This window comes from Streptomyces sp. NPDC005799 (assembly GCF_040630525.1).
Classification (GTDB): Bacteria; Actinomycetota; Actinomycetes; order Streptomycetales; family Streptomycetaceae; genus Streptomyces; species Streptomyces griseorubiginosus_B.
The window spans coordinates 1-55,626 of sequence record NZ_JBEXXQ010000048.1; the positions used below are offsets into that span (position 1 = coordinate 1).

Consider the following 55,626-nt stretch of genomic DNA (forward strand, 5'->3'; position numbering starts at 1 on the left):
CGTGGCCTGCAACGCGTCTTCTACACCTCCGCGCTCATCAGCATCCGCAGCTGCGACGACTCGCGCCGCTTCTACGAACGCAAACGCGCCGAGGGTAAGCGGCATACCCAGGCTGTGCTCGCGCTGGCCCGTCGACGCGTCAACGTCCTGTGGGCTCTCATTCGTGACGGACAGTGCTACCAAGGCAACCTCCCTGTCACTGCAGCAGCTTGACAACATCATTAGGAGGTCAGATGGGACTCATGAGCCCATCGGATCACCTGCGGTGACGCCCGTTCCGTGCTGAAAATTGGGGTGGTTGCTGCCTGTTGAGGCCGTTTCCTCTGTGATCTGCGAGGTCGTTCATGAGCCGGGCACAGGGAGCCAGCCAACGGGCGCCTTCAGTGTGGCTTCGAGCACGCGGATGAGACTTCTCCATCAGCCCTGTGGCTCCCACAGGCAGCAGCCGTCCGGGACGAGGGAGGCGGAGATGCTCACAGAGGCACAGGACACCGAGGAGATCATCGAACGGGTGGCGGCTCTGGACATTGGGAAGACCGAGGCGGTGTGCTGCACTCGCGTGCCCCGGGAGGGATCGCCGGGGCGGCGCATGCAGGAGGTGGGCACCTGGCCGACCGTGACCCGGTCGCTGCTGGAGCTGTCGGACCACCTGCGCTGTCTGAGAGTGACCAGAGTGGTCATGGAGGCCACCTCGGACTACTGGCGGCCCGCCTTCTACGTCCTGGAGGCCGCCGGGTTCGACGTGTGGCTGGTCAACGCGCGCGACGTCAAGCACCTGCCGGGCCGGCCCAAGACCGACAAGCTCGACGCGATCTGGCTGGCCAAGATTGCCGAACGGCAGATGATCCGCCCGAGCTTCGTACCGCCACGTGAGATCCGCACTCTGCGGGACCTGACCCGCTACCGCACCGACCTGGTGACCGCCCGCACCAGCGAGAAGCAGCGCGTGGAGAAGCTGCTGGAGGACGCCCAGATCAAGGTCAGTTCGGTGGCCAGCGACATCTTCGGCCCCTCCGGCCGCGACATGCTGGCCGCGCTTATCGCCGGCGAGCGCGACCCCAAGGTCCTGGCCCAGTACGCCCGCCGCCGCCTGCGCGCCAAACTTGCCGCGCTGGAAGAGGCGTTCACCGGTCACTTCACCGACCACCACGCCTTCCTGCTGTCGAAGATGCTCGGCCGCATCGACGCCATCGATGCCGACATCGCCGCTCTGGACGCCAGGATCGGCGCCGAGGTCGCCCCGTATGCCGAGGCGATCACGCGGCTAAGTGGGATCCCCGGCATCAACCCGGTCGCGGCCCGTGTGATCATCGCGGAGATCGGGCTCGACATGTCCCGCTTCCCCACCGCCGCCCACCTCGCTTCCTGGGCGAAGTTCGCCCCCGGCGTCAAGGAGTCCGCCGGGAAGAAGAAAGGCAAGGGCAGCACCGGGCACGGCAACTCCTACCTGGCCCGGGTCCTGGGCAACTGCGCCAGTGCAGCCGGCAGGACCGACACCTTCCTGGGCGAACGCTACCGGCGCATCGCTCGCCGCCGCGGCAAGAAGAAGGCCCTGGTCGCGGTCGGCCGCTCGCTCCTGGTGGTGATCTGGCATCTGCTGTCCGACCCGGACACCAAATTCCGTGACCTCGGCGCCGACTTCTACGACACCCGCATCGACCCCGAACGCAGGAAGCACAACCACCTCCGCCAGCTCGAAGCCCTCGGATACAGGGTCACCCTCGAACCCGCCGCATAGCATCGGCACACCTGGCCCGTCGACACCCCCGCCCACGGGCTGCTCAGGCACGCCTCCAGGGAGATCAATTTTCGGATGAAGAGGAACATCGACCATGGCCGCCCCCAGAAAGTACTCGCTGGAGTTGCGTGAGCGTGCGGTGCGGATGTATCGGACCTCCGACCCGAAGCCGCAGATCAAGAAGCTGGCTGTCGACCTCGGCGTGCATCCCGAGGCACTGCGCGGCTGGATCCGGCAGGCCGAGGCCGATGCCGGCGAGCGCGACGACCGGCTCACCACGGACGAGCGGGCCGAGCTGGTGGCGCTGCGCAAGGAGAACGCCCAGCTCAAGCGGGCGAACGACGTGCTGCGGACGGCGTCTGCGTTTTTCGCGGCGCAACTCGACCCGACCCGGCCCAGGTGACGGCGCTCGTCGACGAGTATCCCCGCCTGGGAGTCGAGTGCGTCCTGCGGGAACTGCACATCCCCTCCTCCACCTACTACCGCTGGCGCCGCACGGAGAAGGAGCCGTGCGAACGGCGGCGCCGCGACGTCGAGCTGACCGAGCGGATCAAGGAGATCCACGCGGAATCCGGCGGCAATTACGGTTCGCCGCGCGTGCACGCCGTCCTCAGACGCGAGGGCACACGCGTGGGCCGCAAGCGGGTCGAGCGGCTGATGCGCGAGGCCGACATCGCGGGCGTCAGCCCGCGGCGGAAGAGCTTCACGCGCCGCGACCCGAAAGCCGCACTCGCCCCGGACCTGGTCAACGGGGACTTCACCGCACCGGCGCCGAACCGGCTGTGGATACGGCACAGCCGAGGAAATACCGGGCCTGCTGAAGTCGTCGCGCTCCCCGCACGCAGCATCGGCCGCGAGTCCCTCGAGCGGGGCTTCGACGATGACGGCACCGAGATCGACTACTACCCGCCGGCTGGCTGCGCGCAAGCAGCGGCGTTCCTTCGCGCACGGGGCGTTGGAGTTCGCCGAAATCGCCCGCGCCTGCGACCCGAATGTGCGCCTGGCCGCGATTCCCGGCCTGGGGCTGTTCCTCGACGACGCCGGCCAGGCCGCCGCCCTGCTGCGCTGACCTGGTTCCTGATGACCTCTGGGAGCGCATAGCTCCGTTTCTTCCCACAAGGCCGGCTCGACGCCATCGGACCCCGGTGACAGCGGCCAACGGAAAATCCCCGCGTACGGCCTGATTGAAAGGTGACTGTGCGTGTCCGCCTGCAGGGATCCCATACGTGGCGGGTAGGGGGACCGCTCTCAGCGCAGTTGGCGCCGCCTCGGAAGTGTGCGGTCATTGTTCAGGGACTTTGCGCTGGATATGGAACTGGAAACGCACACCTTCCGGTTCTCGGGGTGTCGTCACCGCGTGAATAGGGTGCGTGACAGCGCACCCGGTTACGGCCTTGGGAGGCGGGAGCGTTTCCACCGCGTACACATGGACCGTGTGACCTTGACGGACGAGACGACAGATTTCCACGTTGTAGCCGGTTGTGGGCCGGGGGCCGGTGGCAACGAACAGCACCCAGTTGGCGGACCAGTCGACCTCGGGCGGGTCGGGTGGCGGCTGTCTACTGGCAGTCGCACGGCTCCACAGGTCCACCCAGACAGATCGGCTCCGGACGACGAGCACGGTGGGCTCCACCACCGCCGACCAGACGTCAGCGACCAAGTACGCGAAGGGAATCTCGTGTTCGTCCTCGTCCCCAGCAAGAGCGTGATCCCCCACGCTTCCGCCCTCCCCGTCCCGGCCATGCTCGTGCATCGGCCTCTGCCGCTGGCAGGCCCGGGAAAACCATCGCCGCACTGTCATGATGCTCCGGCCTCGTAGAGGTAGGCCATAGCCAGTGTGCAGCCCGTGAGCAGGCATTCTGGGGCATTCGGTTCATCGTTTCAATGCAGCGCCCATCCGGGTAAAGCCCACGTCGGACGCGGGTCAACGTGCCAAGCACCCGCCGGGACATGCGGATCCAGGTCCGAAGAGGGAGCCTGTCCGATCCATTGCCCCTGACGGGCCGCACTCGTATATTGCCAACAGTCTCCGTGATTGAATCGTTTCAATTCTACCCGGCAGCGCTGCTGCGGTCTGAATGGGGGCCCTATGTACAGTCGTTGGCGCTGGAAGTCACCGCGCTGGAGCACGGTAGTGGCCCTGGCCGCGGTGGTGGCCCTTGGGGCGTCGCCGGGCGGTCCGGGAGTCGCGGCCGCCTCATCCGGCGGCATCTCGGTGGGACAACTGACCGTGGACGGCACGGCAAGTCCGCTCGGGACCGATAGCACCCGGCCCAGCCTCGGTTGGCAGTTGCACTCCCCGGCCCGCGGTGACCGGCAGACCGCGTACCGCATCCTGGTGGCGAGCAGCCCGAAGCGCCTGAACGCCAAGGAGGCGGACGTCTGGGACAGCGGCCGGGTGCGTAGCGCCGACTCGGTCGGAGTACCGTACGTCGGGGCGGAGTTGACCTCGTCACGTGCTTACTACTGGACCGTGCAGGTGTGGGACGCGCAAGGTCGGCCCTCCCGGTGGAGCCCGGCCGCGCACTGGGAGACCGGTCTTCTGAACCCGGCGGACTGGCAGGGCGCGCAGTGGATCAGCCCGGACACCGACAGCAGCGACTCCTGGTCGGACTTCACCCTCGACGCGGATTTCACCATCAAGTCGGGCGCCGCGAGCATCTTGTTCCGGGTGAAGGACGCGCAGGACTGCTACATGTGGCAGATCAACGCCGCGCAGGCAGCCGGCAAGGTGCTGCTGCGGCCGCACGTCCAGTCGGGCGGCCGGTTCACCAACCTCGATGAGATTGATCTCAGTCCAGTCGTCACCACCGCGAATGCCAACGCCCCACACCACCTCACCCTCAGGGCCGAAGGCAGCCGGATCACCACCTCGATCGACGGTACCCAGGTCGACACCCGCACCGACACGACCCTCACCGCGGGCACCTTGGGCTTTCGCAGCTCAGCGACCAACGGCGTCTCCGAGGATGCTTTGTACGACAACATCACGGTTCGCGCCCTGGACGGCGCTGCGCTCTTCTCCGACGACTTCAGCACCTCCCCCGACCCTTTCTTCCCCGACACCTCGGTCACCGACGGTCAGCTCGAACCGCGGGGCGACCCCACTCTGCTCGACGCCGAGCCCAACGCGCCGATGATGCGCCGCTCCTTCTCCCTTGACGGCAAGAGGGTCGCCTCAGCCCGCGCCTACGTCTTCGGCCTGGGCTTCTACGAGTTGCACCTCAACGGAGCCAAGGTCGGCGACCAGGTGCTCGCCCCCGCCGCCACCCCGTACGACCGTCGTGACCTCTACACGACGTACGACGTCACCAGCGACCTCAAGAGCGGTGCGAACACCGTCGGGCTGTGGCTCGGGAACGGCTACGACGAGCGATTCAACCCCTACGGCTTCCGCTGGACCGGCCCGCACCAGGCAGTCATGCTGCTCTACGTCACCTACACCGACGGCCACCGGCAAACCATCACCACCGACGACAACTGGAGGTGGTCGGGCGGCCCGATCACCGGCAACGGCATCTACGCCGGCGAATCCTACGACGCCCGGCTGGAGAAGCCCGGTTGGGACAAGCCCGGCTTCGACTCGACCGCCTGGCAGCCGGTGCGGACCGTGCAGGCCCCCTCCCAGTCCCTGACGGCTGCCACACTGCCGCCGATCCGGGTCACCAGCACCCTCGCACCGGTGAAGCTCACTCATCCGAAGCCGGGCGTCTACGTCTACGACTTCGGCCAGAACATCGCCGGCTGGGAGCGCCTGCACGTCAAGGGCGTGGCAGGCACTACCGTACGGATGCGGACCGCCGAGGAGGTCGGCACCGACGGCATGCTCGACACCACCACCAACCGGTCTGCCGCGGCCACCGACAGCTTCACCCTGGGCGGCAGCCACAGCACGGAGACATACGAACCCCGCTTCACCTACCACGGGTTCCGCTACGTCGAGGTCACCGGCTACCCGGGCACCCCAACGTCAAAAAGCCTCGACGCCCGGGTGGCGCACGCCGATGTGACATCCACCGGCACGTTCTCCTCCTCCGACCCGCTGCTCGACCAGATCTGGCAGAACAACCGGTGGAGCATTCTGAACAACTCGATGAGCATCCCCACCGACAACCCCGTCCGCGACGAACGGACCCCGCCCGCCATGGACGTGCAGGCGTACCACGACGCGTCCATTCGCGAGTTCGGCACAGACGGCTTCTACGCCAACTACCTCCAGGACATGCCACCCGGCACCCCGCTCCCCAACGACGGGGGGAACGCCCAGCAGCCCGACATGGGCGGCGACCCGATCACCCTCGCCTGGGCCCTGTACGAGCAGTACGGCGACCGTGCCACCCTCGCCGGTGCATACCCGGGGATGAAGACGTTCCTCGACACCAACGCCACTAACATACCTGGGCACATCTGGCCGCCCAACAGGGGGTTCGGCGACTGGTGCCCACCCGACCGCAGCTCCCATGCCAACGGCGGCCTCGGCGGCCCGGACGCGGGCAACTGCACCAGCGAGGTCTCGCTGGTAAACACCGCGCTGTCGTATCTCCAGGCGGTGGACGTCTCCAAGGCCGCACGGGAACTGGGCCACAGCGACGATGCGGCGCACTACACCCAGCTCGCCAACGCCATCAAAGACGCGTTCAACGCCGAGTTCCTCAACGCTGCAGGTGACACCTACGGCGACGGCCGCCAGACGACGAGCGTGCTCCCGCTCGCCTTCGACATGGTCCCCGCGCGCAACATCAGCAAAGTCGGTGCCCAACTCGTGAACGCCATCCTCACCAAGGACGGCGGTCACCTCGACACCGGGATCTTCGGCACCCGGTACCTGATGGACGCGCTCGCCGGCATCGGCCGGATCGACGTGGCGATGAAGTTACTGGACCAGCGGAGCTACCCGGGCTTCGGCTACGAGATCACGAAGGGAGCGACGAGTTCCTGGGAGCAGTGGACGTACGCCTCGAACATGGAGACCCACGACCACGCCATGTTCGCAGGCATCAACGCCTCCTTCTACACGCAGCTGGGCGGCATCCAGCCGACCGGCCCCGGCTACCGCACCATTACCATCGCCCCGCAGATCCCGCCGGGCCTGCACCACGCGGCCGCGTCCATCGCAACCGTGCGCGGCAAGGTCGCCACCTCCTGGACGAACACCGGCGGTGGGCTGACCCTCGACGTCACCGTCCCGATCGGCAGCACCGCGACCGTCCATGTCCCCCACCTCGGACAAGCCCACGTCGGTGTCCGCGCCACCTCCGGTGCGCAGCCGCAGCACAGCGACGGCGACGAGTCCCTCTACACCGTCGGCTCCGGCCACTGGGAGTTCACAGTCACCGCCCACCACTGACGCACCCGCCACCACCCATGCCCGACGTTCACCCCCCTCCGGGGGTGCCGTGTTCACCGGCTGATCGGAGCGCTGATCGGGTCTCAGTACCGGACGGCAAAACGTGTCATCGTAGAGGCGGAAACCGGCTGCCCGTTTGCGGCCGGTTTCCGTCAGCCAGGATGGCTGCCGCGGCGGCCAGCTGCGGCTTGGTACGGAAGCCAACAGGGCGCGAGCCCGGACGTCGAAACGGGTCGGCCGTTGGCCCGTCGTGCCAGCGGACGGATGATCAGGTGCTGGTCGTAGGGATGTTGCCGAGTTGGTCCTCCTCGTCGAACGACGTGTCGTGGTCGATCGCCGCGAAGACGTCCCAGAACGTCCTGTCTCTGACACGAGCGCGCTCGTGTCATCCCAGCGGGACACCTGGTCCACCACGGTGAGCGCTGCGGTGGAGCACCGGGGCGCGTAGCGCACGTCGAGCGTCTCGGCACGAGCCCGCTCGACCAGTTCGCCCAGCAGGCGGGAGTCGCCGGGATCACGCGAGAGCAGTCGCTCCAGACCGCTCTGGGCGCTGACGAGGTCGTTGAAGACAACCGGCCGGACATCACCTTGGCTGCGTGCGACGAAATAGGCCAGGAGGCAGGCAACCAGCTCGGGGTTGGCGGAGCCGACCGCAGCGTGCGCACCGCCCAGACTTCCCACGCGCCGCGGCCCGCGCCGGCCGGGAGCAACGGCAGCCCTCTCCGAGCCGGCCGTGGACGTCGGTCAACAGCTCACGGGCCTCGACGAGACCACCGCCTCAGCGGACCGCGCCGCAGGGCGGTGCCGTCCGCCGTTACGGCTGGGCGTGCGGATACGTCGTGCCGTGTGACTGGTCGTGGTGTCGCGGTGGACGGAGCCGTTGGGCCATCATTGTCGGCCCTCGCTCGCGTTGGTCGGCCCATCTGTCACCGGGACTAAAGGTGTCTGCCGGTCAACAGCCCCGGGCATCCCGACGGGCCGTGCCGGCCAGGCGCCGGTGCCATCCTGCCGGTCAGGGCAGGATGACCGTCTTGCCGCGGGAGTGGCCGGAGCGGGCGCGGGCCACGGCGGCCGGGGCCTCGGCCAGGGGGATCTCGCTGTCGACGGTGACGCGGAGCTTTCTGGCGGCGGCGAGGTCGGCGAGTGCCTCCAGTTCGGCCCGGCTGGGGTTGTTGGCGAGATTGACGCCGTGGATCTCGCGGGCCGCCAGCCCCTCGACGTCGGCGGCGTGGTTGGTGCTGATCAGTCTGCCGCCGGGCTTGAGCAGGGCCGCGAGGGCCGCTGTGCCGTCGTCGCCCGGCTGGCTGACGAGGTCGAGGACGGCGTCGATGCCCTCGGGGTGGGCGGCGAGTACCTGCTCGGCGACCGGCGCGGCGGTGAAGTCGAGGGTCTCGTGGGCGCCGAGGTCGCGCAGACGTGCGGCGACGTCGGGGGTGGCGGTGGCCAGCACCCGGGCTCCCTGGTGGGCGGCGAACTGGATCGCGGACTGGCCGACGCCTCCGGAGGCGCCGTTGACGAGGACTACCTGTCCGGTGTCGAGGCGGGCGGCCTCGATGGCCTGGTAGGCGGTGGCGCTCGCGGTGGGCAGGGCGGCGACGGTGAACGGCAGGTTGTCCGGTATGCGGGCGATCTTGCCGTCCTCGGAGACCAGGGCGTACTCGGCGTAGGAACCGCGTCCGCGGGCCACGTCCATGAACTGGCCGTAGACGGTGTCGCCCATCCGGAACAGGTTCACCCCGGCTCCCACTCGCTCGACGACGCCGGCGCCGTCGGAGCCCATGACCAGTGGGAAGTCGTGCTCGACCGCGCCCTTGAGGGCTCCGTCGGCGACCTTCCAGTCGAAGGGGTTGAGCGCGGCGGCGCGCAGGCGGACCAGCACCTCGCGCGGTCCCGGTTCCGGAACGGGCAGATCGGTGAGGAGCGGCTCGGCTCCGAAGTCGGTGATGACGACGGCCTTCATGACTGCTCCCAGACGACCGTGAGTTCGTTGCGGCGGCCGAAGCGCTCGAGGTGGCTGCCCACGACGCTCTCGATGGCGGTGAGGGAGGACGCGTCGGGTGCGGTCACCCGGATGAGCAGGTGGTCGTCGGCGGGCTCGAGCAGGACGTCAGTCTGCTGGAAGGTGAGGCGGTGCCCGCCGTCGCGGGTCTCCTCGGTGGGGATCTTGCCGCCGAAGTGGGAGGCGAGTTGCTTGGCGTAGCGCGGGGCGGCGTCGGTGGCAACGCGGCCGAGGGATGTGGGCATGACGGAACTCCGGGGTGAGAGAGGGGTGGGGTCGGGGTCAGCCGGCCAGGGTGGCGAAGGCGGCCGTCTCGGGCAGCCGGATCGTGTGGTGGGTGTGCTCGGCCTTGGCGTGCAGGTAGCGGATGTTGCTGTCGGTGGCGAAGACGCCGGTGGGCTCCACGAAGCGCACCGGGACCCCGAGGTCACGCAACTGGCGTGCCTTGTCGGGGTTGTTGGTGAGCAGGTCCAACTCGGCGAGGCCGAGCGCGGCGAGCATCTGAGCGGCGGCGGTGTAGTCGCGGCCGTCCTCGGGCAGACCGAGGGCGGTGTTGGCCTCGTACGTGTCCAGGCCCGCGTCCTGCAGGGCGTAGGCGTCCAGCTTGTTGTAGAGGCCGATGCCGCGGCCCTCCTGGCGCAGGTAGAGCAGCACTCCGCCGGTGGCCGCGATGCGCTCGACCGCCTCGCGCAGTTGCGGACCGCAGTCGCAGCGCGCCGAGCCGAACACGTCGCCCGTCAGGCACTCGGAGTGCATCCGCACCAACGGCGCCGCGGCAGCCGTGGGGTCGCCCAGGATCAGCGCGACGTGCTCCTTGCCGTCGGCCAGTCCGTGGAAGGTGACCGCCTCGGCGGTGACCTCGTAGCCGTCGGCGAAGCGCAGCGGGATGGTCACCCGGGAGCGCACCGAGGCGTCGGCGAGCAGGGTGTGCGCGGCGGAAGGCGTGGTGTCCATGGCTGCTCCTGGGGAATGATGCGAAGCGAGTGCAAGTTCAAATTTGAAGCGACATCCTGGACCATACCCTGCGTGCTTCAAATTTGAAACAGGTGGCCCGTCGTGGCCTCGGTCACACCGATTCGAATTTGAACTGACGAGATAGCGTAGGTACATGACGGAGCCCGGATTGTTGAACGAGCATGAGGCGCGAGCCTGGTACGCCTTCGTGGGTGCCGCGGTATCGCTGGACCGGCGACTGGACCAGCAGCTCAAGGAGGATTCGGGGATCACCCACCTGCAGTACGTGGTCCTCGCCCGCCTCGATTCCGCCCCGGACCGCGAGATGCGCATGGGCGCGCTCTCCGAGACGCTCCACACCACCAAGAGCGGACTGACGTACCAGATCGCCCAGCTCGAGAAGGCCGGTCTGGTGCGGCGGCGTGGGTGCACCGGTGATCCGCGCGCGGTCTACGCGGTCCTCACCGACGACGGCCGGCGCACGCTGCAGCAGGCGGCCCCGGGGCACATCGCGGCCGTGCGGGAGTTCTTCCTCGAAGCCTTCACCCTGGAACAGCTCACCGTTCTGGCCGACGGCATGAGCGAGGTCGCCCGCCGCACACGGGGCGAGGGAGCCCCCCTGTGACGCGGCAGCCCAGGCGTCTGACCGAGGCGGCCGGAAGCTGGTAGTTCAAATCTGAACACTGTGCTACCTTGCGCATGTTCAGATTTGAACCTCCCTCCCCCTGCCTCTCGCCGGAGTGCTCTGTGAACGTTTTCTTGTGGATTGTCCAGTCCCTGCTCGCCGCCGCATTCCTGGCCGTGGGCGCGATGAAGATCTTCACGGACAAGAAGAAGCTCGCCTCCACCTTCGGCTGGGTCGAGCAGTTCTCCGACCCGGCCGTGAAGGCGATCGGCGCCCTGGACGCGCTGGTCGGCCTCGGGCTGATCCTGCCGGGCGCCACCGACATCGCTCCGGCGCTGGTCCCGTGGGCGGCACTCGGCGGGATCGCGCTCGCCGGCGGCGGTTCCGTGGTCCATCTGCGCCGCTCCGAGACCTCGCTGGCCGCCGTGAACCTGATCTACATAGCCCTGCTCGTGCTGGTCGCCTGGGGTCGCTTCGGCCCGTACGCGTTCTGATCCGCGCCACCGACCCCGGGGGCGGGCCCGCGGCCTGTTGCCCCCCGGGGTCACCCTTCGTAAGCGGCACGAGCCAGGCTGCGGCCATGGACAGGGCGGCACTGGCCCCCACGCCGCCGGAACCGATACCGGCGCACCGCACAACCGGCATCGGGGTCGTCCGCGCCGCCGACGGTGCCACCGAGACCGCGACGCGAACGCCTCCGGAGCCGACCGACGTCATCGGCTCCCTGCACTCCAGCGGGCTCGCCGCGCCGCTCGACTCGACCGGCCTGGGCGCGATCATCGCGGCGGGCACGGGCGACGCGGGCATGGACGACGTCGTGCCCCTCGGAAGGGCGGCCTCGGTGGAGTTCCGCGGTGCGACAGCATGGTCAACAGGCAAGCTCGGTGGTTCCGATGACCGATGCAGCTGTGGAGGTGCCCCGACGTTCTCCGTCCCCGTTTCCCGGTTCTGGCCTTGCCCTGGTTCAGGTCCTGTCGGAGGCCGTCCGCTTGCGCAGGCGCGGCCGTCGGCGTGCAGCGGTGATCGGCGTGGGCTGCTCGCCCGGTACGACTCGGTTGCGGATCGAACCGATGCCCTCGACTGTCATTTCCACGATGTCTCCGGGTTCGAGCGGAGGCGGTGTCCGCGTCCCGTGGCGGCCCCACAACTCACCGAGGCAGCCGCCGTTGCCGCAGGTCCCGGAGCCGAGGACGTCACCGGCCTTCACCCAGGTGCCGCAGGACGCGTACGAGATGAGCTCCTCGAACGTCCAGCTCATGTTGCTCAACAGGTCCTGGCCAACCTCGGTGCCATTGACCGACACCCGCATGTCCAGCTGCAGGAACCCCTCGTCTTCGCGGTAGGCGTCCAGCTCGTCGGCGGTCACCAGCCACGGTCCCAGGGTGGTGGCGAAGTCCTTTCCCTTGGCGGGCCCGAGGCCCACCTTCATCTCGCGGCCTTGCAGGTCCCGCGCGGACCAGTCGTTGAGGACGGTGTAGCCGAACACGTGGTCCCGTGCTTGTTCGGGGGTGAGTGAGGCGCCGTCCTTGCCGATGACGGTGGCCACTTCGAGTTCGAAGTCCAGCACGTGTGAGCCCGGCGGGACCGGGACGTCGTCGTGCGCGCCGATCAACGCATAGGGGTTGGTGAAGTAGAAGGCCGGGGCCTCGTACCACTCCGGTACGACCACGCCGCCTTGACCGACCGACTTCACGACACCCTCGACGTGCTCCTCGAATGCCGCGAAGTCCCGCACGGTCGGCGGTTGCAGCGGCGGCAGCAGCCGTACGGAATCGATCGGTGTCGGGGAGGAGGTGTCCAGGGCGGCGGCGCCGGCCTCAAGGGCGGCCGGCAGTCCGGCCCGTACGAGGTCCAGGACCGTCGTCGTGCCGGGGAGGGCGTGCAGCCCGTGCTCGCCGACGACCCCCGCGGAGGAACGGCCGGCGCATTCCCAGGTGGCGAAGCGCATGGTGTGCGTCCTCTCCGGGGTTCTACTTGATGGCGATGGGGTTGACCGGGGCTCCGACGGCACCGGTGACGGGGAGGGGGGCGGCGGTGAGGAAGAAGTCGTGGATGCCGTCGGCAGCGCAGTCGGCCGCGAGGGCGTCGAGATCCCATATCTCCCCGATGAAGAGGCCCATGTGCGGGATGGCCACTTGGTGCAGGGGCTGGAAGGCCCGATCGAATTCGTTGGGCCGGACCTCGAAGCCCCAGGTGTCGGTGGCGATACCGGCGATCTCGCGGGTGTGCAGCCAGTCGGCGGTGGTGAACGAGAGGCCGGGTGCCGGCCCGCCTGCGTAGTCGCCCCAGCCGTCGCGACGCGTCCGCGCCATCTGTCCCGTACGGACCAGCAGCAGATCACCCCTACCTACTCGGGAGGATGCGCCCTGTGCGGCGATCGTGGCTTCGAGATGCTCGGCGGTGATGGCGAAGCCGTCCGGCAGTTCGCCGTCGGTGCCGATCGCCCGGCCGACGTCGAGCAGCACTCCTCGGCCCGCTATCCGGTCGGCCACGGTCTCGATACCCGTGAGCTGATCGCCTTCGCTGGTCACCACCGCGGAGGCGCGTCGTCCGTTGTAGGCCATGCCGTGGTCGAAGATGTGTCCGAGGCCGTCCCACTGCGTCGACGCCTGCAACGGCATGAACACCACGTCGTCGGCACCGCCAATGCCGTGCGGGAACTCCGACGGACCGAACTCGGCGTCCAGGCCCGTGGCGAGCATGGTGTGCACGGGATTGGTCCTGCGGCGCCAGCCTTTCTGCGGACCGTTGGTGTCGAAGCGCTGGGCGAGCGAGAAGGAGACCCCGCGCCGGATCAGGGCTGCGCCCTCCCGCCGTTTGCCCTCGTCGAGGAAGTTGAGGGTGCCCAGTACGTCGTCCTGTCCCCAACGCCCCCAGTTGGAGCAGCGCTTCGCGGCATCGGCGATCGCCCCGGCGGGGTCGGCACGGTCCAGTTCGTCCGGGGTCATGCCGGGTTCCTTCCGATGAAGAACTCGCGGAACGGGTCCATGCTGGGTTCGAGCCCGGCGTCGAGGAGTCCCTTGCGCAGGGCGTTCATCTGGGCGTCGTGGATGCGCTGGGTGGGCTGGCGCAGCGGTCCGCCGTTGTAGCCCTGCAGCCACCCCTGGAACTTCCATGCCTGCCGGTTGATGAAGGCGCCGCCGTGCAGCCCGGGAGCAAGGCCGCCCTTGATCTTGCGTGCCGGATGCAGCTGCCAGTAGATGTCGGTGGCGTCGTCGTACTTGCCCTCGCGCAGCAGCTGCATGACACGCGGGATCATGGGCCCGAAGTATTCGTGGTCGCTCGTGGCGGACAGCTGGATGGGCATGACCTGTGCCAGCGGGATGAGTTCGCCCTCGATGGGCATCGAGATGACGACCTCGTCGCCGAAGAGCCGGTGGCACTCTACAGCGCTCTGAATGGTGGGGAAGCCGCCCTCGGCCTTGATGACCGCGATGTTGGGGCAGTCGTCGATGAGCCGGCGGATGAGCCGCGTCGGGATGTCCGAGGGGTGCACCCGGGGACCGAACCCCCACAGGTACATCGGGAACAGGATGACCGCGAGGTTCGTGGCGTCGCAGACGGCCTTGGTGTAGTCGTAGATTTCCTGTTCCGACTCCGGGTAGAAGTTCGGCGGGTAGGACAGGAGCACCAGGTCGGCACCGGCCTCTTCGGCGCCGCGCACCGCCTCGATGTTCTGCTCCAGGGTGCTCCAGCTGCCGTGGTGGACCACGACGAAGTCGTCGCTCGCCTCATCACGGACGATGCGCAGGAAGTCGAGGTATTCGGGCAGGGTGATGCTGACCTCGGAGACGCCGAGGGTGCCGAGGAATCCGTGCTGCTCGGCGAGCCGGATGTCGTGCCTGATGCCCTGCTCGTTGATGCCGCGAAGGTCGGCGGTGAACGACGGGATCGTGCAGTTGACGGCTCCGACGAGCTTTTCGCGGGCCCAGTCCCGGGCCTCTGTGCGGGTGTATGCGGGCATGGTCGTCCTTGCCTCGGTGCGTGGGTGATCGGGGCGGTGCAGCAGCGCCTGGCGGGTTGGTCCTGACGTGCTCGTGTGTGCTGCGGTGTCCGGCGCGGCGGTCGGCTCAGGGCGCGCCGGCGCCTTCCCAGGCCAGGTACTTCATCTCCAGGTACTCGTCGATGCCGTAGACGGAGCCCTCCCGCCCCAGCCCCGACTGCTTGACGCCGCCGAAGGGGGCGACCTCGTTGGAGATCAGGCCGGTGTTGATGCCCACCATCCCCGCTTCCAGGGCGGCCGAGACGCGCCAGGTCCGCTCGGCGTCGCGGGTGAAGAGGTAGGCGGCCAGACCGTAGTCGGTGTCGTTGGCCATGCGGACGGCCTCGGTCTCGTCGGTGAAGCGGATGAGCGGGGTGAGCGGGCCGAAGGTCTCCTCGCGGGTGACGAGCATGCCCGGGGCCACGTCCGCCAGCACGGTGGGCTGGAAGAAGAGCCCTCCACGCCGGTGCCGCGAACCGCCGCACAGGATCCTGGCACCCCGGTTCGTGGCGTCGGCGAGATGTTCCTCGACCTTCGCCACCGCTGCCTCGTCGATGAGCGGTCCCTGCTGCACGCCGTCGTCGAAGCCGTCTCCGACGACAAGGTCCTCGACCCTGCGGGTCAACGCCTCCGCGAAGCGGTCGTGGATTCCCGCCTGCACGTAGACACGGTTGGCGCTGATGCAGGCCTGCCCGGTGTTGCGGTACTTGGTGGCGACGACACCGGCGACGGCGGTCTCGATGTCGGCGTCGTCGAAGACGAGCACCGGCGCGTTGCCGCCCAGTTCCATCGAGGTCTTCTTCACCGTCTGGGCGGACTGGGCCAGGAGCAGCCTGCCGACCTCGGTGGAGCCGGTGAAGCTGACCTTGCGGACCAGCGGATTGCCGGTCAGCTCGGGCCCGATCTCGCGCGGGTCGCCGATCACCACGTTGAGGACCCCGGCCGGTACACCGGCCCGCTCGGCAAGCTCGGCGAGGGCCAGTGCCGTCAAGGGCGTCTGCTCGGCGGGCTTGACGACCATCGTGCAGCCCGCGGCCAGTGCCGGAGCGGCCTTACGGGTGATCATCGCGGCGGGGAAGTTCCACGGGGTGATGGCCACGCATACCCCGACCGGCTCCTTGACCACCAGCACCCTGCGCGATGCCTCCGGTGCCGCGAACACGTCGCCGCGGATCCGTTTGGCCTCCTCGGCGAACCACTCGATGAAGGAGGCGGCATAAGCGACTTCCCCGCGGGCCTCCGCGAGTGGCTTGCCCTCCTCCAGGACGATCAGCCGGGCCAGCTCCTCCGTGTGCTCGGTGACGAGGTCGAACCAGCGCCGCAGCACCTGTGCGCGCTGTTTGCCCGACCGCGCCCGCCACTCGGGCAGAGCACGATGAGCGGCGTCTACGGCCTGGGCGGTCTGCGCTCTGCCGAGTGCGGGCAGGTCCGCAATGAGTTCACCGGTCGACGGGTTGCGGACGGTGAGTCGGCCGCCATCGCCGGCTTCCAGCCACGTGCCCTCGACGTAGGCGGCCGTGCGCAGCAGTGTGGGGTCGGACAGACCGAGTGGAACGGTCGTCTCCGTGGTCATGGCGGCTCTCTCACTTCTGCACGGGATGAATGGTGGCCGGCATCCGGGTTCCGAGTCCCAGCCGCTCGGCGTTGCGCGCGCACATGCCGGCGACCGCCAGGTCCTGGGCCGCTGAGCCGACCGACTTGTACAGCGCGATCTGGTTGTCGCGGGTGCGCCCGGGGATGCGCTCGCCGACGAGGTCGGCCAGCGAGCAGACCTTGCCCGCCACGTCGAGACCGGCGGCTCGCGCGGCGATCAGGTCCCCGGTGTCGTCGAGCACCTCCTCGACCATGTCCGCCACGATCACGTCGGCACGGGCGATCACCTCGGGGTCCACCTCACGCTGCTCGGGCAGGGTGGATCCGATGGAGACGACGGTCATGCCTGGTCGGAGCCACTTGCCGAGCAGGGTGGGGGTCTCGTCGCGGGACCGGGCGGCGCAGACAACCAGCGTGGCGCCTGTGACGGCCTCCTCGGCACTGGCCGCCTGCGTGATCGGCAGGTCGGGCAGTTCGGCGACGAATCGGGCTCGGCTCTCCGGTCGTGGGCTGTACACCCGTACGGCCTTGAGGTCTCGTACGACGGCGAGGGCGCGCACATGGTTCCGCGCTTCGAAACCGGAGCCGATCACGGCGACGGTCAGGGCGCCGGGCGGCGACAGCAGGTCCGCCGCGACGGCCGAGGTGGCCGCCGTCCGGTAACCGGTGATGGAGTGGCCGTCGAGGAGGGCCACCAGCTCGGCCGTCCGTTGGTCGAACAGGGGGATGAGATAGGAGACGCTGTGCGTCGGCATCGCGGCCGCGATGATCTTCGCTCCCATCACTTCGCCTCCGGCCGGTACGCCCGTGAGGGTGCGCAGCCAGCCGTGGTCTCCGCGGGCCATGCCGCGGGCCGGATAGCGTGCTCCGTCCATGCTCGTCGCGTATGCCTCGCGCACCGCCGAGGTTGCCAGCTCCCAGTCGAAGGCCGCCTGTACCGCTGCGTCATCAAGGAAAAGAGTCACTTCAGTGGCCTTTGCGGAGGAGGGGGAGGGATCAGATCGGCGAGGGGGTCCACAGACCGCCGTCCGTCTGCTTGAGCAGCACCGGCAGCATGGTCTCGGTCATCGACCCGCCGGTCCCCCACTGGTCCTGCGACTGAGGAGAGGTGCTGTCGAAGACGCGGGGCTCCCACGCCTCGTCGTCCTCGATGGTCTCCAGCTCCGTCGTGTACTCGACGACGTTCTCGTTCGGGTCGAGGAAGTAGGTGAAGGTGTTGTCTCCCGGGCCGTGCCGGCCTGGCCCCCACAGCGGGCGGTGACCGGCGCGCATCAGACGCCCGGACCCGCGCATGTACTCGTCGATGCCGCGCATCTCGAAGGAAACGTGATTCAACGAGACGCGCGGTGCTCGGGCGATGGCGAGGATGTGATGCTGGGTTCCGCTGCGCATGAAGCACATCAGGTCGCCGAGCCAGTCCGAGAGGCGGAAGCCGAGGTACGTCTCGTAGAACGCCTTGGTCGCGGCCACATCGGTGGAGTTGATCACCACGTGGCTGAGCTTCCTGGGGACGGATTCGCGTTCCTCCAGCTCCCGGAACGGCTTCTGCGCGACCCCGGCGGACACCTCCACGAGTCGGCCGTCGGGGTCGAAGAACCGGACGCCGTATCCGCCGCCCGGGGTGTCCAGCTTGCCGGGCTCCCGGTCGAGGGTGATCCCGCCGACCGCCAGCCGACGGGCCAACTCGTCGACTTCTTCGGGTGAGTTCACACCGAAGGCGATGAGGTCCAGTCGCTTGTCCTGGTCCTGCCGGACGCGAAGGATGTACTGCTCCGGGTCCGCGGGAGTGGCGAAGAAGGTCACACCGCTGTCGTCGGCCACCGGCTGCAGTCCCCAGAGGTTCTTGTAGAACTCCAGGGCCTTGCCGTACTCGGGCACACCGATACCCACATACCTGAGATGGGTGATCGGACGGAAGGCTGCGGTCATCGTCGACTCCTGCTCTTCAGTGACGACGAACAGGTCGTTCGCGTCGCTTTCCCCGCTGCAAGACGCTAGACATACGCACTCCTCGATACAAACAATCGATGGTGATGCGTTCGGATTGATGACATCAATCCGTGGTCGGAGTCGACCGTCGAGCCGCGGCAGCCGACTTCTGTCGGTATGCCTTAAGCACAGACAGGAATTCCGGTCGATGCCCACCACCAATGCGCCCCTGGATCTCAACCGGGTGGATCTCAATCTGCTCGTCGCCTTCGACGCCCTGATGGCGGAACGGAGCGTGACCGCGGCGGCGGCCCGTCTGTCCGTCGGGCAGTCGGCCATGAGCTCCACGCTCGCTCGGCTCCGCAAGCTCCTCAACGACCCGATCCTCGTCAGGCAGGGGCGGACCATGGTTGCCACACCGGTTGCCGAGTCGCTGGTGCGGCCAGTGCAGAAGACGCTGACCGAGATCAAGTCGCTGCTGTCACAGCGCGACAGCTTCGATCCCGCGACCGACCACAGGACGTACTCGGTGATGGCGAGCAGCTACGCGGCCGTCGCCGTACTGCATCCTCTGTTGGTGCAGCTGCCGGCCGAGGCTCCGAACGTGCGGTTGCACATCCAGCCCTTCGCTGAGGAGTACGAGGAACTGCTGACCCGCCACCAGATCGACCTCGTCATCGTTCCGCGCGAGCTGGTGCCCAGCGGGCCGGACCTGTGCATCGAGGCCACGTACACCGACCGCTACGTGCTCGCGGTCGACCAGGAGCACCCCGATGTGGGTGAGAGCATCTCGGTCGAGCAGTTCAGCGAGCTGCCGTACCTCGCGACGAGCCCCGACCGGCGGCCCTCCCTGGCCGAAGTGCAACTCGACCTGCTCGGCATCCCGCGCCACGTCGAGGTCACCACGAGTCTCGAACTCGCCCCGTTCCTGCTCCACGGTACCCGGCTCATCACCTTGATCCCTGAAACGCTCGGGCGCCAGATCGCCCCGGCGACAGGCCTGCGACTGCTCGAACCTCCCATGGAGCTGCCGTCGGGCACCGAAATGATGGTATGGACGAAACGCATGGACGACGATCCGGGCCACGCCTGGCTGCGGCAGCGCATGCGCCATTTCGCAGATGCCTACATCCGGGGCACACTGCCCGCCCCGGCAGCCGGCTGAGGCAGGACCGGTCAGGAGGCAGGGTCCGTTGCGTGATCGCCTTCTGTGCGGGTTCATCCGGTGACGCCGAGGGCATGACGCGGGCCAGGCGCCCGGTACGGACTGCAGACGGCGACGTCCACGAACGCCCCGCGGATCGGGCACCTGGGCCGGACAGCGCGACCGTGTCCGACAGCGGTGCCGGGGCGGGAGCCAGGCCAGGTGGCCCAGGCCCGAGGGCATGGGGGAAGCCGCCGGAGCAGGCACGGACCCACCACGTGGTCAGGGGACTTCGACACTCACATGATCACCGAGGCCGTGCCTGTACTGCGTTCACCCTCCGTGTGAAGCGGTCCGTCCCGCCCGCATGGGAGCGGGTTCCATCGATTGGATCAATGCCGACGCATCGACAGGAATTGCTTTTCACCATGTGATGACAGCCATAGCCTGACGCTTCGAGCCGCAGGCAGGGCCGCGGAATTCCGCTGATCGTCCCTGCTGAGCACGACTGAGGCAAGGGAGCCCCATGACTGCCATCTCTCCAGAAACGGCTGATGCCACCGCCATCCTGGACCGCGTCGAGGCCTCGCTGAAAAACGATCTCGTCCCGGTGGAAATCTTCAACGACGAGGCGGTGTTCCGCGCCGAAATCGAGCAGATATTCACCAAGTGCTGGGTGTTCGTCGCGCACGAGAGCGAAATCCCCAAGGCGGGTGACTTCGTGCAGCGCAGAATCGGCCTCGATCCGGTGATCGTCACGCGCGACGGCAAGGGCGGCATCAACGTGCTGTCGAACTACTGCCGGCACAGGGGTACTCAGGTGTGCCAGACCGATGCCGGCAACTCCCGGTTCTTCAAGTGTCCTTACCACGGGTGGACCTACAGCAACAACGGCGACCTGGTCGGCACCCCGCACTTGCACGACGCCTACGGCGAGCGTCTCGACCCCAAGGCATGGGGCCTGATACGCGCGCCCCGGGTGGCCACCCGGCAGGGCTTCGTCTTCGCCTCGCTGGACCCGGACGGACCGTCGCTGGACGAGTACCTGGGCGGGGCAGGGTGGATGCTCGACCTGATCGTCGGGCTGGCACCCGGCGGCATGCGGGTCGCCGGGCCTCCGGAGCGCTACCGGCTGCATGCCGACTGGAAGACGGCCGCCGAGAACTTCGCCGGCGACGGTTACCACGTCGACACGCTGCACTGGAGCACGGAAGAGGTCGCGGTCGTCCAGGGGCTGCAGATGACGTGCGAGATCGCGCGCTTCTACGAATTCGAGAACGGTCACGCCTTCGCCGGCCACGCCTGGACCAAGGCAATCCATCCCGGCTATGTGCTCTGGGGCTACGCACCGGACATCACCCAGCACTTCGACCTGTCGGGCCTGGACGAGGCACAGCTCCACGTAGTCAACCACGAGCCGCCGACGGTCGGAACGATCTTCCCGAACCTCAGCTTCATCCGGCTGAACACCCCGTCTCTGCCGGGCGGTCCCATGTCGGTGATCACCAGCTTCCGCCAGTGGCAGCCGATCGGCCCCGGAGAGATCGAACTGTGGAACTGGCAGTTCGTCTGGGACTTCATGTCGGAGGACGAGGCCCGCGACTCCTACGTCAACGGCCAGTTCACCTTCGGCTCGGCAGGCATCTTCGAGCAGGACGACACCGTCGCCTGGGAAGGCGCACCGCGCGCCGCCCAAAGTCCGTGGATGCGCAAGGCCGGCATGGATTTCCACTTCCAGCAGGGCAACAACAGTCAGGTCGACCAGTCGCACGACCCCTCGTGGACCGGCCCGGGCCGCAAGCGCAACACCGGCTACGGCGAGCACGCGCAGCTCCACTTCTACCGCCACTGGCTGAACGTGATGCGCGGGAACACCGGCGCCGGCACCGAGGGAGCCGAGTCAGCATGACCACGACCGACACACCCCGCATCGTCCCGCCCGTGAGCGCCAACCCCGAACTTCAGGCCTTGGCCACCCAGTTCCTGGCGCTGGAGGCCCGGCTGCTCGACGAGGGCCGCGAGGAGGAGTGGTACGGACTCCTCGACGACGAACTCCTCTACACCGTGCCGATCCGACAGGCAGCGGAACCGCGTTCCAAGGAGATCGACCGCAACGCCTTCCGGGTCCGGGACACCAAGGCCCACGTACGCACGCGCCTGGACCGGCTCAACACCGGCCACGCGTACTCGGAGGTACCTCCGTCCCGCACTTTGCGCATCGTGGGCAGCGTCGAGGTCGAGGAGACCGACCACCCCGACGTCATCAAGGTGTCGAGCGCCCTGCTGGTCTACCGCCAGCGCGGCATCGACCCGCACTTCGATCTCATCCCGTGCAGGCGCTACGACCAGCTTCGCCTCACACCGTCGGGCCCACGCCTGCTGTCCCGCGAAATCGTGCTGACCGAAACGGCGCTGGCCACTCCGAACCTTGGAGTCTTCCTGTGAGCGACACCCTCTCCGTCTCCCTCGACGGCACCCGCTGCAAGTCCTACGGCATCTGCGTCAGCGTCATGCCCGACGTCTTCGACACCCCGCCCGGCAGCCCGACGGCCGTTCTCCTGCGCGACACCGTCGACGCCGACGAGCGGGAGGACCTCGAAGAGGCCGCCCGCGTCTGCCCCGCACAGGCCATCGCGCTCGACTCGGGACCCAAGCCGTGACCGGCGGCTCCGAGCGGGTCGTCGTGGTGGGAGCCTCCGCCGCCGGGCTCAGCGCCGCCGACGGCCTCCGGGAGGCTGGATTCACCGGCTCCATCACCGTCCTCGGCGCCGAGCTGCACCAGCCGTACGACCGGCCCACGATGTCGAAGGCCCTGCTCGTCGCCGAGGAGGACCCCCAACTCCTCGAACTCCGCTCGCCCGAACGCATCGAGGCGAACCGCCTCGACCTGCGTCTCGGGCACGCCGCGGCGGGGCTCGACGTCGACCGCCGCTATGTGGTGACCACGTACGGCGAGGCTCTTCCCTGGGACGCTGTGGTCATCGCCTGTGGCAGCCGCCCCCGCGAGATGAGGAGCCTCGCAGGCGAGGTACTGCCGGCCCTGCGCACCCCCGAGGACCTGCGGGTGCTGCGCGAGGCCGCGGCACGATACGGCGAGATGACCCTGATCGGCTCCGGCTTCATCGGACTGGAGGTCGCGGCCGGTCTCGTCGCGCGGGGCGTGGCGGTCACGGTCCTCGACGCGCTCCCGTTGCCGTTGGAGCCCGTACTGGGGACCGAGCTGGCCACCCATCTCCGTGACCTGCACACCGCACGGGGGGTGCGCTTCCGCGGTGCCGTCGCGGTGGCGTCGGTCACGGGACGACCAGGGGCGTACGAGGTCCGGCTCACCGACGGAAGTGTGCACCGGACCCCGTTCGTGCTGACGGGGATCGGCGCCGAACCCGCCGTCGACTGGCTGGCGGGCTCCGGGATCGAGGTGACCGGAGGGATCGTCACCGACCCCGCCGGGCGGACCAACGTGCCCGGCGTGTGGGCCGCCGGTGACGTGGCCGCCTTCCACCACCCGCTGCTGGGACAGCGCGTACGCGTGGAGCACTGGACCCATGCGGTCGAACAGGGCCGGCACATCGGCTTGAACATCGCCCGCGGCGAGACCACGCCCTACCAGGGGGTGCCGTACTTCTGGACCGACCAGTACGGCATGCGGTTCCAGTGCTACGGCCGCCGCCGTGCGGGCGACCGCAGCCTGGTCGTCGAGGGTTCCCTCGACGGGGGCGAGTTTCTCGTCCTGTTCGGCCACGCCGGCGAGCTCCACGCCGCGTTCGCCTGCGGGCGTGTCCGCTCGCTGCGCGACTACCGCAAGCTGCTCGCGCGCGGCGGCACCTGGGACGAGGCACTCGCGCTCGCCCGCACGAACAATCCCGCGCTCGACACCACCGTGTCGTGCACCGACCGGAAGGCACGCACCACCCATGAAGCTGCTTGACGACCACGTCGTACTCATCACCGGCGGCGGCTCGGGCCTCGGTCTCGGCGTCGCCCGCCACTGTCTCGAACAGGGCGCGCAGATCGCGATCCTCGAGTACGACCAGGCCAAGGTACTCGGGCTGAAGAAGGAGTTCGGCGACGACATCCTCGTCGTGCACGGCGACGTACGCAACATCGACGATCTTCGTGCCTGCCGATCTCAGATCGAGGACCGCTACGGCCGGCTCACCTCCCTCATCGGCGCGCAGGGCATCTTCGACGGTAACGTCCGGCTGACCGACATCCCCGTCGAGCGTGTCGGCGAACTGTTCGACGAGGTCTTCTCGATCAACGTCAAGGGCTATGCGCTGACCGCGCGGATCATGCACGACCTGCTGCAGGCCGAGGAAGGGGCGATCGTGCTCACCGCGTCCCAGGCGGCGTTCGCGGCCGACGGCGGCGGTGCGGCCTACACGGCGAGCAAGGGGGCGGTGCGCAGCCTGGTGAACCAGCTGTCGTTCGAGTTCGCCCCGCGGGTACGGGTCAACGCCGTCGCCCCTACGGGCATCGCGGGCAGTCAGCTCCGCGGGCCCGGCGCTCTCGACCTGCACGAGTCCAGGCAGTCGGACATTCCTGCGGACGCCTTCCGCGCGGTGTTCGAATGGGGCACGCCCCTTCAGCACCTGCCTGCCCCGGAGGAGTACGGGCCCTTCTACGCACTCCTCGCATCCCGGCACAACAGGGTGATGACAGGGCAGACCGTGATCGCCGACTCGGGCACCCTGAACCGGGCCCTCATGAGCATGGACCAGCTTGTCAGCAGCTACCCATCGGCCTGAGGGCTACGCCTGCGCGCACCACAAAGCCCACATGCACGACTGGCGGTTGGGCAGACGGAAGGTGACCGACGGTCAGCTCGATCCGGGACGGGTCCAAGTCGGGCGTACGGGTCAGCTTGGCGTCGGTCTTGGCGGTGATCTCGTCGACGGTCACACCAAGGCCGTCTCCACCGGCACCAGGCCGGGGGCAGGTGAGCCGGGGGCGGCCACGACGGCGCGGAAGAAGGGCAGCGACAGGATCACACGCACGCTGACCTCGTTGTCGTTGGGCACGTCGGACGGAGGGAGGCGCAGCATTCCCTCGTAGGCCTCCGCGGTGGCCGGCACGGCTCCGTGCTCACCGCGGCGGCCCACGGCCTTCCCGGTGTACGGCTCACGGCCACGGCGAGCCCTGAGAGTGTCCCGGACACCCGCTGCGCACAGGCCCAGGACATGGGTCGCCGATCTCTTCACCATGCGCACCAGCGCGGCCCGGCCGTCGGCGAGGGGCGCCTGCGACACCACTGCGGCGATGCTCGCGGGTCCTTCGCGGCGACCAGCACCACGGTGCCGACCGACATGGAGCCGCCCCGCACGGCGACACGGTCAGGTCGGCCTCGGGGCGGCACCTCGCCGCGGAGACGGCGGTGTGGTATTCGGCTACCAGCCGCTTGATCTCGAGCAGGTTGCGCGGATCTCCGCTGGAGTCGCCGAAGGACCGGTAGTCGAAGACCAGGGAGCCGATCCTCTCGGCGGCGAACCGCTCGGCGTAGGCTGCCGGCCGCATTTCCTTGATGCCGCCGAAACCGTGCGCCAGGACGACGCCACGGGGCGGGTCCGTCGACGCCTTCGGGGCCGTACCACCAGGCGTCCAGTTCGTCGCCGTCGATCGGGATCCGTACGGGCAGACCTTTACCACCGTGTTTCAGTTCCCGGGCGTAGTAGCCCGGTTGGACGTCAAGTCGAGTGCAATGTCCACGATCATGTCTTCCTGACCTCCGACGAGACCGCGTCGGCCGACCTCCAGCAGAAGAGTGCGGGCGTCGACGTCGTAGCGCTCGGCGGCGATCTCGGCGTGGCGCAGGAAGGAGGAGTACACGCCGCCGTAACCCAGGGTGAGGGTCTCGCGGTCGACCTGGACGGGGCGGTCGCGCAGGGGACGTACCAGGTCGTCGGCGGCGTCTTGGAGCGCGAACAGGTCGCAGCCGTGCTTCCAGTCCTGGAGGTTGGCCACCGCGATGAAGGCTTCGATGGGGCAGTTGCCGGCGCCGGCACCCTGTCCGGCGAGGGAGGCGTCGACCCGGGTAACCCCCTCCTCGACGGCGATGACGCTGTTGGCCACCGACAGCGAGAGGTTCTCGTGCGCGTGGATGCCGATCTCGGTGGTCTCGTCGAGCACGTCCCGATAGGCGCGGACCCGCTCGCGCACCCCGCCCAGTGTGAGGCGGCCGCCGGAGTCGGTGACGTACACACACTGCGCGCCGTAGGACTCCATCAGCTTGGCCTGTGCGGCGAGTTCGGTCGACGGCGCCATGTGGCTCATCATCAGGAAGCCGGAGACGTCCATGCCAAGATCGCGGGCCTTGGCGATGTGCTGGGCGGAGATGTCGGCCTCGGTGCAGTGGGTGGCGATGCGCACCGAGCGGACGCCGAGGGCGTGGGCGCGCTCCAGTTCGGCGATGGTGCCGATACCGGGCAGGAGGAGTGTGGTGAGGACCGCGTTGTCGATCGCGTCGGCCGCGGCCTCGATCCACTCCCAGTCGGTGTGGCTGCCCGGGCCGTAGTTCAGCGACCCGCCCGCCAGGCCGTCGCCGTGGGCGACCTCGATGGCGTCGACGCCGGCCGCGTCGAGGGCGGCGGCGATACGGCCCACGTCGGCGGGGTCGATGCGGTGCCGGATGGCGTGCATGCCGTCCCGCAGGGTGACGTCCTGGATGTAGATCTTGCGGTTCATCGCTTGGCCTCCGCGAAGGACTCGGCGACGCGCAGGGCGGCCGACGTCATGATGTCAAGATTCCCGGCGTAGGCCGGGAGGTAGTGGGCGGCGCCCTCGACCTCGAGGAAGACCGACACCCGGGTGGTGACCGGACCGGCTCCCTGCGGGACGAGCGTGTGCACCGGCTCGGCAGCGTCCACCGGAGTGAACTGCACCTCCTGCTTCAGGCGGTAGCCGGGCACGTACTGGGCGACCTGTTCGGCCATCTCCTTGACGGAGGTGCGGATGGCGTCCTGGTCGGCGTCGCCGATGAGGCAGAACACCGTGTCCCGCATGATCAGCGGCGGTTCGGCCGGGTTGAGGACAATGACCGCCTTGCCGCGCGCCGCGCCACCGACGGACTCGATCGCGTGCGCCGTGGTCTCGGTGAACTCGTCGATGTTGGCGCGTGTGCCCGGGCCGGCCGACTTGGAGGCGATGGACGCGACGATCTCCGCGTAGTGCACGTCGGTGACCGCGGAGACAGCCGCGACCATGGGAATGGTGGCCTGTCCCCCGCAGGTGACCATGTTGACGTTGTCCACCCCAGCGTCGAGCTGGGCGTCCAGATTGACCGGAGGCACCACGAACGGGCCGATCGCGGCGGGCGTGAGGTCGATGAGCTTCTTGCCGTACGGCCCGAGCTTGTGGGCGTTGGCGATGTGCGCCTTGGCCGACGTCGCGTCGAAGATCACCTCGATGTCGTCGAAGTGCTCCATGGCGATCAGGCCGTCGACGCCCTCGTGGGTCGTGGGCACCTTGAACCGGGCGGCACGGGCAAGGCCGTCGGAGGCCGGGTCGATACCGACCATGGCGGCGACCTCCAGCGTGTCCGACAGGCGCAGGATCTTGATCATCAGGTCGGTGCCTATGTTGCCCGAGCCGATGATGGCGACCGTGGTCTTACGGGGTGTCATGCGTCCCTCTTCTCAGAGAATGCGGCGGTGACCTCGCCGAGCGAGCTGATCTCGGCCCGGATGCGTGTGCCAGGAGGCGCCGGGACCATCGGGCCCAGAGCGCCGGAGAGGACGACCTGCCCGGCGCGCAGCGGCTCGCCGAACTCCCGCGCGGTGCGGGCCAGCCAGGCCAGGGCGTTGAGCGGGTCGCCCAGGCAGGCGGCGCCTGAGCCCTCGGAGACGAGGACGTCGTCGGCGTACATCCGCATGGTGGTCTCCCGCGGCTCGAACTCGTCGAGCGTGAGCCGGCGTTCGGCGAGGACGTACAGTCCGCTGGAGGCGTTGTCGGCGATGGTGTCGGCGAGGGTGATGTCCCAGTCGGCGATGCGGCTGTCGACGATCTCCAGCGCGGCGACGGCGTAGTCGACCGCGGCCTGCACCTGCGCCGGGTCCAGGTCGCCGTCGGCCAGGTCCTCCCCGAGGACGAAGGCGATCTCCGCCTCCGCCTTGGCCTGCAGCAGCCGCGCGGACGGCACCTCCGGCTCGGCGGAGACGTCCATGTCGGCGAACAGCACACCGAAGTCCGGTTGATCGACCCCCAGTTGGCGTTGCACGGCGGGCGAGGTCAGGCCGATCTTCCGGCCGACCATCACAGCTCCTCGGCGCAGCCTGCGCCGGGTCAGTTCCTGCTGTACCGCGTAGGCGGCACCGATATCCTGGGCGCCGAGCAGATCGCGGACCGGGGCGACAGCGCGGCCTCGTTCCATGGCTCCGGTCAGTCGCGCGGCGGCCTGCGCGATCACTTTCGAGTCCACTGCCATGCCGGTTTCACAGTCCTTTCGCGGTAGTTGTCGCGACCCCGGCGATCCGCGCCGGGATCGCCTCGCAGAAACGGGAGGTCATCTCGTACGGTCCCGATACGAGAAGCTGGCTGTCCCGGGCCGGGTTGACCGGGATCATGTCGGCCGAATCCGTGACGTGCCCTGCGCCATCACGCAGACGAGCGAGAAGCTGGGACACGGGTCCGGCGTCGGGACGTCGCGGAGTACTGGCCCCGACAGCGAGTCCGTGGCGTTCTGGGAAATGGCGAGAGCAGCAAGCACAAGAGCACGTTCGCCCCTGACCCGCCTTCCGTCCTAGCGGGTGTTCCACTGGCCAGTACGCGCGTCGCGACGGTGACCTCGCGGCCCGCTCCACGGAGGTGTGGTGGATTCTGAACAGCACGGGATTGCCCGCCCCGCGGGTGCTGCCCCTTCACCACCGAGCCGTCGTGCGGAACGCGTTCCGCGAAGCCGGCCCCCTCAAGGCGCCGGACGGCGACGCCGTCCAGGGCCTTACGGCGTGCGGGCTGACGGCAGTGGCCTTGCCGTGTTGCCGTTGTAGGCGAACCTGTGGGCCACGGCGATCAGGCCCGCGAGCCAGGAAGTGCCTGCGATGAAGAAGAAGCACAGAACATAGTCGTGCAGAGTCGCCGCGCCTCCACCCAGAACGGCCCCGACCGCCGCGCCGGCGATCGCTCCTCCCGCCGTGCGCACCAGGGAGTTGATCCCGCTGGCGATTCCGCTCTGGGCCAGGGGAACATGCTCGACGGCCAGGACACCGAGGGCCGCTTGGGAGATCCCGAGACCGAGCCCCTGGAGGGCCCCCTGCCCAAGGAAGTCGTAGCCATGGGTGTTCGACAGCGCGAGCCAGAGGAAAGAACATCCGGAGATCACCGCGCCCAGGGCGATGGTGAACGCCTGGCCGATCCGGCGGGCGAGACGACTCGCCAGGCCCGCGGCCGACAGCGTCGTCACCATCATCGGCAGCGAGTACAGACCGACATCCAGGATGGAGCCTCCCAGGCCGTATCCGGCTCTTCGAGGCGTCTGCACCAGGTTCGCGACCAAGGTGAAGGAGGCGTACATCGAAAAGCCCAGCAGAAGCGACAGAGTGTTGGCTGACAGGGAGCGGTGACCGACGAGCAGGGACAGTTTCACCAGCGGCTGGGTGACTCTCCGTTCGGTCAGCGTCCACGCTCCGCCCAGGAGGACAGCGGCGCCGAACAGGGTGAGTACCCGGCCGGATGTCCATCCCCAGGTGTTGCCCTTGCTGATGGCCAGGAGCAGGCAGACCAGGGTCAGGGCGAGGAGGGCGGCACCCGGATAGTCCGGCTTGCCGCCATGCCGGGCGCCGCCGGACGGCACCCATCGGGCGATGAGCGTCAGGGCGGTCACGCTGAGGATGATCGCCACCCAGAACACGGGGCGAAAACCGTCCGTCACCGCGGTGACCAGTCCTGTGATGATCATTCCCAGGGTGCCGCCGACTCCCATGGTGGCGCTGACGACACCGATACCGTTCATGACACGGTCGGGTGGTAGCACCTCCCGGATCAGGCCGATGGCCAGCGGGAACAGTGCCACGCTGACCCCTTGGAGCGCCCGTCCGGCGATGAGGACGCCCAGTGAGGGGGCGAACGCGCACACGACCGAGCCCGTCAGGAGCAGACTGAGAGTCAGCTGGATCAAGGGTCTCTTCCCGTACATGTCGCCCAGGCGCGACAGCAGTGGGGTTGCGACCGCTCCGGTCAGGAGCGGCGCGGTGAAGACCCAGGAGACGGCCGTCAACGAGGTGTCGAAGTGGCGGGCGAGGTCGGGCAGCAGCGGTGTCACGGTCGTCTGGTGGACGGCCACCAGTGACCCCGCCACCGCGAGAGCGGCAAGGATCAGGCGGGAGGAGCGCTGGTCGACGGTCGAGTCTGCCGCCTGTTGGGAGGAAGTACTGGTCAACTGTGTTCCCGGAGGATGGCCCGGCCAAGGGCATACGGAGCCCGCCCGGGCGGCCCGGGCGGGCAAGGTGAACGCCTACTGTCGGCGGGGCGGGGTGCCGAAGGTGCTGATGTCGATCACCGTGCCGGTGAAGGTCCGGGCCTCCTTGGAGGCCAGCAGCACGTACGGGCCGGTGCAGTCGGCGGGTTCCGGCGCGGTGCGCAGGGCCGAGTGCTCGCGGAGGATGGTGTCGATGGGGAGTTCCTCCGTGATCGACGTGTCGGCCAGCCCCAGAGCTCCGGGCCCTCGCAGATCGGTGGCCAGCCCGCCGGGGGCGACGGCGTTGACACGGACCTCCGGGGCCAGCTCGTAGGCGAGCTGGCGGACCAGTCCGAGAGCGGCATGCTTGCTGGCCGTGTAGAGCGGCCCGCCGCCGGCCGGGAAGAACGCCGCGTTGGAGAGGGTCAGAATGAGCGTTCCGTTCGACTTCCGCAACGGCTCGGCCGCCGCCTTGGCACCGAGCAGGTAGCCCTTGACGTTGACGGCGAACAGTTCGTCGAAGGCGTCGGCGAGGACGTGGGCGGGTGTGTCGATCAGAGACCTGCCGAAGTCCCAGATGCCCGCGTTGCCGATGAAGGCGTCCAGTCCTCCGAACTCGCGCTCGGCGATGGTGCAGGCTCGGCTGTTGTCCTCGAACGACCGCACATCACCGGCGATGGTGCGTACCGCGTCGCCCAGCTCTTCGGAGAGCTCCTCCAGCCGCACCTTCGAGCGGTCGAGGACAACGACCCGCGCCCCCTCCGCCACGAAACGCTCGACGATCGCGCGGCCGAGCCCGGAGGCACCACCGGTGACCACCGCGGACGTGCCGTCAAGCCGCCCCATGGTGCGCTCCTTCCCTGTGCTCTTCTTCCCTGTGCTCTTCACTTTCGCGACCGATACGGACGTAGATGTCGGTGCCTTCGACCTTGATCTCGTGGGTGGCCAGCGGCCGGGTCGCCGGCTGTGCCAGGACGGCGCCGGTGCGCAGACAGAACTTGGCCTGGTGGAGGGGGCACTCCACGGTGCAGTCCTCGACCCAGGAGTCGGCCAGCGAGTAGTCCTCGTGGGTGCAGGTGTCGTCGAGGCAGAAGAACTCGTCCCCGGAACGGAACACCGAGACCGGGGGCACGGTGTCCAGGCGGAAGGCTTCTCCGTCGTCGATGTCGTCGATGCCGCAGGCGCGGATCCAGGAGGTACTCATAGGAAGACGCTGATGCTCGGGGCGGGCAGGGTCGTGGTGTCCAGGACGATCTTGCGGCGGGCGATCTGGAATCCCAGCGGGGTGCCGGCCGGACGCAGCAGGTCGGTGCGCTCGCCGGAGAAGCTGTCCTGGTGGAGTTCCAGGCGGCTGCGCAGCACATGGAAGTTGACCCGCACCTCGAACTCGCCGGAGTCCAGTTCCGTCACACGGACGTTGGTCAGCAGCCGCCGGGTCCGCGACGGCGGCTCCTCCGACCAGGCCTGGCCGGAGGTGAGACGGCGTACCCGGCCCGCGAGGAACGCCTTGTCGTCGTCGAAGAACGCCGCGCCGTCCGGCCCGGCGATCTCGATGTCACGTTCGCGGACGGTACGCGTCACACGGGTCGGCAACCAGTAGTGGACGTCGTCGGTGAACAACTCCAGCCACTCGGTGAACCGGTGGTCGTCCAGGAGGGCGGCCTCGGCGTAGAGGAACTGTTCGATCCGATGCTGGGTCTCCACGCCGACGAGCGCGGGGACGGGGATTGTCTCCGTCGTCATGACTGCTTCGCCTCCTCCTGCTCACGCCGCCGCTTGTCCAGTTCGGCGATCTCCTGCCAGGACAGGCCGGACATCAGGTCGGCCCAGCGCTGGTACATGCCGCGGCCGGCCATCTCGGTGAACATGTCACCGGCCGTCCGGCCTGGCATACCGTCCAGGTCGCGCTGCTCGTGACCGAGTCCCATCTGCGCGTTGAAGGAGGTCTGCCGCGCGATGTGGCCGCGCAGGACCTGCTGGACCTCGGTCCAGTTCTCGCCGTCGTCGGTCTCGAACACTCCGGCCGGCGAAAAGGTGCGGACGGTGTTGAGCCGTGACGCCCGCTTGGCCTCTTCGGGAGCGTTCTTGGGCAGGTAGGCCCAGGACCACACCTCGATACGGCCCGGTCCGCGCGGGTGCCACACCCGCATCGTGTTGTTGGTCGCCAGCCAGGAGAAGTTGGGGAACACGGTGTTGTGCCCGTACACCGCCAGGGCGCGCTGCTCGCCGAGGCGGCGGTAGATCTCCTCCCGGCGCTCGATGAGAAAGGCGTCGAAGTCCGGGCCGGCCGGGTCGGGCACGAGGTCGGGACGGAGACCGAACCCTGAACCGTGACCGTTCCCGCTGAACTGACGGCCCGGGGCTGCCAGGGCCCCCGCCGCCAGCGCCCGGATCTCGGGGTCATCGAACAGCGCGACGAACCCCGAGGAATGGGAGATCGGAACGTGGTACATGTCGCTGGCGAACTGTTCGGCGGCGAACTTCCAGTTGGCGTCGATGACCCACTTGGTCGCGCCCGGGACGAGTTCGAGACCGTCGTCGTAGCGGTCGGCCATGGCGTCGAAGTACCACGCCATGTCGCCCAGGTACTCCTCGAAGGAGGGGGCTTGGTCATCCCAGGTGCCGAAGTAGAAGCCCTTGTAGTTGTGGATGCGCGGCACCTGCCGCGGTCCCCACTGGGACTTGTCGATCTCGTTGTGGTAGGCGCGGTCCTCCATCGGCACGCTGACCAGCTCACCGGCGATGTTGTACGCCCAGCCGTGATAGCTGCAGGTGAATGCCTTGGCCACACCCTCGTCGGCACGGCAGATGCGCATGCCCCGGTGCCGGCACTGGTTGAGGAACGCCTTGACCGAGCCGTCCCGCTGACGGACCACCAGGACCGGGTCCTCGGCCATGTAGGTCTGCAGGAAGCTGCCCTTCTTGGGCAACTGGCTGTCGTGGGCCAGGAAGAGCCAGCTCCGGGCGAAGACGTTCGCCAGCTCGGCCTGGTAGATCTCGGGATCGGTGTAGATGCTTGGGTCGATGAGCCCCTTGTCGGGCTGGACCAGGTCGGCGATGTCGAACATGTCCCGCTCCTTTCGTTCTCAAGCGCCGGGAGCCGGAGAGGCCGCCAGGAAGTGATGGCCCCAGATGCTCGCGGCGTCGTAGTGGCCGACCGTCCACGCGTCGTCGTCGATGACGCGGCCGTTGAAGCCGTACTCGATGTCGAAACCGGAGGGCGTCACGACGTAGAAGGAGGTCATCCGGTCGTTGGTGTGCTCGCCGATCGACATCCGCATCGGGATGCCCTGCTTCTGCACGAGGTCCATGGTCCGTCCGACGTCCTCCAGGCTCGTCACCTCCAGCATCAGGTGACCGATGCCGGGCGGGACTCCGGGGATGGCACCGAACGCCATCGAGTGGTGCCGGGGATTGCAGTGCAGGAACTGGGCCGCCTCCGGCCCGAGGTCGATCGTGTCGCTGAGCCGGAACCCGAGAGCGTCCTGGTAGAACTTCGCGGTCTTCGCCGGGTCGGCGACGAACATGAAGGTATGACCGACGCCGAAGTCGCCCTGGCCCATGTCGCCGGCGACGAAGGTGAGGCCGCGCGGAGAGACGAATCGCTCCTTGCCCTGAGTCGCGCCGTAATAGGCCTCGACCGTGTTCCCGGCGACGTCGGCGAAGCTGATCAGCTTCCGGACGCCGCGGCGGGCGGCGAGCTTCTCGTCCTCCCGGAAGTCGACGCCGAGCGAACGCAGATTCCCGGCCAGAACCTCCAGATCCCTGGGGGACTTGACCTCCATACCGAGCGCGACCACCGATTTCGGGCCGGCCGGCTCCCCGGCCTCCACGGCGATACGCCATGCCCTCTCGTCATTCTTGAACAGCAAGGTGTCAGGGTCGTCGGAAGCCGCGAGCTGGAGGCCCAGCACGTCGGTTCCGAACGTCCTCCAGGCCTCGAGCGGACCGCGGAAGACGATGTAGCCCAGAGCGCTGACGAAGCTCATGTGCATGACTCCACTTCAGATCTGACCCGCGAGGAAGGCGCGGGTGACGTTGTTGAACTTGTCCGCCTGCTCGATCTGCGCCCAGTGACCGCAGTGCGGCATCAGGTAGAGCCGCGAGTTCGGGACGCGCCGGGCGAACCACTCACTGCCCTCGGGCGAGACGATGACGTCCTCCCTGCCGTGCACGAACAGAACCTCGTTCGGGATGCGCTTGAGCGCGACCTCCGGAAGGACGAGGGGGTTGGCGGGCCTCGGGGCGAAGGTCTGCAGGTGGGAACGCCGCACCTCGGGCCGTGTCGCCATGGCGACACGCTCCTCCGCGATGGCGGCGAGCCGGTCCCCGAACAGGGTCGGGTCGTACAGCATGTAGGAGATCAGCTCGGCCATGGCCCGAGGGGTGGGGTCGTCGTAGAAGGTGATCAGGCGCCACATCGCCGGACTGGGAGCCCCCATGTTCCCGGCGCCCGCCGTCCCCATGGTGATGGCCTTGCCGAAGCGCTCAGGGGCGCGGGTCAGCAGGTTCAGCGCGAGCGAACCGCCCATCGAGTTGCCCACCAGGTGGACCTTGTCGAGGCCAAGTTCGTCGATCAGGGCCAGGCAGGTCTCGGCGTTCTGCCGCAGCCTGGCGCCGGGCGGGGTGTCCTCTGGGTGGCTGGAGTCGCCCCAGCCGACCTGGTCGATCACCAGACAGTCGTAGTCCTCGGCGAAGGCCTCGATGGTGCCGCCGAAGTTGGACAGGCCGGTCGCGCCGGGGCCTGATCCGTGCAGGAAGAGGATGGCTTCGCGGTTCCCCTCGCCCGCACGGTTGAGTCGCACGCTGTATTCGCCGGCCTTGACGTCCGAGGTCGTGATCGAGACGCTCACAGCGCCTCCTTTCGGTGGAATGGTGTGTGGAGTGTCGGCCAGGTCCGTGCCCTGGTCGGCGATTCGTTCCGACGGCCGGAACGGCCTCGGCCCTCAGCGGCGTGCCGTCTCCTTGACCAAGGCGCGGAGTCCGACAGAAGCGTCGGCGAGGTCCTCTGCCGACACCGGTGCCGTGCGTTCGACCAGCTTCTTGGCCATCGCGATGTCGCGAACGGCGTCCAGGCCGGCGGCGGCGACGACCAAGCCGTCCCTGAGCCAGAAGGCAGTGAAGCGCCGAGGGCCGGCGCCAGGGCGCACGACGAGCCGGTCATCCGTCCAGGGACGGCCGACCATCTGCAGGGTGAGGCCGAACTGCTCCGACCAGAAGTAGGGAACGGCGTCGTGAACCCGGGGGGCGCCCGCCATGGTGGCGCCGACGGCGGCCCCTTGCTGCTGGGCGTTGTCCCAGTGCTCGATGCGGCCCGGCTCCGCCAGACGGGGATGCGGCTGCACGGTCACATCCCCCGCCGCCAGAATCCAGGGATGTGTGCTCCGGCCACAGGCATCGACGACGATCCCTTGCCCGTTGTGAACCTCGGCGCCGGCGGCCGCCGCCAACTCGTCGTTGGGAACGACCCCGACACCGACGACCACGGCGGCCGCGGGCAGCCGCTCTCCATCGGACAGCAGCACCTCCTGCACCTCTTCGGTGCCGAGGAACGCCTCGACCGTCGCTCCGTTCAGGACCCGCACCCCTTCTTGGCGGTGCAGTTCGGTGACCAACCGGGCCAGGGGACGCCCAAGCGGAAGCAGCGGCAGTGGAGCCGCCTCCACGACGGTCACGGCGCAGCCGGCGGTCCGCGCTGCCGCGGCGACTTCCATCCCGATGAAACCGCCGCCCACGATCACCAGTGGACCGCCCGAAGCGATCACGGCGGCGAGCTTGCGGGCGTCGTCGAAGTCCCGCAGGGTCAGCACGTTGCGCAGATCGCTGCCCGGGACGGACAGGCGCCGGGCTGACACCCCGGTCGTCAGCAGAACCCGGTCGGCGTTCATCGCCTCACCGTCCGAAAGCCTGACCAGGCCGGCTTCAGGATCGAGCGTGTCCACTTTGCTGCCGAGACGAAGTTCGATCTCGGCGGCCCGGTAGTCCTCGGCGGGGATGATCGGGCGGAACGTAGCCTCCTCGTCGCCGCTGAGGCCTTTCGACAGGACGGGACGCTCGTAGGGCAGCCTCGGGCTCGCGTCGACGATCGTCACCGCGCCGTCGAAACCGGTGCGCCGCAGAGCCAGGGCGGCCGCGACTCCGGCCGCGCTGCCACCGACGATCACATGGTGTCCAACTCGGGCCATCGTTGCTCCGTGAGTAGGGGGCGGGTTGTGCCGGGACGATAGGTCCGGACCGGAAGCCCTGTTGCAGAACCGTCCCGGCGGCCGGAACGCCAATTCCCTGCGCCTTGATCAGACGGTCGTGACCCGAGGCGCTGATCCGCTCCCAGCCAGACAGGAGTCCTGCCATCGGAAATGTCCGGACACCGGTACGACCCGTCGAAGCAGAACAATCTTCCGCGGGCACATTGCGCGGCGGTTCATGCGGACGTAACATCCGAGCAATCGCTCTAGAACGTTCACTCTAGAGCGCTCGCTCTAAGCGATGGCAGGGAGCCGCTGTGATCGATGAGTCAGCATCCGGCGTCACGACGCCCTGCGGCGCAGCCGCACCGTCCGTGCTGTGGAAGGCCTTCGATGTTCTGAACGCGTTCAGCCACAGGCACAGAGTTCTGACCCTCGCCCAGGTCGTCCGCATCAGCGGCCTGTCGAAGTCGACCGCGCACCGGGTGTTGTCGATGCTCGTCGACCTCGGTGCGGTCGAGCAGACCCGCGAGGGATACCGCATCGGCCTTCGGATGTTCTCCCTTGGCGCGCTGCCACCCGAGGCGGCGTTGCGCGAGGCCGCGTTGGTGCATCTGGAGGAGTTGCACCGGTTCACCGGCCAGACCCTGCATTTCGCGATCTTGCGCGATGCCGATGTCGTGTACCTGGAGAAGCTGCCCAGCCGGCGTTCCGTCTCCACGCCCGCCACGGTCGGCGACCGGCTGCCCGCGAACTGCACTGCGGTGGGCAAGGCGCTGCTGGCCTTCTCCGACGAGAAGAGCACGGCCTACGCACTCGACGGGCCGCTCCGGCGCAGGACGGCCCATTCCCTGACCACGCCCGACGAGATACGCCGCCAGCTGGCCTCCGTCAAAGCGGCCGGACATGCGACCGACCGCGAAGAGGCCGCTCCCGGACTGGCGTGCGTGGCGGTGCCCGTGCTGGTCGGCGACCGTGCCGTCGCGGCGCTGTCCGTGGCGTTCCAGTCCTCTGCCGGCAGCGGTGAGGTACTCCTCAACCCGCTCCGGCAAGCCGCCGCGGCGATCTCCAAGGCGCCCGCGATGCGGGATTTCGCCGCATCAGCCCTCACAGCGACCACCGGATAGGCTCCCCGCATGGTTACCGCACGCGATACCCGCAATCAGATCATCGATGCGGCCGAGTGCCTGTTCGGGTCCAAGGGGTACGGCAGCGTCTCGATCAACCAGATCTGCGAGGAATCCGGGTTTCCGGTCGGCTCGGTCTACCACCACTTCGGTAGCAAGGCCGGCGTCCTGAGGGCTGTTCTCGAGCGAGGGTCGACCGAGTTCTTCGCCAACCTGCCTAAAGTCGACGACTCAGTCGGCTCCCCCGAAGAGCGCCTGGCCGTCTACTACGAGCGGGCAGCTGATCTCATCACGAAGCAGCGGCAGCTGTTCCGACTGTTCACCTCTCTGCGCCTGCACGAAGCCGGCAACAGGGAGACCCAGGAGATCGTGGACGTCATGGAGCAGCGCGCCGCAGCGCACATGACCGCATACCTCGAACCGATCGCCCGCGGTTACGGCGTTCCCGACCCCGCCGCCTGCGCGAGGGAACTCACGACGATCACCATGATCTACACCTCCGGCGCCGTGTCCAACGCCGGTGACGACGAGGACCGCATCCGGGCCGAAGTGGACACTCTGCACCGGCTCGTTCAGGCAGCGATCCTCCAGCGCACCACGCGCTCACCCGTCCCCAACTGATCACCGAGACCACATAGCGTCCGAAGATCGGAAACGCGTCGATCGGCGCGAGCAGGCCCAAGACGCACGATGGGCCCGCCCCAGCCAGAGTTTCGGGGCCAGGCCGACTGTCCGCACGTAGACGAAGTCGCGGTGGGACAGGCCGTGCACGTAAAGCTGCGGCAGCGCCTCGGAGTTGGGCTGGACCTACGGCACCACGGGGCGGGGACGGTTCGACGAGCTCCCACTGCTCATCGGCTCACACCATCGAGCAATGACAAGCCGGTCAGAACCTCACATTCCGCACTTTGAGAGACCGACGACAGCCCCTGCGTGCACCCTTCTCCACTCGTGTGCGCGGTCCAGCGGAGGAAGGCGGATGCTCATCGCCACCGAGGGAAGTCTGCTGGGCGAGCTGTACGCCCTTGCCCAGGACCGCTGAGCACCACGGACATCGCGTCTCATCACGGGGCCGCGCCAGCCGGCGCGGCCCCGCCTCTCCCTTCGCCTTTCCCCCAACACCGAGGAGCACCATGCACCGCACGGAGCCGGAGTCTGCTGGTAATCCGGGCTATCAGAACTCGCTCAATGCCTCGTTGGCGGACGGCGACTTCGGTGAGGGCGTTCGTGTTCTTCGGCGCTCGGCGCGGTGGTGTTCAGGGGCGGGTCTGAGTGACGCGCCACAGGCGGCGAGGCAGTTCGCCTTCTTCGAAGGTGTGGACTTCGTTGAGGGTCCAGGTGTCGGCGAGGGAGTCGACGAGGTGACGGGGGAAGAAGTGCACGGCGAAGCCGCCGTGTTCGTAGATGTCGTCGCCGTGCCGGGTTCCGGTGCCGTAGTGGGCGTCGCCGGTGTGGCGGACGGTGTAGATGAACACGCCGCCCGGACGGAGGACGCGCCGTACCTCGTCGACCAGGGTGTGGATCTCCTGGGTGGACAGGGCCATGCACAGCAGCATGTGGGCGTAGACGGCATCCACGGAGGCGTCGGGCAGCGGCAGCGGCTCGCGCACGTCGTGCACGGCGGTCATGACGCGATCGTCCAGGCCCTGGGCCCGGGCGGCGTCCTTGAGCTGTTCGAGGCCGGTGGCGCTGAAGTCGGTGGCCTGAACGCTGAAGCCCTCGCGGGCGAAGTAGAGGGCGTCGCGGCCGTGACCGGCTCCGAGCTCCAATACGTCCTTGACACCGCGGGCGTGAAAGATCTCGGCGGCATGAACGGCGGGCGTGGAGGGCTCCTGTCCGTACATGCCGGGGTGGGCCGTGTAGGTGTGCTGCCAGTGTTCCTGCTGGTCATCGGCGAGGTCACCGTTGTGCTGTCGCATGGCTTCTCCCGCCAGGGGCTGCTCGTGGGTCTCTGTCTGGTGTCGCGACCGATCTTTCCACGCGGGATGGCGTGACTCAGCAGCACGAGCAGCCGGGCTGGCATCCGCAGGTGTCGCCCTGTTTGTCGGCGGCCGTGATCTGGGCGGAGGGGGCACAGCATCCCTCGCCGCGCCAGGCGTCGCGTCCTTCCTTGATGGCGATGGCGGCGATGACGAGGGCGGCGATGGGGTCGGCCCAGGACCAGCCGAGCAGGAGGTTCGCCAGCAGGCCGACGAGAAGGACGGCGGAGAGGTAGGTGCACAGCAGGGTCTGCTTGGAGTCGGCGACGGCAGTGGCGGAGCCGAGTTCGCGGCCGGCCCTGCGCTGGGCAGCCGAGAGGAACGGCATGATCGCCAGCGAGAGGGCGGCCAGGACGATGCCCGGGATGGAGTGATCGGCTTCGCCGGTGCCGGTCAGTGCGCGTACGGAGTCGACGGTGACGTAGACGGCGAGGGCGAAGAAGGAGACGGCGATGATCCGCAGGGTGCGCTTCTCGCGGGCTTCGCGGGTGGCGTGGTCGCGGGCGGAGAACTGCCAGGCGACGGCAGTAGCGGAGGAGACCTCGATGACGGAGTCGAGGCCGAAGCCGACCAGGGCGGTGGAGGAGGCGATGGTGCCGGCCGTGATCGCGACGATGGCCTCGATGACGTTGTAGGTGATCGTCGCGGCCACCAGCAGACGTATGCGCCGGGTCAGTGCGTCACGGCGGGCGGGGCTGGGTCCGAGGGATATGGCGGTCATTCAGCAGCAGCCTTCTCGTCGGCGTCCGGGCAGGTGCGGTCGGCCTCGACCGCGAGAACGGCGGAGCGCAGATCGTCGAGGGCGTGGCCGAGGCGTTCGTCGGCAAGTTCGTAGCGAGTGCGGCGGCCGTCCGGAACGGTGACGACCAGGCCGCAGTCGCGCAGGCAGGCGAGGTGGTTGGAGAGCCGGGTGCGGGAGATTTCCAGTGCGTCGGCGAGGTCGGCGGGGTAGGCCGGTGCCTCGCGCAGGGCGAGCAGGATGCGGCAGCGGATGGGGTCGGCGAGCGCCCGTCCGAACCGCGCCAGCACTTCGATGTCGGTGGCGATAGTCAGCACCCTCCGACAGTACAGTCAATCCTGAATTCAGGAAACCATGGACGATTCGTTGCGGGGTCGGGCGCTCGTTCAGCGCCGGACCAGCTGTGCGGCGTAGGAGGCGTGCTCGCCTGCGGCGATGCTCCGCCAGGTGTCCGCGGTGGTCTGGCAGACGCCGAGCAGTCGGCTGACCACGACGGCGGGCAGCTCGCCCGTCAGCTCGACCAGGGCCGTGCTGCGGGACACCCGCGGGCGTACGCCCAGATCACGCAGACGGCGTTTCAGCTGGTGGCAGCTGAGGCGCTGGCCGGGGAAGCGTCCGGGAAACAGCCAACGGACCTCCGGCGGGGTGTCGGCCCGGTTCGCCTGGTCGTACAGGTGGCGCAGGTATGCGTCCAGGGGCGGCGGCATCTGGGCAGGCACCGGGCCGAGCTGGAGGGCCGCCGTGTCCCGGTCGAGGATGACGTGCTCGGTGGTCAAAGACGTGATCCGGGACGGCGGCTGGGCGAACAGCAGGATGAGCAAGCCGGCCGTCTTGTCGGCGACGGCGAGGGTGTCGTCGTTGAGGAGCCGGTGGACCAGGGCCCAGCGGGTGTCCTGGGCGATGATCTCGCCGGTGATGCTCGGGGCGCGCAACGGTACGGCCAGGGGACGGGTGTGGCCGTTGCGGCTGGTCCAGGTCAGGAAGGTGTAGACGTCGGCACGCTGGGCGGGGCCCTCGTCCAGCCAGGCGTCGACCTGGTCCTGGGTACACGCACTCACGGCCGTGTCCTGCACGGTCAGCCAGTTGAGCAGGTGTACCGCCTGGCGGACCTGGCTGCGAGCCCCGTGCACCTGTGCCTCGGTCAGGAAGCGGCGGCGGGAGCAGTCCCGCAGGCGGCGCAGCAGGTACCAGGTGATGAAGCCGTGCAGCAGTCGGCGCCCGTCCGGGGCCTGGATGCGGGCGAGTTCGCCGGGCAGCCAGTGTTCCAGGGCGGCAAGGTGCTCGTCGCGAGCCGGCAGGGCGCCGCCGGCTACCAGGATCATCCGCAGGTTCTGCACGGTCTTCGCCGGGTGCAGCCGGTCCAGCGTCTCGTGGGTGACGGGTCCGCGCCCGGTGGCCAGGGCACGCAGCACGGTGACGCGCGCGGGCCGGCGATCGAGCCACCACAGAAGCGCGAGGGGCTCGCGGCGCGAGAGCGCCTGGAAGACGGGTTCGGCCTCCGGTCGCAACTGGCCGTCGGCGCCGAGGATGTCGTGCAGCCGGTGGCGGACCGCGCAGGCAGCGCACATCCCGCGATAGTGGAGGTGGGCCACCGTCCCGCAGTCGCGGCAGGGCCGTCGGCTGGCGGGGTGCGTGCGCCAGCAGGTCTGGCATACGCCCTCACCCTCGGGTGTCCGGGCGAAGATCCGGACGGTCTTGCCGCAGATGGCGCACGGGCGGCGCTTCGCCCCGCACACGGTGCACATCGCACGGCCGTCCGGCGTGCGGTAGCTGACGAAGTTGTCCCGGCCGCAGACGGCGCACGCCACGCGCGGTCGGGTCTTGTGCCGACACGCCTCGCAGGTGGGAGTGCCGGTGCCGGCGTAGAAGCAGGGCCGTTGTTCTCCGCAGTCGGCGCAGGTCGCCGTGGGCAGCTGGTAACAGCGGTCACACACCGCCTGGCCCTCGACGCGGGCGTGGATGCTGCGGCGCTGCCCGCACCTAGAACACACGCGGTGCCCGAGCGGGTCGTGGACGCGGCAACTCCCGCACAGCGGCTGGCCGTCCAGGGTGCGGGCCATCACCGGCCGGCTCCGGCCACAGCGCGCACGCGGCTGGGCACGCAGGACCGCCCGGCACCCCTCACAGCAGCGGACGCCGTCGCGCACCTTCGTCAGCGCCACCGTGCGCCCGCACAGCGGGCAAGGGGGAATCACCAGCCCCTCGGCGCCGCACTTCTGCAGGGCCTTGATCAGCGCGACCGTCTTGCGCGGGCCCTTCGCGCCGCCGCCGGTAAGCAGGTCCTGATGGTCCAACAAGGCCCACAGCAGCTGGCGTTGACGGTTCCTGACCGGCTCGATGCCGCCTACGATCCCGGAGATCACGTCCAAGGGCACTTCGGGACACGCCCGTTGAATCAGCCCGGACAACTCGCCGATGGGGTCCGCGCCGCCCTCGGGTGGATGCGACTTGCAGCGAGGACGCCCTTCCCTGTCGCGGAAGGCGATGTCGTGTCGGCCACAGACAGCGCACGGGTTGGCCTGACGCCGCAGCCCGGACTGGCACCGGTCGCAGATGCGGGCTGTACCGTCCGGTCCCACGCCGCTCAGGCGACCGCCCCCGCCGCACAGGCCGCAGCGCGGCACCTGCACATGCTCGGCGCCGTGGCGGCGCAGTGCCCGGGTCAGCCGTTCCAGGAAGGCCGGGGACTCGGGGCGTCCGGACGTCAGCCACGCCGGATCGTCCACCAGCATCGCGGCCAGTGCCCGGCGGTGCGGGGCCCGCTTGAGTGTGTCCACGAGCACCAGGCGGACCGTCTCGGGGGTCAGCGCGGGCTCCAGGGCGCAGACCGCCTCCGTGATCACGGCCTCCGGCTCGGTCGCGTGGCGCGGCAGTCCGACGGTGGGCACCGCTCACTCCTCGGGTGGCACGATGCGGGCGCGCTTGGGGCGGAAGTCCCCCACCCCGGGCGCCGCCCCCGTCTCCTCACCACCTCCGGCGGCGGCGGTCCTGCCGCGGGCGTGGCGGACGGCGATGGGTTCGATCAGGTCCTCCATCGTGCAGCCCAGGATGTCCAGCAGCGCCATCAGCGTCTTCAGGCTGAGGCGTTCGGGACGTTCGACGACCAGACGGTACGTCTGGCTGGACGAGAGATCGATGCCGCGCTCGGCCAGCAGGGGGCGCAGGTCGGTGGTGGAGAACATCCCGCGGTCGGCCATCACCTTCCGCAGATGCCACCGGTAGTCGAGTTTCTCCGTCATCTCGTCGTCTCCCTACTGGCCTTGGTGGAGGGCCCTGTCCAATACGGTGCGCATCATCGTGTTCATGAAGTCGCCGCTGACCCCGGTGTACAGCGCGGTCGTCGACGCGAACCGGTGGCCGACCTGGCGCTGAACGAATCCGGGATCGGCACCGTCTTCGATCTGGTGCGTGACGTGACTGTGCCGCAGGCAGTGCGGGACGAGGTCGCCGTCCAGCCCGAGCGCGTCGCGGTACTCCGCGAACCGCTCCTCGATCTCGCGGCTCTGCAGTCGGCCGCCGCGCTCGGTCGGCCACAATGCCGAGCCCGCACAACTGCGGTAGCGGGGGCGGACGTTGGTGACGTAGTCGTCGACCGCCTCCACCGCCCACGGCATGACGCTGAGCACGGTGCGCCGCTTGGGAGGCGATCCCTTGGAGCGCTTTCCCCAGCGCACGTGCAGCGACCCGAACCGGCCCAGCTCCGGCACCCTGGGGTTGCGGTACCAGTCGGTGAGGTCGAGCTTGGAGCACTCCGTGCAGCGCAGTCCCCAGCCGTAGATGACCTTGAAGACGGTGGCGTCCCGGTAGGCGGCCAAAGCCCCCCTTGCGGCCCAGTCGGATCGCCCGGTCGACCTGGGCGTCGGCGTGGTCGAGGAAGCACTGGATCTCCTCGCGCGTCATCGGCCGGCGGGACGCCTCGGCCTCGTAGTCGACCAGGTGGGCGGCGGTGTTCCACTCGAAGCAGACCTGTACCGGGTGCGTGCCGAAGCGCAGTTCGCACTCCTGCGGCCACTGGTAGTGCGGCGAGGTGACGTAGTCGCAGAACATCCGCACCGCGGTCTGGTAATTGCGGATCGTCGACTCCGCCCGGTGCAGTTCCGCGATCAGGTACGTCGTCCACTCGTCCATCGCGGCGGCCGACCAGTGCCACGGGTACGCCTCGGCGAAGTCGTTGAACCGGCGAACCACCCTCAGCCGGTCGCGGATCGTCTTCGGCTGAAGGCGCCGGCCGCCACGCTGCTGGCACGCCCAGCCCTCCAACATCGCCTCGAACACGGTGTCTTCGGGATGCAGCAGCGTCACGCCGTGCAACAGCACCAGGCGTGCGGAGCCCTCACTCAGGTCGGTAGTCGTCGCCACGCTCCCTCACTTTCAGAGAGTGCGCGAATCATGCATCCGATGAGAGATCCACAGCAAGAGGGCAGATCAGAACGCCGCAACCACCATTCAAGGGAGGTACGTTGATGTCGCAGCTCCCCAGCTCAGACGACCCGGGATCGTGCATCGGATGCAATTCCCCGGAGATGTCGAACCTGGCCGCATGGACCACATACGGCAGGCACCACATCGAACGCGGCACCGACATTCCCGATGCCGATCGCATCAACTGGGGCTTCTGGCCAAGCGGCCCCGGTTTTGAGGTCCTGGGCGACCTTTCCGGCAAGCGGGTCCTCGATCTCGGCTCCGGGATGGGCAAGTACGCCGCCCACCTGGTACGCGAGCACGGCGCCATCGTCGACGCCGTCGAGACGTCCCCTACCCAGCACGAACGCGCCGTCGCCCGGCACGGCACCATGCCGGGACTCCAGCTGATCCATGGCGACGCCGTCGATTACCTGAAGCAGGCCGAGCCCTATGACGTGATCTACTCGATCCACGCCTTCGGCTACATCGACCCACACCGGCTCCTGCCTGCCCTAGCCACCGCCCTGAAGCCGGACGGCCGCCTGTTCTTCTCCGTTCTGCACACCAACGCAGCCGGCCGCGGCCCCTTTCAGAGTGTGACCGCCCACCGCGAGCTCCTCCCACTCGCCGGCGGGAAACCGCTGACCGTGCACATGTGGGTGCTTGACCCCCCGCTGTGGGAGGACCTTCTCGCCGAACACGGATTCCTCGTGGACCAGATCGACGTCCTTGACGCGCCCGAAGACAGCAACCCGGTCTCCTGCCGGCTCTTCCGCGTCCGTCGACGCACCCGCCCCAGGTGACTTCCCGCCTCCCACGCCGTGTCCGTGCTCGGCTCAGCCTTGTCCACGCGGCACGAGGCGCAGGTACGCGGGGGGACTGGGTGGCGCCTCGGGCTGCGGGGCGCGGGCCCACCCGTGGGCGTACATCGTCTCGGTCTCCCAGTCTTCGAAGAGCTGGGGCAGTGCCTTGCGATCCCAGTCCGGGTCGCGGTGCCGCTGGATGAATGCGCGGGCGGTGGGACGACGGGCGTCGCAGGCCGGGCAGAGTTCCATCCACGCCGGTCATCAACGGGCCGTGCCAGTGCAGCAGGAGGTCGCCTCCGCAGCGGGAACAGGGCCAGGGCCGCCTGGTCATCGTCGTCGCGGTCACTGGAGTGCAGTCGGGCGAGTTGCTCGTCGCTGACGCTGTCGAGACTGCCATCCAGGTTGCCAACGCGACAGACGGAGCCTCAAGCTTCCGGCGCGCGTCTTGCGGAGTATGGGAGCGATTCCTCCGTAGCGCTTGAGGACGGTGAACACCGAGCCGGGCGGCTTGCCGATCTGTCTCGAGTTGACTTCTCCCCCAGCTGAAGCAGGGAGATTCTTCCCTCGCGGGTCGAGCTTTCTGCTTCTCAGACAGCAGCTGCCCCGACCAAACGGCAAGGGACGTGGGCACGTCCGGCAGTCTTACGCCAGCTCCACAGACCTGACATCCCGCCAGCCCGGCGGTAGGCCCGGCCAGCTTGGTTATCGCCGACCGGACGCCACACAAACTACCACCTACGTGCGGGTGGTTGGCTGTGAACGTCGATCCGCCCTGGCGGTGCATCGGCTTTCCCTGCCCTGCTCCGCAAGATTCCGCTTCCTCCCCCGCCTGAAGGCGTGGGTATCCACGGAGGAATCCCGATGACGCTGATCGACTCCCCGGACCTTCACCGCTGCCCCGGTTGAATCTAAGGGGGCGTCCTCGGTTGGCGGCGGCTACAGGTCCTGGACGGCGCGCAGGGCCTGGTCCACCCGGGCCATGGCCGCAGGGTCGACCGGGCCGAGGAGCTTCGCGCCCTCGAACCGGTTGACCCGCAACTGCACGATGTTGACGGCGACCGCCGTGCACGGGACCGGGTCGCCGATCACCACCGACATGGCCGTGTCCGGGTACTTCCCGCTGTCGTGCAGCACGATCACGAGGAGGGCGCCGTACGTCTCTTCCAGGCCGGTCAGGCTGATGATCAGGACGTTGCGGCCGTCGGCCAGAGCCCAGATTTCCCCACGGTTCACAGGGTGTCGCCCTCGCCCGCCAGGTCGTCGCCGAGGCCGAGCGCGGCAAGCTGCCTGCCGGCATCGAGGGTGGCGGCGCGGCGCGCGGCGCGCACCACGTAGGCATTCAGGCTCAGACCGGCCTCGATGGCGGCCGCCTTAATCGCGGGGGCGAGGTCCTCGGGGATGCGCAAGGTCATGGTGGTGACGGTCATGGTTGCACAGTAGCCACCGGTTGGCGGTGGCGTAAAGCGGTTGCGCCCAGCGGCCAGCAGGCCCGAGCCCGAGGGGGCAAGATCCTCCATGTGCACCGCGCGGCGCCGCGTCGGGACGGGCCCGAGCACCGCCAGGAGCACGCCGACGACGGACGCGGGCCGCCCGCGTCTGCTGCCGATCGAGCGGCTTGGCCCTGACGCCCTCCTGGACGGCTCCGAGCACCGAGGGGCCACCGACGGGGAAGGGCCGGCGGGCCCTGAGACCGCACGGTGCAAAGCGGGACGGGAATCAGGCTAATGCCGGCCACCGGGTCCTCGGGATTTTCGGTCGCACGCCCTCGATGTTTCAAGCGACAGGTGAGGGATCACCCACGGCCACGTTGAGCTGCGCCCAGGGTTCACGACTCTGCGCTGCGCCCCAGACCAGGCGGCTGTCCACCTGGCGGGTCCCCCTCGTCGCGAGTAGTGCCTCCCGTCTGCGGAGAGGAAACGGGAAACAGTGCCACTTGCCTTGTCCGCCCGGTCAGGGGTGTCGCACTCTTTCGTGCAGCAATCCTCTGCACCTGGGTGGGCGGTCCTGGAGGTTTCCGTGCTGCAACCGTCCAGCGAGTTCGGCGAGGAGCTGAGGAAGAGGCGCTTGGGCGCCGGATTGGGTCTCACTGTCGGCACGGCGACGGGCCTGAAGGCGAGGATGGGCGGGTTGCCGCGGAGCTTCATGCCGGGGCGGTCTGGAGACGGACGCGAGCGGCAGGAGGGTGTGAGTGCAGCCTTGCCGCCGGCCGACACCCTGAACCGATCTTTGGCGGGAGATCGGTACCGGGAACCATCCAGAAGATGGATGGGCGGGATCTACCAGTTGAATGGCGTAAGGGGTAGGCAACACAGAGCAACTTGCCCGATAGTCGTGCAAGTCCAGACGCCCCCTCATTCATCCGGGCGTTTCCCTTCGGTGCACTGGCGCTCCGCGGTGTGGCACAGCCACGCGGCAGCCTGCCGCGTGCCCTCACCGCCCACGTGGAGGCCCTGCGTGCCCGGTTACTCCTCCTCACCCGTTCCCACCGACGATTTCGCCGTCCGGCGCACCGAGCGCGTGCCGGAACCCGGAGGCAGTCTGCGCTTGACGCTCCTGATGAGCGGGAGTTGTCTGCCGGTCCTCGGCGCGGTGCTACTCGCTCCCGTGCTGCCGAAGCTACAGGAGCTGTTCAGCACGGTGCCGCACGGGGACGCACTGGTCCCCTTGATCCTCACGATTCCCGCGCTCACGCTCGCCCTGATCGCCCCCTTCGCTGGGGTCCTGATCGACCGCCTGGGACGCAGGAGTCCGCTGGTCGTCGCGACCGTCCTGTACGCACTGTTCGGCACCGCTCCGCTGTGGCTGCACTCGCTCGCTGCCATCATGGCCAGCCGTGCCCTCCTCGGTGTCACAGAGGCCTTCATCATGACCTCCTGCACAACACTGATCGGCGACTACTACGTCGGCCGGGCACGCGACCGCTACCTGGCCCTGCAGACGGTGTGCGCCACCATTTCCGCCACCGCCTTCTTCATACTCGGCGGGGCGATGGGCACCTCGGACTGGCGCGCCGCCTTCCAGCTCTACGCCGTCGGGCTGCTCCTCGCCCCCGCGATGGCCGCATTCCTGTCCAAGCCCGGGCCGGGCGCCCCCGTGGACGAGGTGCTCACCGTCGGGCATCGGCCCTCCTCGGCCGGCCGGCTGGCCGGCATCTGCCTGCTTTCGGTGTTCGGTGGCATCGTCTTCTACGTCGTCCCTGCCGAGACGGCCTACCTGATGAACGGCCTGGGCATACAGTCCAGCGCCCTCATCGGCATGGTCACCGCGATTGCGAGCACGGCCACCGTCATCGGCTCCGTCATCTTCGCTTCGATGATCGGCCGGCCGGAGCGCAGACTGGCCGCTATCTTCGCCCTGTGCGCAGCAGGGTTCGTGCTGATCAGCATGGCCCACAACGTGGCGATTCTGCTCTTCGGCACCTTCCTGAACTGCATCGGCACCGGCTTTCTGCTGCCCACGCTGCTCACCTGGGCCATGTCGAAGCTGGAATACCGCAACCGTGGCCGGGGCACCGGCCTGTGGGCCGCGTCGTTCTTCCTCGGGCAGTTCCTCTGCCCGCTCGCCCTGCTTGCCCTCAAGTCCGTCACCGGCCACCTCACGACGGCCGTCGGCGCCCTCGGCCTCGCCTCCGCGCTCGTGGCGGCCGGACTGCTGCCCCTCCTCCGGAAGACCAGCCCGCAGGAGACCCTACAAACGTGAGCCGGGCCGGGCCATCCAGCACCGCCCGGCACATTGCCGTACCGGTCCCGCACCGGCCGCCAGCGGGACCACCTCCCCCACGACCTGCCCCTGCTGGCATGGTGTCCAAGATCGTGCTGCGCTGCACGGAGGGCGGGACAAACCAGCAGGCCGCCGCCGACCTCGGCATCGACAGGTCGACCGTGGACCGCTGGTCGGCCCGGTTCATCGCAAAACGCCTCGATGGCCTGCAGGAGGAGCCCTCCCAGGTTCTCGTCCCCGGTAAGCTCGACGGCGCGCCGGATGACGGCACTGCCCTGGCGGTGGGAGACGCGCAGGGCCGCCGAGCGCATCAGGGTCTCGGGTGAGACCGATCTGGGCCAGTTCCGGCTGTTGGTCGACTGCGTACTCCTCGGTGATCCCCTCGTCCCCTCTTGCGGGTGACGGGATATCAGTGCCGCTCCCTACCGCCCGAACCGTGACAGCCCCGAAGCGCCTCGATGGCGCTCGCTACCCAAGGCGATGTTCATGAGGCTGATTCAGGTATCCAACGTCCACGCACCCTCTGCGCCGCTTCCTTGATCGTGAACTGTCGGCCGGAGCCCACCTGTTGCACAAGAGCTACCGCGCTCGGCATCACGACGACCAGCTCCTGCTGCCCGGCCCGGGCGTCGGCGCGGAGGCCGGCACCGTGGGCACGGCGATCGACTACCGGCTGCGTCTGGCCTTCACCACCATCAAGCCGAACGGCCCGGTCGCAAACGTTCGCCGTAGGTGGAGAGCCCTGGCCGTCCCTTTGGTGGGGCAGGTGGAGAGCGATCCCGTCCGCAAGGCCGAAGGGGCTGCCGTCGGGTGGGGACGGACGGAACTCCAGCCTGCCTGGACCCGGGTTTCTCTCAGCGCGACCCGGCCGAGATGAAGGTGACTCCGTCCTCGGTGAACAGGGCAACCCCTTCGCCCGGGCAGGGCAGCACATGCCGGATGCGTGCGCCGGCGTCATAGCTCTCGTGGTCCTTGTACAGGACGGGAACGAGTTCCTGCGGCTCCAAGTGCGTGAGCCGACCGCTGAACTCGTCGGACGGGTCCCGCATGGTCTCTTCCTCCCACTCCAGGCGGAACCCCGTCAGCAGGCTGCCGCTGACGGCGTAGAAGCGTCCGGGCCCGGAGTCCTCCGCGGCCACCACCTGGTCCACCCGGCGATCCAGCTCGAACACGCTTCCCGCGATGCGGGGCGATCGCGGTCGGCGCCACCAGCGGCGCCGTACAGGCTCGGGATCGGCCTCGGCGGCCGGCAGCAGGTGGACTTCCAGCGCGGTGCCGGGTGCGGGATAGGTCCGTTCTCGCGCGCGAAGGGCCGTCATGTGGCCGTCGGCATTGATAACGGCGTCCGAGTGACGTAGCGCATCCGGGGTCGCGTACCAACTGCCGTCCGCCTCTGGTGGGAGCAGGTGGATCGGAGTGGCCTCCGCCCGGTCTGTCGAAACCATCCGCCACGCCCGGCCACTGCCCAGCCTGCGGCAGTCCGCGGGCGGGATACAGAGGTAGGGGCCGCGGCCGGCGAAGGCGTGCAGGGATTCCGGCTCTGCCCCATCGGGACAACTCACCGGGGTGAACGTGTCGGAGGCTGTGTCCCACAGCAGGTCCGGTCCCTCGTCGACCGTGAGGTACAGCAGGTCCTCTGCCCCCAAAGCGTGCACGCCGGCGACTTGTCCGGGATGCCCGATCGACATGCGGCGCACTGTCGTGGGCTGTTCGGGGTCCCAGAGCAGCACGGACGCGTTGCCCTGATACAGGTCCATGACCAGCTTGTTGTGGAAGGCGAGGACCACGAGACGTCCTTGGATCACAGCCCAGTCGATGGCCGTCACCTCGTCGGGTGAGACGGGGATGTGCCAAGGCGGAGCGAGCCGGGCGCCGGAGCGCGTGTCGAACAGAGTCGCCCTTCGCTGTTGGTTCAGGTGGCCCCCGTAGGGAGTTGTCACGAGAAGGACGGGCCGTCCTCGGTGTGTTCCGGTCCGGCCGGGGACGCCCGTCAGCGGCTCGGGGACCTTGGGCTCTTCGGGGTACCTTTCTCCCCGCATGGCCGACAGGCCGCCGGGAGGCCAGGTGGACGGATCGAAGGGGTCACGGGCGTAGGGGCCGGCTTTGCGCAGGCGCAGCCGCTTCTTGTCGATTCCGAGTGTGTGGGGTTCGCCGTGCACGGTGAGTTCCACGGCGCCGGGGCGCAGTTGGCAGGGCGGGCCGAGGCGGGTGCCGGTGTGCGGGTCCCGCTCGTAGCGTTCCCGGCCGGGAGAGAGGAACAGCCGGCGGCGGCCGTCGAACTCCTCGGTCCACGCGGTCTCGTAACTCGGGTATCTGTCCCAGCGGTTGTTACGCGTCTGTCGGTAGTCGGGGTTCGTGTCCAGGACCTCGCCGGTGAGGGGGTCCCACAGGTCGATCGCGAATTCGTCGTCGGTCATGGTGTTGCGCAGCCGGAAGCCCGCCATGGCCTGCTCCTGCGGCCGGTCCTCGCGGTCGAGCAGGACGAGGGAGGTGAGTCCGCCGGCCACCTCCCAGGTGGAGAGGGTGGTTCCGTCGCCCAGTGCCCGGCACTCGACGTGTCCGTAGGACAGACACACCACTGCGGGCTCTTCCCGCACCGTGGTGAGGGCGAGGCCGTTCAGCGGCAGCGCGTCAATGTGTTGGGGTGTGTGCATGGGCTGTGGTGAGTCGGCGTCGAGGTTGAAGCAGTACAGGCGATCGGTCCAGGTCGCGACCACTGCGACGGTGCGCTCGCCGATACGGCCCAGGGTGCTGCGCCGTGCAGACTTCTGCGCGCCGCGCTCCTCCTCCTGGTCGAAGAGGAGATCGGGAGACAGGTGCTCGCCGTCATCCATCGACCAGCGCCGCAATCGGTCACCGGTGCGGTAGACGACCAGTGTTTTTCCGCGGGCGCTGGTCACCGAGCCGAGGAGGTGGCCAGCCTCTGCCCGGCCCGCAGGCACGAGGTCGCCGATGGGGGACCGTGTTTCGAGATCGAACACCTGGAGGAAGTCCTGGTGGTGGCGGCTGCCGAGCACGACGCAGACGGGCTGCCCGAGCCACGAGAGCGCGATCACGTCACGGGGGCCGCTTTCGAAACCGGTGGGCAGTTCGTCGTCGAGGATGAGTCTGCGACGGCTCCAGCGGGTGGCGCGGCGCGGTGGGCAGCAGCAGTCACTAAGCCGGTCCGCGAGCGTGTCGGCGCCGCTGCGGCGGGCTGCGGCTTGAAGGATCTGTGCCCGGACCGTGGCCGGGGTGTCGCGGGGCAGTGCCGTCGTGGCTCGCAGCGCCTGCGCGGTGCGCGGGACGTCCGCGCGGTTGACCGCGGCCAGCAGGGCGGTCTGGTCGCTGTGCAGGAGGAGCCCGGGGTCATCCAGCAGCGTGTGCAGGGTGTGCGCCTCCCGCGCGTGGGTGGTGAGGTGGTCGAGGGCGTAGCGGGGCGCGGCGTGCCAGTCGGGTGTCGCGCCGTTCCAGGGCACCGCGCCGATCAGCGCTTGGGCGATCGCCTCGTGCGCGGCCTCCTCGTCGTGCCCCTTCGCCAGCCAGTCGGCCAGGGCGTTGTGGGCGAGACGGAAGGACGTGTCACCGGCGGCGGTGTCGGTCACCGTGGTGGGCACGAGGTAGTCGCCCACGAGACGGAGTAACTCCGTTATGTCGTGGGCGGTGTAGCGGCGCCCGCTCAGGGCGGACGCCGCCTGTGGCCACACGTGGGCGGACGACAGACCGGCACCGCGGGCAAAGGCGAGGGGCCGCAGGAGCCCCTCGGCCCAGGACAGCCGGTCGCCGAGCCGCTCGGCGGCCTCCGCCCTCAGGGCACCGTGGATGCCGTCCTCGGCCAGCTGGCGCCATTCCTCGGTGCCGGGAAGAGCGGTGGAGGGCCGCCGTGCCAGCGCCCTGGCGAGCAGACCGGCCAGCAGGAAGGAGGGCTCGCCCCGATCGGCCACCTGCCGGACGGCTGCGGCGAGCAGGTGCGGCGGAGCGTCGCGCCACACGCTGTCCGGGGCGGCATCGGTCAGGTCCTGGCGGACGGCGTGCTCCAGTGCCTTGCGGTCCGCGTAGTGTGGGCTGTCCAGGTCGATCGTCACGAGGTCAGGACGTTCCAGCAGCGGCAGACGGTGTGATCGTGTGCCGATGAGCAGCCGCACCCGGGGCACATCGGTCTCGATCAGGGGGACGAGCAGGGTCCGGCACAACTGCTCGGGCCGGTCCGCCTCGTCCAGCGCATCCAACAGTACGACCGGCGTGGCTTCCTCGGCCGGTGCGGGTGCCGTCAGGAGGTCAGCGACGGTCTCGGCATCCACTCCGCAGGCGGCGCCCAGTACGCGTGTGACCCTGGCCCGGTCCATCGCGGCCAGGGACAGGTGCGCCGTCAGCACGGGCCAGCCACCCCGGGAGGATGCCGTGCACGGTTTTTGAACGGTCTGCCGCCCGTACTCGTCGTGGGCGAGTGCCGTCTGCCGCAGCAGTGCGGACTTTCCCGAGCCCATTCCGCCCGTGACCACCAAGGCCGTTGCCGCGGCCGTGCCCGGAGCCGGGTGGAGCCATTCCTCGATGCCGCGGATGGCCTCTTGTCGCCCGAAGAAGGCCCCGCGCGGGCTCGCTTGCCGCCGGGTGGTGGCGGCCGGCTGCAGGTATTCCTCGGACAGCTGCCGCAGCTCGTCGGCCGGGGCCGGAGCCTGTGGAGCGGGCGATGTCTCGCTCTGGCCATGTGACCGCCCTCGGTCGGTCAGTGTGCTGAGGCTCGGCGCTCGCCCGCCGTCCGCCTCCAAGTGGCGTACGAACTCGGCATCCTGGGTGAAGGCGTAGGCCGGTACCGCATGCAGGCGCCGGTCGTCGAAGTGCGCGTCGTCCGTGACGACGACCCCGACCAGGCAGTCCCCGCAGAAGACGGCGGCACCCGACACACCGGCCCAGTTGCGTCGCTCGGGACGCGGACGCGGGGCGGCGCTCTGGTCCAGGACGAGGCCGCCGGCGAGCCCCTGGCCGAAGGCGGGGAGCCGGCCGGTGAGGTGCTCGACACGCGCCACCTCGTCGTCGTAGCGGGCGAAGCTCGGAAAGCCCAGGGCCTCGTAGTCGAGGACTCCCGCGACGGGGCGCCCCCACAGGACCTCCCCCGGCACGTCGGCGGGCCGGTCGAGGTGGACCAGCGCGACATCGTGTACGGTGCCCGCCCAGCACAGCCGACCGGACCGGTGCTGCCGATCTCCGTGGCCGGGGTGCCCGATGACGACATCGATACGCTGGTGTGGCTGCCGGCCCTTGGTGGCGGTGACGACATGCAGAGCGGTGAGCACAAGCCGCGGAGTGAGGACGTAGCCGGATCCGCTGGCCTGGACGTACTCGGCATCCCCCGCGCGCACGGCGGCCAGGCGGCGCGGATCCACGGCTACTCCGCCCGTCCCGGCCGGTCCTGCTCCCCGTGCGCGGCGGCGCCTGGTTCCCACTGCTCCTTCCGTGTCTCCCGCACCTGTGTGTTGCGACCACCGAGTGCTTCGTCGCGGACCTTCAGCTTGAGTGTGAGCTTGTGGGTGCGGCTGCTGCCGCGTTCCGCGCCGAGATCCGCGCTCACCACGCCGAACGCCAGCTTCACCCCTGGCCTGACATCCGAACGCAGCTCCAGCAGGAGTTCGAGGGTGGCCTCCTCGATCTCGAACCTCAGCCGTCGCCGCGCACCGGCCTCCTGCGCCGCGTCCAACTCGGCCCGCAGTGTCTCCAGCGCCTCCGCCAGACCACCCGGCTCTCCCTCAGGAGGCCGCCAGCTCCCGTCGCCCGAGACCGCCGTGCCGCCCCAGCCGTCTGCGTGGTCCTGTCGACGTTCGGCCTCGTACAACGGGTCCCCCCTCACACCGCGCCGCAGCAGCCGTCACCGGGCTCCAAGGCCAGTGTGCGCCAGCCTGAGCCGTTCGTGCAGCGGAACGCATCCGTCCTGTTCAGACCCCGCACGAGAGACGTGGCGCCGCGTGGACACGAGCAGCATGGGCACGCGATCAGGTCCATGCATTCCACGCGGATTCCACGTGGGCGTGCAGGACGAAGCGGGGCTCGGCCGAAATCAGGAGTCGGACAATGGCAGCGGCGCCGACGACGTGAGGCGGACGTGCGGAGCAAAGTCAATCAGGCAGCGGAGGGTCTCCGCCGTGATCCCTTCTTCGCACCGCAGCGCCTTCACGGCGAGGAAGATCTGGTCAAGCTCCTCTCCGGCTCCCGTCTCTTGTCCAGCCCGACGTTCCCGGGGCATCGCGATCACGCAAAGCCCCGTATGGCAGTACCTCCGAGCCTCACGTCAAGGAGCCCGTCCGCGTCGCTTGATGTCGGCTGGGGCGCGCTGCCGTCCGGAGGCCGGCACAGACGCCGGGACTGCGGATGTCGCGTCAGAACACCCGTAGAGGGGAGTTCTCTGCCAGGCACTGCGCGCGGATCCGTTCGCCGGCGTCGGCGAAGGCGGAAAGGTCCTTCCCCTCCGCGGCGCGGACCAGGTCCTTTAGCGCCTGGCAGGCACGCGCGGCGGCCCCGTGGGAGGCCACTTCGGGCCGGCCCGCGCTCGTGTCGACTGTCAGCCCGGTGAGGACCGTGGCGAGTACGGTGTTGTGGCCGTCCTCGGCCAGTCCCACGGCCTCGAAGAGTGCTGCGGTCTTGTCCGCTCCGGTCATGTGGTCCGCGCTGCGCATGATGTCGTGGAGCGCGGCGGCGCAGCTGCTGCTGCCCGAGGCTGTTGTCGACGGTCAAACAATTCGGCTGACCGTCGACAGCTTCTGGCGTGTACCGTCGGCCTCAGCCGCCTGCCACAGGCCTGGAGCCGATGGCTGCGCAGGCCGCCTTCTTCGTGGGATAGCCGTCCGCCGGGTAGATCACCGGTCCGCCGAGTTCCCTATGGCTGGCGGTGGCGGAGGACTCACCGCTGTCGGGCTGCGCATTAGGGAAATAGCAGGCTGCGAACCGGGCCGGCTTGGGTGTCTGAGGCACTGTGCCCTGTGCGGGCCGGTTCCACA

At 68.9% G+C, this 55,626-nt stretch carries 54 protein-coding genes and 3 pseudogenes (1 of these 57 only partly in view); 19 read left to right on the forward strand and 38 right to left on the reverse strand.

Annotation, left to right across the window (positions count from 1 at the left end):
* The 4 genes and pseudogenes from ABZ453_RS36515 to ABZ453_RS36530 all read left to right on the forward strand — a co-directional run.
* Nucleotides 1-213, forward strand: a pseudogene (locus ABZ453_RS36515) (IS110 family transposase); the annotation flags it as partial.
* Between the two features lie 256 nt (nt 214-469).
* Nucleotides 470-1,738 (forward strand): IS110 family transposase, encoded by a 1,269-nt coding sequence (locus tag ABZ453_RS36520; RefSeq protein ID WP_359021964.1) that lies wholly within the window; start codon nt 470-472, stop codon nt 1,736-1,738.
* Between the two features lie 94 nt (nt 1,739-1,832).
* Nucleotides 1,833-2,141: a transposase gene (locus tag ABZ453_RS36525; protein WP_033329589.1), complete on the forward strand. Its 309-nt coding sequence runs from the start codon at nt 1,833-1,835 to the stop codon at nt 2,139-2,141.
* Nucleotides 2,138-2,839, forward strand: coding sequence for an IS3 family transposase (locus ABZ453_RS36530; RefSeq protein ID WP_359021967.1), 702 nt, complete (start codon nt 2,138-2,140; stop codon nt 2,837-2,839). The genes ABZ453_RS36525 and ABZ453_RS36530 overlap by 4 nt, the downstream gene beginning before the upstream one ends.
* A 181-nt stretch (nt 2,840-3,020) precedes the next feature.
* Here the strand turns inward: ABZ453_RS36530 and ABZ453_RS36535 are convergent, their stop codons facing one another.
* The gene (locus ABZ453_RS36535; protein ID WP_359021969.1) at nt 3,021-3,596 is read right to left on the reverse strand and encodes a protease complex subunit PrcB family protein; all 576 of its coding nucleotides are present in this window, start codon (nt 3,594-3,596) and stop codon (nt 3,021-3,023) included.
* Nucleotides 3,597-3,827: 231 nt separating this feature from the next.
* Between ABZ453_RS36535 and ABZ453_RS36540 the strand changes: the two genes are divergently transcribed.
* A complete protein-coding gene (locus tag ABZ453_RS36540) occupies nt 3,828-7,085 on the forward strand; it encodes a family 78 glycoside hydrolase catalytic domain (RefSeq protein WP_359021971.1) in 3,258 nt (1,085 codons plus the stop codon).
* Between the two features lie 1,012 nt (nt 7,086-8,097).
* On the opposite strand, the gene ABZ453_RS36545 is transcribed toward ABZ453_RS36540, so the two are convergent.
* The 3 genes from ABZ453_RS36545 to ribA are packed head-to-tail and all read right to left on the reverse strand — an operon-like array spanning nt 8,098 to nt 10,038.
* Nucleotides 8,098-9,045, reverse strand: coding sequence for an NADP-dependent oxidoreductase (locus ABZ453_RS36545; protein WP_359021973.1), 948 nt, complete (start codon nt 9,043-9,045; stop codon nt 8,098-8,100).
* Complete coding sequence (locus tag ABZ453_RS36550; protein WP_356357702.1) at nt 9,042-9,329, reverse strand: DUF2218 domain-containing protein; 288 nt, start codon at nt 9,327-9,329, stop codon at nt 9,042-9,044. Before ABZ453_RS36550 ends, ABZ453_RS36545 begins: the two co-directional genes overlap by 4 nt.
* A 37-nt stretch (nt 9,330-9,366) precedes the next feature.
* A complete protein-coding gene (gene ribA / locus ABZ453_RS36555; protein WP_359021975.1) occupies nt 9,367-10,038 on the reverse strand; it encodes a GTP cyclohydrolase II in 672 nt (223 codons plus the stop codon).
* 154 nt (nt 10,039-10,192) lie between these two features.
* Here ribA and ABZ453_RS36560 point away from each other — a divergent pair, with 154 nt between their 5' ends.
* Nucleotides 10,193-10,663, forward strand: a complete 471-nt coding sequence (locus ABZ453_RS36560) for a MarR family transcriptional regulator (protein ID WP_359021977.1) — start codon at nt 10,193-10,195, stop codon at nt 10,661-10,663.
* Between the two features lie 122 nt (nt 10,664-10,785).
* Nucleotides 10,786-11,157, forward strand: a complete 372-nt coding sequence (locus tag ABZ453_RS36565; RefSeq protein WP_359021979.1) for a DoxX family protein — start codon at nt 10,786-10,788, stop codon at nt 11,155-11,157.
* A 470-nt stretch (nt 11,158-11,627) separates the two neighbouring features.
* Here ABZ453_RS36565 and ABZ453_RS36570 read toward each other — a convergent pair whose 3' ends face one another.
* The 6 genes from ABZ453_RS36570 to ABZ453_RS36595 form a co-directional block, all read right to left on the reverse strand.
* Complete coding sequence (locus ABZ453_RS36570; protein WP_359021981.1) at nt 11,628-12,611, reverse strand: fumarylacetoacetate hydrolase family protein; 984 nt, start codon at nt 12,609-12,611, stop codon at nt 11,628-11,630.
* Between the two features lie 22 nt (nt 12,612-12,633).
* On the reverse strand, nt 12,634-13,611 hold the full coding sequence (locus tag ABZ453_RS36575; RefSeq protein WP_359021983.1) for a cyclase family protein: 978 nt from the start codon (nt 13,609-13,611) through the stop codon (nt 12,634-12,636).
* Entirely contained in the window at nt 13,608-14,627 is a 1,020-nt protein-coding gene (locus tag ABZ453_RS36580; RefSeq protein WP_359021985.1) for a dihydrodipicolinate synthase family protein, read from the reverse strand. Before ABZ453_RS36580 ends, ABZ453_RS36575 begins: the two co-directional genes overlap by 4 nt.
* Before the next feature lie 106 nt (nt 14,628-14,733).
* Nucleotides 14,734-16,218, reverse strand: a complete 1,485-nt coding sequence (locus ABZ453_RS36585) for an NAD-dependent succinate-semialdehyde dehydrogenase (protein WP_359021987.1) — start codon at nt 16,216-16,218, stop codon at nt 14,734-14,736.
* A 10-nt stretch (nt 16,219-16,228) separates the two neighbouring features.
* Complete coding sequence (locus ABZ453_RS36590; RefSeq protein WP_359021989.1) at nt 16,229-17,203, reverse strand: ornithine cyclodeaminase family protein; 975 nt, start codon at nt 17,201-17,203, stop codon at nt 16,229-16,231.
* A gap of 31 nt (nt 17,204-17,234) precedes the next feature.
* Nucleotides 17,235-18,167, reverse strand: a complete 933-nt coding sequence (locus ABZ453_RS36595) for a VOC family protein (RefSeq protein ID WP_359021991.1) — start codon at nt 18,165-18,167, stop codon at nt 17,235-17,237.
* Between the two features lie 208 nt (nt 18,168-18,375).
* On the opposite strand from ABZ453_RS36595, the gene ABZ453_RS36600 reads away from it, so the two are divergent.
* From ABZ453_RS36600 to ABZ453_RS36625, 6 genes are all read left to right on the forward strand, one after another.
* Nucleotides 18,376-19,332, forward strand: a complete 957-nt coding sequence (locus ABZ453_RS36600) for a LysR family transcriptional regulator (protein ID WP_359021993.1) — start codon at nt 18,376-18,378, stop codon at nt 19,330-19,332.
* Between the two features lie 505 nt (nt 19,333-19,837).
* Nucleotides 19,838-21,220 (forward strand): Rieske 2Fe-2S domain-containing protein, encoded by a 1,383-nt coding sequence (locus ABZ453_RS36605; RefSeq protein WP_359021995.1) that lies wholly within the window; start codon nt 19,838-19,840, stop codon nt 21,218-21,220.
* Nucleotides 21,217-21,756 (forward strand): aromatic-ring-hydroxylating dioxygenase subunit beta, encoded by a 540-nt coding sequence (locus tag ABZ453_RS36610; RefSeq protein ID WP_359021997.1) that lies wholly within the window; start codon nt 21,217-21,219, stop codon nt 21,754-21,756. Before ABZ453_RS36605 ends, ABZ453_RS36610 begins: the two co-directional genes overlap by 4 nt.
* A complete protein-coding gene (locus tag ABZ453_RS36615) occupies nt 21,753-21,971 on the forward strand; it encodes a ferredoxin (RefSeq protein WP_359021999.1) in 219 nt (72 codons plus the stop codon). The genes ABZ453_RS36610 and ABZ453_RS36615 overlap by 4 nt, the downstream gene beginning before the upstream one ends.
* On the forward strand, nt 21,968-23,239 hold the full coding sequence (locus ABZ453_RS36620; protein WP_359022001.1) for an FAD-dependent oxidoreductase: 1,272 nt from the start codon (nt 21,968-21,970) through the stop codon (nt 23,237-23,239). Before ABZ453_RS36615 ends, ABZ453_RS36620 begins: the two co-directional genes overlap by 4 nt.
* Nucleotides 23,226-24,059: an SDR family oxidoreductase gene (locus ABZ453_RS36625; protein WP_359022003.1), complete on the forward strand. Its 834-nt coding sequence runs from the start codon at nt 23,226-23,228 to the stop codon at nt 24,057-24,059. Before ABZ453_RS36620 ends, ABZ453_RS36625 begins: the two co-directional genes overlap by 14 nt.
* On the opposite strand, the gene ABZ453_RS36630 is transcribed toward ABZ453_RS36625, so the two are convergent.
* The 14 genes from ABZ453_RS36630 to ABZ453_RS36695 form a co-directional block, all read right to left on the reverse strand.
* Complete coding sequence (locus ABZ453_RS36630) at nt 24,037-24,213, reverse strand: hypothetical protein (RefSeq protein WP_359022005.1); 177 nt, start codon at nt 24,211-24,213, stop codon at nt 24,037-24,039. The two genes, ABZ453_RS36625 and ABZ453_RS36630, sit on opposite strands and share 23 nt — an antisense overlap.
* Entirely contained in the window at nt 24,210-24,560 is a 351-nt protein-coding gene (locus ABZ453_RS36635; RefSeq protein ID WP_359022007.1) for a hypothetical protein, read from the reverse strand. Before ABZ453_RS36635 ends, ABZ453_RS36630 begins: the two co-directional genes overlap by 4 nt.
* 403 nt (nt 24,561-24,963) lie before the next feature.
* Nucleotides 24,964-25,992, reverse strand: coding sequence for a 4-hydroxy-2-oxovalerate aldolase (dmpG, locus tag ABZ453_RS36640; RefSeq protein ID WP_359022009.1), 1,029 nt, complete (start codon nt 25,990-25,992; stop codon nt 24,964-24,966).
* The gene (locus ABZ453_RS36645; protein WP_359022011.1) at nt 25,989-26,930 is read right to left on the reverse strand and encodes an acetaldehyde dehydrogenase (acetylating); all 942 of its coding nucleotides are present in this window, start codon (nt 26,928-26,930) and stop codon (nt 25,989-25,991) included. The genes dmpG and ABZ453_RS36645 overlap by 4 nt, the downstream gene beginning before the upstream one ends.
* A complete protein-coding gene (locus ABZ453_RS36650; RefSeq protein WP_359022013.1) occupies nt 26,927-27,730 on the reverse strand; it encodes a fumarylacetoacetate hydrolase family protein in 804 nt (267 codons plus the stop codon). Before ABZ453_RS36650 ends, ABZ453_RS36645 begins: the two co-directional genes overlap by 4 nt.
* A 7-nt stretch (nt 27,731-27,737) precedes the next feature.
* The gene (locus tag ABZ453_RS36655; RefSeq protein WP_359022015.1) at nt 27,738-27,929 is read right to left on the reverse strand and encodes a hypothetical protein; all 192 of its coding nucleotides are present in this window, start codon (nt 27,927-27,929) and stop codon (nt 27,738-27,740) included.
* A gap of 314 nt (nt 27,930-28,243) precedes the next feature.
* On the reverse strand, nt 28,244-29,680 hold the full coding sequence (locus tag ABZ453_RS36660) for an MFS transporter (protein WP_359022017.1): 1,437 nt from the start codon (nt 29,678-29,680) through the stop codon (nt 28,244-28,246).
* A gap of 75 nt (nt 29,681-29,755) precedes the next feature.
* On the reverse strand, nt 29,756-30,544 hold the full coding sequence (gene hcaB / locus ABZ453_RS36665) for a 3-(cis-5,6-dihydroxycyclohexa-1,3-dien-1-yl)propanoate dehydrogenase (RefSeq protein ID WP_359022019.1): 789 nt from the start codon (nt 30,542-30,544) through the stop codon (nt 29,756-29,758).
* Nucleotides 30,531-30,902 carry a bifunctional 3-phenylpropionate/cinnamic acid dioxygenase ferredoxin subunit gene (locus ABZ453_RS36670; protein ID WP_359022020.1) on the reverse strand — a complete coding sequence of 124 codons (372 nt, stop codon included), beginning with the start codon at nt 30,900-30,902 and terminating at the stop codon, nt 30,531-30,533. The genes hcaB and ABZ453_RS36670 overlap by 14 nt, the downstream gene beginning before the upstream one ends.
* Entirely contained in the window at nt 30,899-31,441 is a 543-nt protein-coding gene (locus tag ABZ453_RS36675; RefSeq protein ID WP_359022022.1) for an aromatic-ring-hydroxylating dioxygenase subunit beta, read from the reverse strand. Before ABZ453_RS36675 ends, ABZ453_RS36670 begins: the two co-directional genes overlap by 4 nt.
* A complete protein-coding gene (locus ABZ453_RS36680; RefSeq protein ID WP_359022024.1) occupies nt 31,438-32,766 on the reverse strand; it encodes an aromatic ring-hydroxylating dioxygenase subunit alpha in 1,329 nt (442 codons plus the stop codon). The genes ABZ453_RS36675 and ABZ453_RS36680 overlap by 4 nt, the downstream gene beginning before the upstream one ends.
* An 18-nt stretch (nt 32,767-32,784) precedes the next feature.
* Entirely contained in the window at nt 32,785-33,687 is a 903-nt protein-coding gene (locus ABZ453_RS36685; RefSeq protein WP_359022026.1) for a VOC family protein, read from the reverse strand.
* A gap of 15 nt (nt 33,688-33,702) precedes the next feature.
* The gene (locus ABZ453_RS36690) at nt 33,703-34,551 is read right to left on the reverse strand and encodes an alpha/beta hydrolase (RefSeq protein WP_359022029.1); all 849 of its coding nucleotides are present in this window, start codon (nt 34,549-34,551) and stop codon (nt 33,703-33,705) included.
* Nucleotides 34,552-34,644: 93 nt separating this feature from the next.
* Nucleotides 34,645-35,883, reverse strand: a complete 1,239-nt coding sequence (locus ABZ453_RS36695; protein WP_359022031.1) for an FAD-dependent oxidoreductase — start codon at nt 35,881-35,883, stop codon at nt 34,645-34,647.
* Between the two features lie 317 nt (nt 35,884-36,200).
* Between ABZ453_RS36695 and ABZ453_RS36700 the strand changes: the two genes are divergently transcribed.
* Both ABZ453_RS36700 and ABZ453_RS36705 read left to right on the forward strand, forming a co-directional pair.
* The gene (locus ABZ453_RS36700) at nt 36,201-37,010 is read left to right on the forward strand and encodes an IclR family transcriptional regulator (RefSeq protein ID WP_359022033.1); all 810 of its coding nucleotides are present in this window, start codon (nt 36,201-36,203) and stop codon (nt 37,008-37,010) included.
* 9 nt (nt 37,011-37,019) lie between these two features.
* A complete protein-coding gene (locus ABZ453_RS36705) occupies nt 37,020-37,631 on the forward strand; it encodes a TetR/AcrR family transcriptional regulator (RefSeq protein WP_359022034.1) in 612 nt (203 codons plus the stop codon).
* Between the two features lie 635 nt (nt 37,632-38,266).
* Here ABZ453_RS36705 and ABZ453_RS36710 read toward each other — a convergent pair.
* The 6 genes from ABZ453_RS36710 to ABZ453_RS36735 form a co-directional block, all read right to left on the reverse strand.
* On the reverse strand, nt 38,267-38,929 hold the full coding sequence (locus ABZ453_RS36710) for a class I SAM-dependent methyltransferase (RefSeq protein ID WP_359022036.1): 663 nt from the start codon (nt 38,927-38,929) through the stop codon (nt 38,267-38,269).
* Nucleotides 38,930-39,005: 76 nt separating this feature from the next.
* Complete coding sequence (locus ABZ453_RS36715; protein WP_359022038.1) at nt 39,006-39,710, reverse strand: cation transporter; 705 nt, start codon at nt 39,708-39,710, stop codon at nt 39,006-39,008.
* On the reverse strand, nt 39,707-40,045 hold the full coding sequence (locus ABZ453_RS36720; RefSeq protein ID WP_359022040.1) for a metalloregulator ArsR/SmtB family transcription factor: 339 nt from the start codon (nt 40,043-40,045) through the stop codon (nt 39,707-39,709). The genes ABZ453_RS36715 and ABZ453_RS36720 overlap by 4 nt, the downstream gene beginning before the upstream one ends.
* A 69-nt stretch (nt 40,046-40,114) precedes the next feature.
* Entirely contained in the window at nt 40,115-42,616 is a 2,502-nt protein-coding gene (locus ABZ453_RS36725; RefSeq protein ID WP_359022042.1) for a hypothetical protein, read from the reverse strand.
* A 3-nt stretch (nt 42,617-42,619) separates the two neighbouring features.
* Nucleotides 42,620-42,967: a helix-turn-helix transcriptional regulator gene (locus ABZ453_RS36730; RefSeq protein WP_359022044.1), complete on the reverse strand. Its 348-nt coding sequence runs from the start codon at nt 42,965-42,967 to the stop codon at nt 42,620-42,622.
* Nucleotides 42,968-42,979: 12 nt separating this feature from the next.
* A complete protein-coding gene (locus tag ABZ453_RS36735; RefSeq protein ID WP_359022046.1) occupies nt 42,980-43,543 on the reverse strand; it encodes a tyrosine-type recombinase/integrase in 564 nt (187 codons plus the stop codon).
* Between the two features lie 708 nt (nt 43,544-44,251).
* Here ABZ453_RS36735 and ABZ453_RS36740 point away from each other — a divergent pair.
* Nucleotides 44,252-44,935 (forward strand): class I SAM-dependent methyltransferase, encoded by a 684-nt coding sequence (locus ABZ453_RS36740; protein ID WP_359022048.1) that lies wholly within the window; start codon nt 44,252-44,254, stop codon nt 44,933-44,935.
* A gap of 33 nt (nt 44,936-44,968) precedes the next feature.
* Here the strand turns inward: ABZ453_RS36740 and ABZ453_RS36745 are convergent, their stop codons facing one another.
* The 3 genes from ABZ453_RS36745 to ABZ453_RS36755 form a co-directional block, all read right to left on the reverse strand.
* Complete coding sequence (locus ABZ453_RS36745) at nt 44,969-45,187, reverse strand: DUF6300 family protein (protein ID WP_359022049.1); 219 nt, start codon at nt 45,185-45,187, stop codon at nt 44,969-44,971.
* Nucleotides 45,188-45,874: 687 nt separating this feature from the next.
* Entirely contained in the window at nt 45,875-46,171 is a 297-nt protein-coding gene (locus ABZ453_RS36750; protein WP_359022051.1) for a hypothetical protein, read from the reverse strand.
* Complete coding sequence (locus ABZ453_RS36755; RefSeq protein WP_359022053.1) at nt 46,168-46,365, reverse strand: YlcI/YnfO family protein; 198 nt, start codon at nt 46,363-46,365, stop codon at nt 46,168-46,170. Before ABZ453_RS36755 ends, ABZ453_RS36750 begins: the two co-directional genes overlap by 4 nt.
* Nucleotides 46,366-47,392: 1,027 nt before the next feature.
* On the opposite strand from ABZ453_RS36755, the gene ABZ453_RS36760 reads away from it, so the two are divergent.
* Both ABZ453_RS36760 and ABZ453_RS36765 read left to right on the forward strand, forming a co-directional pair.
* Nucleotides 47,393-48,637, forward strand: coding sequence for an MFS transporter (locus ABZ453_RS36760; RefSeq protein ID WP_359022055.1), 1,245 nt, complete (start codon nt 47,393-47,395; stop codon nt 48,635-48,637).
* Between the two features lie 98 nt (nt 48,638-48,735).
* A pseudogene (locus tag ABZ453_RS36765) lies at nt 48,736-48,819 on the forward strand (hypothetical protein); the annotation flags it as partial.
* A 60-nt stretch (nt 48,820-48,879) separates the two neighbouring features.
* Here ABZ453_RS36765 and ABZ453_RS36770 read toward each other — a convergent pair.
* Nucleotides 48,880-49,036 (reverse strand): annotated as a pseudogene (locus ABZ453_RS36770) (AraC family transcriptional regulator ligand-binding domain-containing protein); the annotation flags it as partial.
* Between the two features lie 190 nt (nt 49,037-49,226).
* Here ABZ453_RS36770 and ABZ453_RS36775 point away from each other — a divergent pair.
* On the forward strand, nt 49,227-49,535 hold the full coding sequence (locus ABZ453_RS36775; protein ID WP_359022057.1) for a hypothetical protein: 309 nt from the start codon (nt 49,227-49,229) through the stop codon (nt 49,533-49,535).
* Here ABZ453_RS36775 and ABZ453_RS36780 read toward each other — a convergent pair.
* From ABZ453_RS36780 to ABZ453_RS36795, 4 genes are all read right to left on the reverse strand, one after another.
* Nucleotides 49,513-54,021, reverse strand: a complete 4,509-nt coding sequence (locus ABZ453_RS36780) for a hypothetical protein (RefSeq protein ID WP_359022059.1) — start codon at nt 54,019-54,021, stop codon at nt 49,513-49,515. The genes ABZ453_RS36775 and ABZ453_RS36780 overlap by 23 nt on opposite strands.
* A gap of 2 nt (nt 54,022-54,023) precedes the next feature.
* Complete coding sequence (locus ABZ453_RS36785; protein ID WP_359022061.1) at nt 54,024-54,467, reverse strand: trypco2 family protein; 444 nt, start codon at nt 54,465-54,467, stop codon at nt 54,024-54,026.
* A 541-nt stretch (nt 54,468-55,008) separates the two neighbouring features.
* Entirely contained in the window at nt 55,009-55,305 is a 297-nt protein-coding gene (locus ABZ453_RS36790) for a hypothetical protein (protein ID WP_359022063.1), read from the reverse strand.
* Between the two features lie 103 nt (nt 55,306-55,408).
* A protein-coding gene (locus ABZ453_RS36795) for a hypothetical protein (RefSeq protein ID WP_359022065.1) crosses the window boundary here: on the reverse strand, nt 55,409-55,626 show its 3' end. Its footprint extends 397 nt past the window's final position; only the last 218 of its 615 coding nucleotides appear in the window; its start codon lies off the right edge, out of view; it ends in the stop codon at nt 55,409-55,411.

Bases quoted from the DNA above. Each gene is read 5' to 3' on its own strand.
- ABZ453_RS36650 (WP_359022013.1), bottom strand. From the start codon at position 27,730: ATGGCAGTGGACTCGAAAGTGATCGCGCAGGCCGCCGCGCGACTGACC.
- ABZ453_RS36560 (WP_359021977.1), top strand. From the start codon at position 10,193: ATGACGGAGCCCGGATTGTTGAACGAGCATGAGGCGCGAGCCTGGTAC.
- ABZ453_RS36715 (WP_359022038.1), bottom strand. From the start codon at position 39,710: ATGACCGCCATATCCCTCGGACCCAGCCCCGCCCGCCGTGACGCACTG.
- ABZ453_RS36580 (WP_359021985.1), bottom strand. From the start codon at position 14,627: ATGCCCGCATACACCCGCACAGAGGCCCGGGACTGGGCCCGCGAAAAG.
- ABZ453_RS36670 (WP_359022020.1), bottom strand. From the start codon at position 30,902: ATGAGTACCTCCTGGATCCGCGCCTGCGGCATCGACGACATCGACGAC.
- ABZ453_RS36540 (WP_359021971.1), top strand. From the start codon at position 3,828: ATGTACAGTCGTTGGCGCTGGAAGTCACCGCGCTGGAGCACGGTAGTG.
- ABZ453_RS36645 (WP_359022011.1), bottom strand. From the start codon at position 26,930: ATGACACCCCGTAAGACCACGGTCGCCATCATCGGCTCGGGCAACATA.
- ABZ453_RS36575 (WP_359021983.1), bottom strand. From the start codon at position 13,611: ATGACCCCGGACGAACTGGACCGTGCCGACCCCGCCGGGGCGATCGCC.
- ABZ453_RS36710 (WP_359022036.1), bottom strand. From the start codon at position 38,929: ATGCGACAGCACAACGGTGACCTCGCCGATGACCAGCAGGAACACTGG.
- ABZ453_RS36520 (WP_359021964.1), top strand. From the start codon at position 470: ATGCTCACAGAGGCACAGGACACCGAGGAGATCATCGAACGGGTGGCG.
- ABZ453_RS36545 (WP_359021973.1), bottom strand. From the start codon at position 9,045: ATGAAGGCCGTCGTCATCACCGACTTCGGAGCCGAGCCGCTCCTCACC.
- hcaB (WP_359022019.1), bottom strand. From the start codon at position 30,544: ATGGGGCGGCTTGACGGCACGTCCGCGGTGGTCACCGGTGGTGCCTCC.
- ABZ453_RS36585 (WP_359021987.1), bottom strand. From the start codon at position 16,218: ATGACCACGGAGACGACCGTTCCACTCGGTCTGTCCGACCCCACACTG.
- ABZ453_RS36605 (WP_359021995.1), top strand. From the start codon at position 19,838: ATGACTGCCATCTCTCCAGAAACGGCTGATGCCACCGCCATCCTGGAC.
- dmpG (WP_359022009.1), bottom strand. From the start codon at position 25,992: ATGAACCGCAAGATCTACATCCAGGACGTCACCCTGCGGGACGGCATG.
- ABZ453_RS36740 (WP_359022048.1), top strand. From the start codon at position 44,252: ATGTCGAACCTGGCCGCATGGACCACATACGGCAGGCACCACATCGAA.
- ABZ453_RS36525 (WP_033329589.1), top strand. From the start codon at position 1,833: ATGGCCGCCCCCAGAAAGTACTCGCTGGAGTTGCGTGAGCGTGCGGTG.
- ribA (WP_359021975.1), bottom strand. From the start codon at position 10,038: ATGGACACCACGCCTTCCGCCGCGCACACCCTGCTCGCCGACGCCTCG.
- ABZ453_RS36600 (WP_359021993.1), top strand. From the start codon at position 18,376: ATGCCCACCACCAATGCGCCCCTGGATCTCAACCGGGTGGATCTCAAT.
- ABZ453_RS36625 (WP_359022003.1), top strand. From the start codon at position 23,226: ATGAAGCTGCTTGACGACCACGTCGTACTCATCACCGGCGGCGGCTCG.
- ABZ453_RS36680 (WP_359022024.1), bottom strand. From the start codon at position 32,766: ATGTTCGACATCGCCGACCTGGTCCAGCCCGACAAGGGGCTCATCGAC.
- ABZ453_RS36705 (WP_359022034.1), top strand. From the start codon at position 37,020: ATGGTTACCGCACGCGATACCCGCAATCAGATCATCGATGCGGCCGAG.
- ABZ453_RS36535 (WP_359021969.1), bottom strand. From the start codon at position 3,596: ATGCCTGCTCACGGGCTGCACACTGGCTATGGCCTACCTCTACGAGGC.
- ABZ453_RS36755 (WP_359022053.1), bottom strand. From the start codon at position 46,365: ATGACCGTCACCACCATGACCTTGCGCATCCCCGAGGACCTCGCCCCC.
- ABZ453_RS36550 (WP_356357702.1), bottom strand. From the start codon at position 9,329: ATGCCCACATCCCTCGGCCGCGTTGCCACCGACGCCGCCCCGCGCTAC.
- ABZ453_RS36745 (WP_359022049.1), bottom strand. From the start codon at position 45,187: ATGGAACTCTGCCCGGCCTGCGACGCCCGTCGTCCCACCGCCCGCGCA.
- ABZ453_RS36695 (WP_359022031.1), bottom strand. From the start codon at position 35,883: ATGGCCCGAGTTGGACACCATGTGATCGTCGGTGGCAGCGCGGCCGGA.
- ABZ453_RS36610 (WP_359021997.1), top strand. From the start codon at position 21,217: ATGACCACGACCGACACACCCCGCATCGTCCCGCCCGTGAGCGCCAAC.
- ABZ453_RS36675 (WP_359022022.1), bottom strand. From the start codon at position 31,441: ATGACGACGGAGACAATCCCCGTCCCCGCGCTCGTCGGCGTGGAGACC.
- ABZ453_RS36730 (WP_359022044.1), bottom strand. From the start codon at position 42,967: ATGACGGAGAAACTCGACTACCGGTGGCATCTGCGGAAGGTGATGGCC.
- ABZ453_RS36595 (WP_359021991.1), bottom strand. From the start codon at position 18,167: ATGACCGCAGCCTTCCGTCCGATCACCCATCTCAGGTATGTGGGTATC.
- ABZ453_RS36685 (WP_359022026.1), bottom strand. From the start codon at position 33,687: ATGAGCTTCGTCAGCGCTCTGGGCTACATCGTCTTCCGCGGTCCGCTC.
- ABZ453_RS36570 (WP_359021981.1), bottom strand. From the start codon at position 12,611: ATGCGCTTCGCCACCTGGGAATGCGCCGGCCGTTCCTCCGCGGGGGTC.
- ABZ453_RS36790 (WP_359022063.1), bottom strand. From the start codon at position 55,305: ATGCGCAGCGCGGACCACATGACCGGAGCGGACAAGACCGCAGCACTC.